Raw genomic sequence first — 57,671 nt, 5'->3', positions numbered from 1 at the left:
TGTTATTAGAATATCATAAAACGACAGGGAGAAATACGTCAAATTAGTCATTCCTTCTATAATCTAAGGGGGCGATTTTGTTTTCGAAAAATAATAGGTAAATCATTTGACAATTAAAATAATCTACTTTAATATATGTGCCATAGCATATATATGGTGAAACAAATACATTCATTGTGAATGATTGACTGGTATGCTATATCCTTTTATATCTTAATTTATAGAGGTGATATATGAACTTACATGATTTAATAGGCTATCTTGTTCACCGTACTGACGTGAAAATGACCAATTATTTTACGAAGAAATTAAAGCCGTATGGAGTTACGCCAGAGCAGTGGGGGATCATTAGTGTTCTTTGTAGCCAAAGGAGCACTACTCAAAAAGAGTTGGCGGAAGCTATTGATAAAGATCAAACTACTGTTGTTAGAATGATACAGTCAATGGAGAGAAAAGGGATTGTAAAGAAGGCTTTGAATGACCAAGATAGGCGTTCACATAACCTTTTTTTAACTGAAAAAGGTGACGAATTAAAGAAAACAATCTTGCCTGTAGTGAAAGACGCTCACCATTTCGTTACGAGTAATTTGAGCGAGGAAGAAATTAAAGTATTACAATCGTTATTAAACAAATTGTATGATACACACTATTAATATTTGTTCCTTATTGATGCTATGCTATTCATAAGGAACAAACTTTGTTTTAGATATTATATATGCTATAGCATATACTTTTTGTTTGGACGAATGGGAAGCTAACTTTATTTTGTATCATATCTGATTCAGGTTCATTTTTTTGCTTAGTACCAGTCAAATTTTCGAATTATATATGCTATAGCATGTAATTTCCGGCCCTTTAATATTGAGAAGGGTAATATAAATTGAAGCGACTTCCATACGGGTAATCTCAGGAAATAGGATAAAGGTAGTGACTACTACCTGAACAATACTGAGTTTTTATCAAATAATAAGAAAGGTGTGATTACTATTTTAATTTTCATCAATATTGTAAAAATAGTGTTGTTTCTGTTCTTTTTAATGACAGGAACGAAAATTATATCCGGGAAAATGGCAGATGAATTCAAACGATTTGGTTTACCTTCGTTTTTTAATTTCTTAACTGGAGCTTTTGAGATTGTAGGAGCGATTGGAATGTTGATAGGAATCTGGATTCCAGTAGTAGCTTTATGGGCAGGATTGTTATTAGGCGGTACGATGCTTGCAGCCGCATTAACTCTAATTGTATTAGCGAGAGATCCTTTTAAGAAAGCAATACCTGCGCTTGTTTTGTTTGTCCTTAGTTTAGGGGTAAGTTTGTATCATATTTTTTAAACATAACTGAAAACTATTAAACTTTCACTTTATGCGTTCAAGTTACTATCGTTTTGTGATTATGTTACAAATAGGGGGATTCTCCAATTAGTGCTTGAATAATAATAGCAATACGAATTTAGACATTACTATCATTCGAATCATGATCAGTAAAAGAATGGGAAGAATTTTTATACAAAGGAATTCCCGATGAATTTTATATTAAAAATAGGAGTGAGTGAAAATGGCATATTTATTACAAGTTGATTTTCCGTTTGAAGGTCCTTATGGTGAAGAAATGGAAAAAGGATTTTGGGATTTAGCAAATAGTATTAACGAAGAAGAAGGATTCCACTGGAAAATATGGACTGAGAATGAAGAAACAAAAGAAGCTGGAGGCATTTATGTATTTGAAGAAAAACAAGATGCTGAAAAATACGCGGAAATGCACAAGAGCAGACTTGAAGCAGCTGGTGTTAAAGATATTAGAGTAAGAATTTTTACCATCAATGAAAATTTAACTAAATTGAATCGTGGTTATATTAAATAATTCCGACAGTCGGAGCAAGCGTAAAAAGGAGGGGGATAATCCCCTCTTTTTTAATTCTTAAATTGATGGTGAGGGGGCTCGCATAAAAAATAAACCTAGTACTATCATGAGATATTTTTTATTTGAACGATCTACAAGACTTCTTGACCAAATATTAGTAAACAATGTTGATTAAGCCCTAATAATATATAAACCAGAGACAGCAATTGCCGATTCTGTTATGTTAAGAACGATTAGGTTTAGAGCAATAATGTAGATTTTCGTTTTACTTTTATCTCAGCAAGTATAACACCGCTTAGAATAAGTAATGCTCCGATATACCCTTTGAGTGACAATACTTCGTTCATGAACAGGTATGCAAATAGTGCAGAAAATACAGGTTCTAATGAAAAAATGAGTCCTGTATGTGTCGGTGTTGTGTATTTCTGTGCCATCGCCTGAATGATGTAGGCAAAAGCACTGCAGAATATACTTAATACCAGTACAGCGATCCAACTTTCTTTAGTGGATGGAAGTTGCGGCTCTTCGAAAATCAGGGCAGAGAGTACGCCAAACCCTCCTGCAAATCCCAACTGAAGAATTCCAAGCTGCAATGTATTGGCAACTTTAGCCGCCCTTCCGGTGACAATAATATGAAAAGCATAAAAGAGAGCAGCGAGTATACAGAGTAAATCTCCAGAATTAAGTGTTAATTGATTATTCAAAGTCAGTAAACCAATTCCAGTCATTGCAACAAGGGAACTAATGATTAGTCTGTAGCTCAGTCGATCCTTAAACAGAACGATAGATAATAAAGGGATAAAGATTACGGTCAAACTGGCTAGAAAACCAGCATTTGAAGCTGATGTCGTTTTTAAACCTAAGATGACTGAAGCAGATACAACGAAAAGTAAAAATCCTAGCATAAAGCCGTATTTTAAGGTGACAAAATGAATTGAACGAAATTGTTTAAAAAAAACAGCAGCACAAACCAAAAAAGCAATACCAAAGCGTAATGCAACAAGAGAAAATGAAGGGACAGTTTCCAATCCGATTTTCATAAAAAGGTAGGAAGTACCCCAGGTCATTGTAACAAGTAAGATCATAAGATTAGCCTTTATTGGTTTCATTTTTAGTTCTCCTTTAAAATTTTTATGTACTTAGTTTAATTGTGATTCAAGTATTAGTAAAACGAATATATGTAATGTTATACTTGAACAAAATTCATACATGAGAAAGTAGGAGAATCGATGAGTCTGACTAAGTTAGAAATCTTTCTGAAGACGGTTGAAATGGGGAACTTATCAAGAGCGGCCGAAGCACTGAATGTGACTCAGTCAGGTGTCAGCCATGCGATTAGAAGTCTTGAATTGGAGTATGGTTTTCAACTGTTATCCCGGAATAAAACAGGTGTTCGATTAACGGAAAATGGTGAGCGTGTTTTAATGCATGTTCGTGAAGTAGTAAATCATAATGAGCGATTGAAGCAAACTGTTGCAGAGATTAATGGGATAGTGGCAGGAACCTTGCGCATCGGAACCTTTACAAGCGTTTCTATTCACTGGTTGCCTGCAATCATTCATCGATTTCACTTGGAATATCCTCGAATTGAAATCAAATTAATGGAAGGTGATTATGGAATGATTGAAACGTGGATTCAACAAGGGGTGATTGACTTAGGTTTTATGTCACTACCGTCGTCGGGCCATCTAGAATCTATTCCACTAAGAAAAGATCGAATGCTATGTGTCCTTCCTAAAAATCACTCATTAAGTAAACAATCTATAATTCAGTACGATCAGCTCGAGAAAGAGCCTTTTATTATGCCTGCTTCTTCATGTGGTTACGATGTTAGGAAAGTATTAGAAGCTGCTAGGGTTCATCTCGATATCCAATTTGAAACCGGTGATGATCATGCGATTGTCGCGATGGTGGAGAACGGGCTTGGAATCAGTGTCATGTCTGAACTCGCATTACAAGGACAATGCGAAAATGTTACGGTTGTGGAATTGGAAGACAAACCTAAACGATCGCTTGGGTTGTCACTTACTTCAATTAAACACGCATTACCAGCGACAAAACGTTTTATCGAACATACCAAAAAATGGCTGGATGGCGATTGAATATATAGGCAAACAAAAGAAAATTAACATTTTATGATATTTAGTCCATATAGTGGTACCTTTTCAAAAGAAGAAATGAACGGGGAAAGAAAAGGACCAACTCACAGAAGATATTCACAAAAGCTCTCCAATTATAAGTATGTAGTTAGTGTATTCATCTTATAACGTATAAAAAGACACTATAGAAAGTGTCATTTTATACGTTGACATACTATGAAAGAAAATGTAGTGATTAATAATAATTTGTTGGATGCTTCTTTGTTAATCCTAGTATGTTAATATAGACGAACGTAAATTAAATTTTGAATATATATAGATTTTTTATGTTTGTACACATCGTTCGCCAACTTTTTTTCGTTTTGATAATTTGTTATTCTGATTTGTAATAACGATAATTAACTAGTAAGTTAGAATAAAGATTTAATACTTGCTAAGATTGTAAGTACTCCTACAATAATAACAAATGCATTGCTTATTTTACCTCTATATTGAGCTAATACCGGTACTTTACGGATCGCATACATTGGTAATAGACATAAGATAGCAGCAACTAATGGACCGCTTAGAGCGTCAATGAGCCCAAGAATACTTGGATTTGCATAAGCAACATACCAGCATGTTAATACGACAAAAGTAAGAATTACTGTCTTAACTGTTTTTTCTTCTATATCTTTTCCGCGTGTTTTACCAAATTTGATAATCATGTCACGCATTACTTCATATGATCCTATATAATGGCCAAGGAAAGACTTTGTTATAGCCATAAAAGCAATAATAGGAGCTGCAATCGTAATTACTGGCGAATTAAGTTCATTAGCGAGATAGGATAGGATTGATAAGTTCTGCTCTTTTGCCACTTTTAAATCATCTGGAGTCAAACTCAGTGCGCTGCTCCAAACGAAGAACATAACAACAACGAACGTCATGATATAACAAACTTTTTGTATTTGAGCACATTTAGCATCAGTTGCTTCTATTCCATACGTAGATCTTTGTTTTATCACAAAAGACGAAATCATTGGAGAATGGTTAAATGAAAACACTATGATAGGTAGTATCATCCATATCGTTCCCAAATAACCTGTTCCGGTTGAAGCAGTAGAGACATCTGAAAAACTAAGCATTGATGTGTTCCACTGAGGAATTAGAGATATTGCGATAAATAGTAGAGAAGCTATGAAAGGGTATACTAGCAAGCTCATAATTTTTACAGTGATATCTTGACCGAAATTTAGTATAGCGATAAGACCCAGTACTAAAACAAGCGATAAAATGGCTCTTGAGGGCTCTTTCATATGTAATTGATTCACAATAAAACTACTTGCAGTATTTGTAAGTGCAATTGAATACATCAAGACAATTGTATAAATTGAGACGAAGTATACGATGTTAAAAATAATACTCGCCTTATTTCCGAAATACTCTCTTATTGTACCCGTAATTCCCTCATTGGCAGAATTGGAAGCATATATCATTTTAGCAAGCGCTCTATGTGAGTAATACATAACTGGATAGGCAAGTAATGTAATGAGTAATAATGATAATAAACCACCTGAACCTGCATTAATTGGTAAAAAGAGTACTCCTGCTCCAATCGCTGTCCCGAAAAGGCTCAATGCCCACGTAGTATCTTGCTTATGCCACTTTTTAGGATCCAAATATTTCTCGTTTGTAATCACAGTATTTTCAGATTGCAATTCTATTTTTTTAGCAGTATTCCCATTCATATAATAAATCCTCCTTGTATCCTATTCTTAAGTCTTAGGAATATAAGTCGTTCTGGAAAATGAATCTCCTACAAGTTCCTCAAATCGTGTGTTCTTCTCTAATTGAATCTAAAACCCAATGTTTGTGAACGCTTTCAAAATCTTTTGATTGTAGATGGGTATATTTAAGTGAATAAGGATTGAAAAATTGTAAGTATGTCCAGAATCCCCCCTAAAACTATTGCTTTTAATTCGTGAGACATCTGTTTTCCATCCCTTTATATCGCTTCAATAACCTCGTCAACATTGTAGATATTGCTAAGGCATAGCTAATGCGATGTCTTTTGCTACTAAAGAATTTTTAATGAATTTTCTTTTTGATTACACACCTTTCTGTGAGTGTTTTTTTCATCTTGTCCAATTTTAGAAAGTTGATATTTTCTAAGGTGCTAATAGGTTATCCCTAGACGTCCCTATTATAGCTTGTATATTTATAAGTTAAATATTTTTGTATTTTAAGAAAAAATGAACAAACAGAATTTTGAATAGGTAATAAATTCAACATTACATGTAGTATTTGTGTCTAATGTTTGAAACTGTATTAGTTAGAGGGAAATCAGCAGTAATACAGGGGTTCTTACATTTTCACATTGTTTATATTGGTAATCTCTTGTTGAGATACCTATAGTTCTCTTTTTTGAAATATCTTATTTTTAGCGTGAAAGCTGTTGTAATAAATAATACATATAGATGATAGGAACTTATGTTAGGACATGTATAGGTGAGATGTTGAATATTAAATAGTTAATTTGTATTTAAATTCATTTTTCGAAATAAATAAACTTTTATGTGAAGTCAAATTCCTATCAAATTAATACAACTAAATGTTATTAAAATAAAAAATAATCAATTATAAAAGTAATTTTGAACGTAAGGAATTTGTAAGGAAGAGGTAAGAAAAAAGAGATTTTCATTGTGTAAGATGAAAATGTAAAGAAGAGTGAGAGGAGAAAAATACTATATATTTCTATAAAAAACAAATCAATTAATAAGACTTGTTTGGAGGAAAAGAGACATTACAGATTCAATGTCGTCCTTTTGCAGTGGGTTAAGAAGAAAGCTGTGTGATTAGTTCCAAACAGCAAATAACCATTTATACAATATGAATAGGGGAGAGGATTATTTTGATGAAAAAGCATAGTCAAATTACATGTACAGGTTTAGCTCTTTTAATAACTGGAGGTTCCCTGTTTTATACACCTCTAACCTCAAGTGTAAAAGCGGAGTCCATTCAAAATGTATCTAACTCGTTACAAACAAGCAATCAAAGAGACCGTAATTCCGTCAAGGAGGCAATGCGGGATACATTGAAACTTGGATATCCAGGGATACTTGCTAAAACTTCTGAGGGTGGAAAAACATGGAGTTATGCGGCTGGTGTAGCGGATCTAAGTACCAAGAAACCAATGAAAACAGATTTTCGATTTCGAATTGGCAGCGTGACAAAGACGTTCACTGCAACAGTTGTACTTCAATTAGCAGGAGAAAACCGCCTAAATCTAGACGATTCTATTGAAAGATGGTTGCCTGGTGTCATTCAAGGAAATGGATATGATGATAAACAGATTACTATCCGGCAATTATTGAATCACACAAGTGGTATCGCTAATTACACAAGGTCAAAGGATTTTAATATGATGGATACAAAAAAATCTTATACTGCTGAAGAATTAGTAAAGATGGGAATATCCATGCCTCCAGATTTTGCTCCAGGAAAGAGTTGGTCGTATTCAAATACAGGATATGTATTACTAGGAATTCTTATTGAAAAAGTAACTGGGAACAGCTATGCGGAAGAGATTGAAAATCGAATTATTGAACCACTTGAATTATCAAATACATTCTTACCTGGAAATTCAAGTGTGATTCCAGGAACTAAGCATGCCCGTGGATATATCCAATTAGACAGAGCAAGTGAGCCAAAAGATGTTACTTATTATAACCCAAGTACGGGGAGCTCGGCCGGAGAGATGATTTCTACAGCTGATGATTTAAACAAATTCTTTTCTTATTTACTTGGAGGCAAATTACTGAAAGAACAGCAACTAAAGCAAATGCTTACAACAGTCCCTACAGGAGTAGATGAGCTTGGCGATTCCGGGCTTGGAATTTTCAAAATGAAGCTTTCAAACGGTGAATCGATATGGGGGCATGGAGGAACCATTCCTGGCTTTTTAACTTTTGCTGGGGGCACACTTGGAGGCAAGCATACATTGGCCGTCAATTTGAACAGCCTTATAGCTGATAGTCCTCCTCCTTTTAAAAATATTTTACTTGCTGAATTTAGCAAGTAGTCTAAAAGTAAAAACGGGTAAAATTTATCATAGTTTCATAGTTAAACAAATTAATGATGAAAACGATCAATTATTTAAGGAGGTAATTCCGTGATGAAAAATAAGCTAACTGGTGTGTTAGCTACTGCATTAGCGATAACTATGATTCTACCAACAGGAGCGAAAGCATTTTCTGAAAGTAGGACTACTGTTGTAACTGGTGAAGAAGTAGCTAGTCAGGAACTGAAGAAGATTGCAGCAGAGAAGGCGGAGCTACTTACAAAGTCTCATGAAGCGAATAGCGTGCAGTATGCACTAATTGATAATGGAAAACTTATTTTGTCGGGTCAGGCTGGCAAGAACGATATGGCAGGGGAAAAGCCGCTAACCAAAGATACTTTATACGGGATTGGTTCAGTTAGTAAAATGTATGCAACAGCGGCTGTAATGAAATTGGTCGATGAAGGAAAAGTCGATTTAGATGCTCCTGTTGTCCGCTATGTTCCTGATTTTAAGATGAAAGACGGTCGATACAAAAGCATTACAACGCGTATGTTATTGAATCACTCCTCTGGATTGCAAGGTTCTACGTTCGGTAATGCATTTTTATTTAACGATAATGATACCTATGCCCATGATACCTTGTTACAGCAATTGTCAAATCAAAACTTGAAGGCGGACCCTGGTGCTTTCTCGGTATACTGTAACGATGGCTTTACGCTGGCCGAAATTTTGGTGGAAAGAGTTAGTGGTATGAGCTTTACTGAATTTCTACATCAAAACTTTACAGGGCCTTTAAAGATGAATCATACGAAAACGCCGCAGAACAAATGGAGGGATGAAAATCGGGCTGGACTATATTACCCGGCGTACCAAGGACAACTTCCAATTGAATCGGTGAATGTTATTGGTACGGGAGGCATATCTTCCACGGCAGAAGATATGGTGCGATTCTCACAACTATTTATGGGACAGGGAAAAGGAATCCTCTCTGATAAGGTAGTTAAGGCAATGGAGCAAGAGGAATATAAAAAAGGAATGTGGCCGGGGGCTGGCGAGAATATTTTTAACTATGGTCTTGGCTGGGATAGTGTAAAACTATACCCATTCAGTGAATATGGGATCAAAGCTTTGGCTAAGGGAGGCGATACGGCATTGCAACATGCTATATTAGTCGTGCTTCCGGAACAGAAAATAGCAGCGGCTGTATTGACATCTGGTGGACGGAGCTCTACAAATCAACTAATGGCAACTGAATTGCTGCTCGCTACGCTTAAAGAAAAAGGTATTATTAAGGAAATCAAGCCGAACAAATCCTTTGGCAAGCCGGTCAAAGTCAAAATGCCTCAAGGTGTAGCAAAGAAAGCAGGATTTTATGGCAATAGCGAAACTCATTTCAAAATTGAAATTACGAAGAACGGTGAACTATTCTTACCATCTAATCCAGAAGAAAAATATGTATATACTGCTGATGGAAGCTTTATTAATGAGGGGGGTACTTCCAAGCTCAACTTCGTAACCGAGAAGAATGGAAGAACTTATTTGAAGGAGAGCGCATATAAATCTCATCCAGGTTTAGGGCAAAGTGTGATGACTCACTATTTAGCTGAGAAACTAGAAGACAACGTGCTTTCGAAGAAAACCGCTGCTGCATGGGCAAAGAGGGAAGGTGTCAAGTTTTATCGTGTAAACGAGAAATTTAGTTCTATTCAATATCTTGTTCAGTCGAAACATCTTAGTACTCAAATTACTCGCAAGGAAGGCCCAGCAGGCTATTGGGATGGCAGAAAAATTACAGGTCCGAACACCGCGGTGCATCAGATCCAAGTACCCGTGATGAATGGTCGTGATACGACGGAAACGCATTTCTATACAGAAGGCGGCAATGAATATATGGAGATGGCTGGATTGTTATACGTAAGTGAATCTAATGTAAAACCAATTGATGTAGGCCAATCATCCAAAGTTACGTTGGATGCAAATGGACATGCGAAATGGTTTACAATTCCACAAGCGGCAACAGACAAAAGGATGACCGTGACGCTGCCATCAAATGCTTCATTTGCGGTGTATGATGAGAAGGGAGTTTGCGTCAACTTCACCATTGTGAGTGGCAATAACAAGGTGGAACTTCCGAAGAACGGAACAATCGTATTCGCTGGGGCACCGAAATCGGAATTTGCAATCTCGGTGAACTAGCTACAATTTAAGATGATCTTAAACAAAACCAGTACGGTACAGAAAAGATGTATTACTGGTTTTGTTTGTATTTATGCATTCTCAATGAAAAAACTTGAATAATATCACGCTCAAGCACTATAAAAACATCAAAATTAGAAAATTAGTATCTCTAGAAGATGTACAGTTTTTTGGGAGTTGAATAATTTCAACAGCGTAGAGAGATTAAATTTCTACTCTTTTTCTTCTTAATTGGGGTACGACCTCAATTAAGAAGGTTTCTTCAATTAATAGAAATGTATGTACATACATTTCTATTTTTATTCCATAACTTTTAAAATTGTGTTCACGATAGTTTGATATTGTAAAAAAAGAAAATATGTGGCACGACATCACTTTGTTTTTTATACAGCTTTGTAATTAAACTATAGTATTGTATTTTTCTTCATTATTGAAATTAGTAATAATAAAATGTATTATTGAAAAGCACAATTTATAATTCAAGTAATCAAGCATATGTACCAATAATAATTTGAACATTCAGAAATTATAATATTGTCTAAAAACGAGGTGAGATTCATAGAAACAGTACATATTAAGTGGTATGGCATGTATAGTATAAATGACTTTTATAATAGGGAAGAAGCTTCTAAGAAGGGGATATTTGCAATCTCTAGAGTATATGCTAAGAATGTAACATTGCTCTATATAGGACAAACCAAAAGAAGCTTTATACAAAAGATAAGAGAACTTAATAAAGAGTGGACTTTTGATGAGAGCGAATTAAAGATTACATTAGGAATAATAGAATTTCCTAGTGGTGAAATTTACTCTGAAAAGAAGGTAAAAGAGATAAAATCTCTTTTGATTTTACGACATACCCCATTAGAAAACGAAACATCTTTATTATACTATAGAGGGAAATTTAATTTAAAAATTATAAATAAGGGAAGAAGAGGCTTAATTGTTAAAAAGCTTTCTACAGGAGATCTAATGTGGACGTAATTGGAATCACCTTTGAATAAAATTGAAGGTTTCTTAAGTGCAGAAGCTTATCAATTTTTAATGTATTAAACTATTTTGAATAACATATGTCAGATACTTGAAAAAACACAAATTATATTATGATATGAAATCCTGTATGGAAAGTGTAGTTTATTTCTATTGTTTAATAAAAATATTAAGAATTTTAGGGATAATACATAAAGAGTAGAGGAGAAAGTAAACACGGAGGTTTGAAGAATGGGACAAGTAAGCAGATTTCAAGAAAAACAACAGAATCGTCGTCAAAAGGTAATTTTTAATATTGCATTTACTTTGGTATTAGTGACAGTTGGTATAGTGACATACCAATTGTTTACCCCTTCTAATACATCAACGAAAGCAATTGCTCAAGAAAAGAAAGTAACAAAGATAGAAGAGAAGAAAACTGAATATAAAGAAACAGCAAAGATAGAAGAGAAGAAAACTGAAGATAAAGAAGCAATAAAGTTAGAAGAGAAGAAAACTGAAGATAAAGAAATAGCAAAGATAGAAGAAAAGAAAAGCGAAGATAAAGAAGCAGCACAGTTAGAAGGGAAACAAAAAGTAGAAAAATCGGTAAAAACGAACGGAAATGAAAATAAAGAGGAAGAAAAAACAGTATCTCAAGAAAAGGATCCTCAAACTAATCCGTCATGGAAGCCAATTGGTACAGAGCAAGGAGCAAAACCTGAAATGAAATTTAAAGAAGGAACAGTAGATTGGAGTGAGATGAAAAAAGCAATCTCTTATGCTGTTGATGTTCCAGAGAGCCAATTGATTTTCGATTTTATTGGAAATAATGGTAATAATAAAGCCTACGGTAATGTACGAGATAAACAAAGTAATAAAAAATATAAGGTTAATATTGATTGGGTAGAGAATCAGGGGTGGAAACCAGCATCTGTACAAGTGGTAAAATAAATAATAGAAATGTAATTATGTGTTTAAAAGTTTATACTTGTAAAAACTCATAAAAGAGTTTGTTTCAATCAGGACTCTTTTTGTTATGTTGACAGCATTAATTACTCAGGCTCAATTGTGAGATCCTGATGCAGACAAAGTTTGAAGTTTATTAAAATCTACCTGATTTAGTGCTTCGAAAGGTTCAAATTTGCATTTTTAAAGCACTAAATAATTTATGGTACCTTTTGAAATATTTTTGGTCTCATTTCATTAGAAACAATTCCGTCTATATAACTAAAAAATGTATTATAATACCTATTGAACAGATGAATAGGATAACAATTACCTGCTGTTAGCAAGTTGCAGTATATCTAATGAAAAGATCACTTGTTTCTAAGACAAGTGATCTTTTTATATACATTTCCTTTGCTATTTTTGAAATTGAATAGGTATTTCAATCTGTATAATTACAATAGACTTGATTAAAATTAAAACTGCAACAAGGATAATACCGTCCATATTTGTAGTAAGAAATATATATATAATATCTTAATGCAAGGTTGGCCTATATTCTATGAAGATATTAAAGGATTATAGGAAACATTGAGAAACGGGAATTATTTTTATTACAATATTTATGCATATTTAGGTCTAAATAGCTGGGTATTAGCTAAGAAACTTGAGATATTAGACTCCTATTAAGTTAAAAATGGCCTTAAGTGTACTTCCAATAAAGAAAATTATGTAAATAAGCTGTCCATATGGGCAGCTTATTGTATTTTTTAGCTTAACTTGTTTTTTTCCGAAGTGCTGGCGGTTCCTCTACAAGTATTCTTGCATTTAAATTGTTTTTAATATATTATATTTATATGGTTATATAGAGATTAACGTATGCAAAAAAGACTCAAATCTATTAATAAGATTTAAGTCCTTTTCAAAGATAAAAAATTGTACCGAAATGGAATACAACTTATGCTTTGCTTTTTAATATAAATGGAAATTTTTAAATAGAAGTTTATTTACTTTCAATGATAGGGAATAGTGGGTCTAGAACATAGAGGAACAAGGAACCATAAAGAGAAACTGAAGACTATTGTATGTAGTTTGTTCATCTCAAGTACAATAAAAGAGTCTTACCTCTGTAGGCAAGACTCCACTAGTGTAGTTGTATAATATTTACATATCAACTAAAAAACAGAAACCATATAACACCAAGTAGCAGAATCCTAATATTCCTCCTACAGCTAATACTTGTTTAAACCAACTTTTAAATTTTAGATTACTGTAAATATCTTGCACTTTCTCCATATTTCCTCCTATTAAGGAGAACCCTTAAAGACTCTCACTTCGTTATGGTATCATTAAAGAATGACTAATAGAGGTCAAATATTGTCAAAACGTATAAATATGCAATATTGCATACAGAAATGTATTGTTACAAATGTAAGCGTTTACTATAATAAGGGTATAAAGTTTAATCACATCCCAGTACTAACAAAAGAGGAGGAAATAATATGGAAATCGCAATGGCAGTTTTAAAATTTATAGGTGGAGCAATCCCATTAGTTCAAGAGCTTCTAAAAGCATTTATGTAAATTCACTATTTAGCAATTATTTATAAAAATTATCATTCGTATGAGTAAAGCCCCTTTAACAATATTAGGGGGCTTTTTAAATTTCTAAATATTTAAGATTACGTCACATCAACATCAAGTTAAAAGTAAATTTTAAGAATAAACCTATAGAGGATATTTTATAGTGAATCAAGATCCTTTTACAAAGTGGTAGGCATTAAACTCCTACGGCTTTTAGTATACTTTATTTAAGTAAAAAGTCTCTTCAGAAAATCTAAAAGGACCTTTTGAGATTTTTAAATACATGAACTACTGATAACTGGGGAGTGTAGAGAATATATATTTGATTTTTAAACAAATATGAAAAATTACATGTGTAAGTTAGGTCGATCTTTATCGTAGATTAAAGGGATTTGAATAAAGTTCTTTTTTATTTGTAATCAAATCCCAGAGTGGCCCCTAATACCGGGAATTGTTTCCTATCCCCTTATACGCTAAGATATTTTGAAAGTAAAAATCCTAACTTAGACCCCGAATTTCCTTTAACGTGAGGAGAGTCTAATATCGACTGTCAGAAACATGCTATAAAAGTCTCAAAAGAATTATTAAACACCTACCGAGGACAGAAAGTAGTATTGGGCACTCATGGAGCTGTAATGACTTTGATGTTGTATGAGCTTAGCTTGACAGCGATGGGGTACCACCCACAAGATGCGAATTTTGCACGCTAAGCAAAAAAATAATAAGCTGTCCACATGGACTGCTTATTTACATAATTCTCGTTATTGGAAGTTGGATAACTTTGCCCATCCCCCGAAAAAGGGGAATAATACAGAATCGACCATTTCTATCTTTTTTATTAACTTTAAATTTATTTAAAGAAATTTTTTTAAATATTCGCCAAATATTTTATTCATAACTTTGGGGGTGTTTTCTAAATAAACATTAATTTGTTCAATGTTCGATTCAAATTTATCAGAGTTACTTTCATCTGTTGGAAAATCAGATATTCCTTTTATAATAATGCACTCAACATCATTCTTCTTACAGATATAAGCAATTGCGCCCGCTTCTGTATCGGCTATTATTATTTCGTTTTCTTTAAGTTCTAAATAGTCCTTCCACATAACTACTGCTTTATCAGCGGTGCCAATTGTTCCGGTATAAAAAACATTTCCATATTTTGATAGATCAATATCGACTATAAAGGATTGTTTAATAAAAGGCTCAATTTCTTTTACTGTACAATCATATTGAACAGCTTTATCGGGTACAAAAATATCCAAATTATTGAACTTATTATCTATTCCTGCACATGTTCCAGCAACGATTACTTTAGTTAAATTAAATTTGGAAATCATATACTGATTACCACCAACACCATTTACTTTTCTTACACCGGTACTATAAAAAACAAGTTCAGTATTATTAATTGTTCTCATGAAATACTCGCCATAAGGATAACCAAAACATTCGTTATCTTTTATGCTAAAGTATTCTAATGTCGCTTCATATTCCCACTTGGTTGCTATACTTATTCCTATCATCGACTTATCACCCTACAATATTCTAAATTAAGCTCAATACTTTCCATAGCTTATTCCCCCTTTTTTGGGAGGAATGGGCAAAGAAACCCATATAGCATTATTCTTTTTTTGATTTATAAAGTCCTTTTCTTATTGAACTATCTTGCCAGTTAGTCGAACAAGAACTATCTCATTTTTCGGGTGAATATCGTATACATATGTAGTTAACATAACGTCCTATTATCGGTAGCAAATACTTTCATAGAATCCTTGTATGTACAGGGGTTCTTGTTTTTTTGTCTATGTATCTCTTATATAGGATTTTATACATCATTGATGTAGCGGGGATATGAGGAATCCTCGCTTTTCTTTTTTGGCATGAAATTTTGTATGAAAACAGTTGAGTTATAATGCTTTATGCTGAAAAATAAAAACTTTTCTTTGAATTTGAAAAAGAAGGTGTTACACCCCCATGAGATCAATGGGACTTATATTCCACTTCTTTATCAGGATTATATTAAGAAGTGGAAATAGTATAAGTACCCAAAAAACGATAATAAAAACTGTATTCATCAGTTTCTACTCCTTATGTTGATAAAAAAGTTATTTATAACAGGAAGTATAACTCACTTATTAGTTAGTTCTGTGGTTCTCTAAAAAAGTTAGATGCAATGCAACAAACTGTTCCGGTGATTAGAATACTATACTTCACAGTGCTACCCGTGTGCTCAAATAAATTAGTTCCATTAAGCATTATAAGCCCCCAAAACAATTGACCCGCGCCAAAACCTAATAATATTTTTCCTATTCGAGAAAATTTTTTCATGCTTTTCCACCTCCCACAAACTAACTCGATTAAATGGCTTGACCGATGTGGGTTAATAATCAGAGGGGATGGCCTCTGATGTAAAGTTTCACTCTATCTCTCCGTCTCAAAAAACTCAATCCACTCCCCATCAGGACCAGCGAAGAATATGTAACGTGTTCCATCTGGTAATGTTTCGATTGCATCTCCTAGTAAAAAAGTTACTTCGTGTTTTCTTAGTTTTTCGATTTCATCTTCTAATGAATCCACTTTAAAGCAAATGTGATGTACTTTTCCTTCTGCCGGAAGAGAAGAATTGTAGCCTTCAATGAGTTCGAGTATCGTTTCCTTCGATTCTTCTACACCTAAAAAAGCGAGTTTTAAGTCTGGATTCGGGTGTCCCATACGTTTAATGAGCTGTAAGCCAACTACTTCTTCATAAAATGAGATAGATGTTTCTAAGTTTGCAACCATAAGTCCTACGTGTTCGATTCTTCTAACTGGCATGTAGATTCCTTCTTTCTGAAAATTATATATAAAATAATATTGAAAATTGAGAAAATAAGCAAGATAAAAACCTTACAAATTTTAGCGTGTTGTATGGTATAGTGAGAAAGTATGTTTGGGGAGAAGGAAGGAGATTATACGATGAATACACCTACTCAAACTCCTTCATTATCGGAAACGATGAAAGAGTGGCATTATGCATTAGCATATGAAATTAAACATTGGAAAACGATAGGTGGTAGTAAAATTTCTATCATGAACGGTCGTTTTTTATATACAGATTATGAGAATACAGTGTATGTATTTCAGCTTATTTCGGAAGTAAGCTTACCTGAAGGTTCACCAATTCGAATTGAGTTCGATGGTGAGGAAGCGACAGGAGAAGTATTATCTGTACATGGATTAGAAATAGAATTGAAATTAAATGATTATATACAAGGTGAAATAAGAGAAGCGGTTTTATACAGTGAACCGTGGCAACTTTTAGAGCAACTGCAAGAGCGATTGAAAGAAGCACGTAAAGATAAGTTGAAACGTAATCGTATAAAGCGTCTCGTTGATGGGACGAGTAGTCCGAAGCATATTGAGAAGATGAAAAATCCAAAAAATGAACTGGCATATCGCGCGTTTTACAATCCGACAACGTACGTATGGGGACCACCTGGAACAGGGAAGTCTTACAATTTATCACGTATTATTTCGGCTCATTATCAAAAAGGAAAATCGGTACTTGTGTTAGCTCATAGTAACGCGGCAGTAGACGTATTAATGAGTGAAGTAACGAAGCAAATTGAAAAGAAAAAGAAATGGACGCCTGGCGAAATTGTTCGTTACGGTTATAGTCAACATGAACATATAAGAAATCATGAAACGTTACTTGCATCTAAGTTAGTTGAAACGACGAACGGATCATGGGGTGAGGAAAGACTCTACTTAGAAGAAACACGCCAAGAGCTTCGTGAAAAAATCTTATCCTATAAGGCAACGTCCTCTGATAAGAAGCGTATGCAGGAGATTGAAAGTGATCTTCGAAAACAAAAAGCGAAAATTAAAGAAGTAGAAAAAGAATATATTGAAAATGCGAAAGTAATTGGTGCAACTCTATCAAAATGTGCAATTGATGCGCTAATTTATGAGCGTACATTTGATTTAGTTGTCGTAGATGAAGTGAGTATGGCGTTCGTTCCGCAAATCGCATTAGCTGCTTCACTTGGAAAACGTATCGTCGTTTGTGGTGATTTTTTACAATTACCTCCAATTGCGATGGCGAACCATGAACTCGTTCGCAAATGGCTTGGGGAAGATATGTTTTACCATGCTGGGATTGTTGATTCTGTAAATAAATCAGAAGCACATCCGAACCTATTTATGTTGCAGGAACAAAGACGTATGCATGCGGATATATCGAAGTTTACGAATTCATTTATTTATAAAAACAGAGTATATGATCATCCGTCTGTTTCAGAGCGTAAAGAACTTGCGCAATTGCAGCCGTTCGCAAATGAAGCGAGTGTTTTATTTGATACGAGCCAAATGGGAGCTTTTTCGTTAAAAGATGCTGCTTCTGGTTCACGTTTTAACATTATGTCTGGTTTAGTAGCGATGCAAATGATGTTAATCGGATTGTTAGACGGTGTTCAGTCGATTGGTGTTGTGACACCATACAGGGCGCAGTCACGTTTTTTATCGACGTGTATTAGAGAAATGTTGCAGAGAACGAAATATCAAAACATACCAGTTTTAGCGGCGACAGTTCATAAGTTCCAAGGTTCTGAAAGAGATATGATGATCTTTGATACGGTTGACAGTTATCCGCAAGAACGACCTGGCGTGTTATTCTTTGACCATAAAAATCATCGGCTCGTCAATGTAGCAGTGACAAGGGCGAGAGGGAAGTTCATTCAATTATCAGATTGCCATTATATGCGTAAAAACCTTTCGAGAAAACAAGCGTTATCACAATTAACAGCTCATATAGAACGTCATGGAGATGTGTATGACCGCACGACATCAAGACAATTGTGGGAACGGAAAATTTCGAAACGTCTACGCTGGTTTATGGAAATGAATCTTGAGGAAACGAAAGGGCTATTAAAAGATATTTTAGCCGCAAAACGAAACATTATTATTTCACTTCCAAGTACGAAACAAGTAGATAAACGAGTATGGCAAGCGTTAATGCGTACAAATGCACAAATAACAGTTTATAGTGACGGACCAGTTCCGCTGAAAAATGTAAAGTTACAAAGACAAAATAAAGCATTCCCGTTTATTGTAATTGATGATGAAATCTTCTGGGCAGGCGCACCTCTCACATCTCAAATGATGTTTGAAGGTAGTACGGAATTCCCGTACATATGTGCAAGACTGCAAGCACCAGAAACAATTGGTGTATTAAAAGGATTTTTAGATATTCGGTAAATTCGGATATGAATTCCTTGACTTTTAATTGGAATGAACTTAGAATAAATGTAATTTAATATAATTTTATGAAAATTCTTATCACGAGAGGTGGAGGGACTGGCCCTATGATACCTCGGCAGCGGATTCGTTATGAATACTGTGCCAATTCCAGCAAGGTAACTTGAAAGATAAGAAAGAAGCTCATTTTGACTGTATATACAGAAGCCTCTTTCTATCTTTTAGAAAGAGGCTTTTTTACGTGAAAATAAAGGAGGAAGAAAAATGGGAGCGACAGGAGTAGCGTCACAAAGAAAAGCAATTGAAGAAAGTATAGAAAGAAATAAGGAAAAGTACATAGAAACAAGTCATGACATTCATGCGAATCCGGAGATCGGAAACCAAGAGTTTTACGCATCAAGAACGTTAAGTTTATTACTAGGGAGTGCTGGTTTTCAGCTGCAACACAATATAGCTGGACATGAAACAGGTTTTATTGCGCGAAAAAGTTCAGGAAAAAAAGGACCAGTCATCGCATTTTTAGCAGAGTATGACGCTTTACCAGGACTCGGTCATGCGTGTGGTCACAATTTAATTGGCACAATTAGCGTTGCAGCAGCAATTGCATTATCAGAAACGCTTGAAGAAATTGGCGGGGAAGTTGTTGTGTTTGGTACACCAGCAGAAGAAGGCGGGCCAAATGGTAGCGCGAAATCAAGTTATGTAAAGGCAGGTTTATTTAAAGACATTGATGCGGCGCTTATGATTCATCCAAGCGGAAAGACAGCGACAACGAGTCCTTCACTAGCAGTCGATCCACTTGATTTTCATTTTTACGGAAAAACAGCTCACGCTGCAGCTTCACCAGAAGAAGGGATTAATGCATTAGATGCGGTTATTCAGCTCTATAACGGTATTAACGCACTTCGCCAACAACTTCCGTCAGACGTGAGAATTCATGGCGTTATTACAGAGGGCGGAAAAGCACCTAATATTATTCCTGACTATGCCGCAGCTAGGTTCTTCATCCGCGCAGCAACGCGAAAAAGATGTGCAGAAGTAACAGAAAAAGTAAGAAACGTTGCTGAGGGAGCAGCGTTAGCAACAGGTGCAAAAGTAAAAATCCATCAATTCCAAAATGAAATCGATGAATTACTCGTAACAAAAACATATAACGATATCGTAGCGGAAGAACTAGAACTATTAGGTGAAGATGTAAATCGTAAAGAAAGAGTAGGGATCGGTTCAACCGACGCAGGAAACGTAAGTCAAGTCGTACCGACAATCCATCCGTACATTAAAATCGGACCAGATGACTTAATTGCACATACGAATGAATTTAGAGAAGCAGCACGTTCAGAACTTGGAGATAAAGCATTAATTACATCGGCAAAAGCATTAGCAAATACGGCGTATCGATTAATTACGGAAGAAGGGTTGTTAGAGAAGGTGAAGGAGGAGTTTAAAGAGGCGCAGAGGAATCAAGGGTAAGTGAGAAGGGGGATTATACCCGGGATTTTTAGTAGGAAATTGAATGAAAAAAGAACCAGCCTATGGCTGGTTTTATTATATTATAAAAGAATTTTTTCACATACACTTGATATTTCTACCTTAGTGTCCTCTTATTAGAACGACAATTTCTCCTCAAACTCACTCTTTAAAACAATTAAAGGAGACGAAAAGCCAAATTGCATTAAAGAGTCTAAAAATGCAGCGAGAGAATCCATCGAATCGCTCATGACTTTCATCATATAATTAAACTCCCCACTAATTCGATATAAATCTGTTACTTCAGGAGCGGCATTACAAAATTGGATAAAATCAGAGCATTGGCTCGTTTTAAACATGATGAATGCTTGAATGTTTTTATTAATTTTGGAAGGCTCAAATTTCGTTCGGTAAGCTGCTATAACTCCTTGATCTTCAAGCTTGTTAATTCGTTCTTTTACAGCAGGTTGCGTCATGGATATAATTCGTCCGATTTCTGAAACAGAAATCCTCGCATTTTCATACAACAAGTTCATAATTTTATGATCGATTTCATCCAATTTTACTGCGTTTTGCATTGTGTAGCCACCTTATTTTATTTTTTTAAGTAAATCACAAATTATAACTATAATATCATAAGTGAACGAACTAAATTGCCTATAAATCTATATTTAAAATTATTGGTGTTTGTATGAAAATATAAGTATAGCATTCATCAAACGGAAATTTAGGAAGGATGGAGAAAATGAAGAATCTTGATGGGAAAGTAGCGTTAGTAACAGGAGCGAGTCGCGGAATTGGCCGTGCGATTGCGATGAGATTGGCGAAAGATGGAGCATTAGTTGCAATCCACTACGGCCGAAATAAAACAGCTGCAGATGAAACGATTAGTGAGATTGAATCTAATGGAGGAAAAGCGTTCTTAATTGAAGCTGAACTCAATTCAATTGATGGTGTCAAAAAGCTAGTAGAACAGTTAAAGAATGAATTACAAATAAAAGTTGGTACATCAGAGATTGATATTTTAGTAAACAATGCAGGGATAGGTACACAAGGAACGATTGAAAATACGACAGAAGAAGTTTTTGATGAAATTATGTCCGTAAATATTAAGGCGCCGTTCTTCTTAATTCAGCAAACATTGCCGTTACTACGAGCAGAGGGGCGTATTATTAACATTTCGTCAGCTGAAGTAAGACTCGGTTTTACAGGCTCAATTGCATACGGTTTAAGTAAAGGTGCATTAAATACGATGACACTTCCTCTAGCTAAGCATCTTGGAGAAAGAGGTATAACAGTGAATACAATTATGCCTGGATATACGAAGACAGATATTAATGAAAAATTGCTAGATAATCCGGAAATACGAAATTTTGCTACGAATTCATCTGTTTTCGGACGAATAGGGCAAGTTGAAGATATCGCAGATGCAGTAGCGTTCCTTGCTTCTTCTGATAGTCGCTGGGTAACAGGGCAGATTTTAGATGTTTCTGGTGGGTTTTGTTTATAGGGGCAGCACCCTATAAACATCAGATTAATATTTTTTAGTAGCTATAGAAACTCCATTCCTTAGAAATATTTTAACTACTAAGTTGTAAAAAGAACCGTAGTTTTCATTTTTGAATAAACTAGGGTCTTTTTAATTGTAAAGATATAATGCGAGGAAGGTTTTTTAAAAATTAAAAAACTTGATGAATTAGTTGCATAAAGAACTAAACGGCGTATATACTATAAATATCAAAAAAAATTGATGAAAGGAGAGTGAACTACAATGGCACAAAATTTTCAGTTATATGAGAAAAAATTTAAAGCATTAGCTGATCAAAAACGTTTAGAGATTATGTATAAACTTTGCCAGCGAGGCCAGACTTGTGTATGTGATTTAACAGAGATTTTTGAAATGACGCAATCTAAGTTGTCCTATCACTTAAAGATTTTATTAGATGCAGGTTTAATTGTAAAAGAAACAAAAGGTACGTGGAGTTATTATGATTTAAATGATGCGGAAGTAAACAATTTATTATCAGAAGAATTATGCTGTATCTTTAGAAAAACAGGAAAAGGTAGTTGCTGTTAAAATTTTGTACTATTAATCAAAAAAAATTGATTAATGATATATAAAGAGGAGGAATAAGGTATGAGATATGTTCACGTTGGTATAAACGTTACGAATTTAGAGAAGTCTATTGAATTTTATGAAAAGGTATTTGGTGTATCACCAGTTAAGGTGAAAACGGATTATGCAAAATTTTTATTAGAGACGCCAGGACTTAATTTCACGCTGAACGTACGAGATGAAGTGAATGGAAATCAGGTAAATCATTTTGGTTTTCAAGTGGATACAGCTGAAGAAATTACAGTACATAAAGAACGATTAGAAAAAGAAGGTTTCTTTGCGCGTGATGAGATGGATACGACTTGTTGCTATGCAGTGCAAGATAAGTTTTGGATAACGGATCCTGATGGGAACGAGTGGGAGTTCTTTTATACGAAAGCACAAAGTGATGTTCATAAAATTGAAGATCCATCTTGTTGCACGACTTCAAATGAGGTAGCTAAAAATTCTTGTTGTTAATAGGAGATGGAAAATAAAATGAAACGTTTATCTTTTCTAGACCGATATTTAACACTATGGATCTTTCTAGCGATGGCTGTTGGGATTGGTTTAGGGTTTGTGTTCCCTAGTGTAGTAGACGGACTGAATACATTACAGGTTGGAACGACGTCTATTCCGCTTGCTGTTGGTTTAATTGTCATGATGTATCCACCATTAGCAAAGGTTCGTTACGAGGAAATGGGCCGAGTATTTAAAGATGTAAAAGTGTTAGTGTTATCTTTAGTACAAAACTGGATTATTGGGCCGGTACTTATGTTTGTTTTAGCAATTATTTTTCTTCCTGATAAGCCAGAGTACATGGTTGGGCTCATTATGATTGGTTTAGCACGTTGTATTGCAATGGTAATTGTGTGGAATGACCTTGCCGATGGGGATAAAGAGTATGCAGCAGGTTTAGTCGCTTTTAACTCGGTATTCCAAATGTTATTCTTCTCCGTTTATGCATATGTGTTTGTAACAGTCATTCCAGAATGGTTAGGAATTGAAGGGGCTATTGTTGATATTACAATGGTAGAAGTAGCGAAATCCGTATTTATCTATTTGGGAATTCCTTTTATAGCAGGTATGTTGACACGCTTTGTACTCGTTAAGTTAAAAGGAAGACAGTGGTATGAAAAGGTGTTTATACCGAAGATTAGTCCACTTACATTAGTTGCATTACTATTTACAATCATCGTTATGTTCTCCTTAAAAGGGGAAATGATTGTTAGCGTACCACTAGATGTAGTAAGAATAGCGATTCCATTACTCATTTATTTTATTGTGATGTTTTTTGTTTCTTTCTTTATGGGAAGAAAAATTGGTGCAAACTATCCGGTGACTACAACGTTAGCATTTACAGCAGGTAGTAATAACTTTGAGTTAGCAATTGCGGTAGCTGTTGGTGTGTTTGGTATTCATTCGGGTGCAGCATTCGCAGCTGTCATTGGACCGTTAGTCGAAGTACCTGTCATGATTGCATTTGTAAATGTCGCTTTTTGGTTTAAACGTAAATATTTTAATGATCAATCAACTTAAAAACAAAGGTGGAAAACAACATGGAAAACAAAAAGACAATCTACTTTTTATGCACAGGAAATTCATGCCGCAGCCAAATGGCAGAAGCATGGGGGAAACAATATTTAGGTGATAAGTGGAATGTATATTCTGCAGGTATTGAAGCACACGGAGTAAATCCAAATGCGATTAAAGCAATGGATGAAGTAAATATCGATATAACGAATCAAACATCAGATATAATTGATGCAAACATTTTAAATAGTGCTGACTTAGTCGTTACACTTTGTAGTCATGCGGATTCTGTTTGTCCATCTACTCCGCCGCACGTGAATCGTGTTCACTGGGGATTTGATGATCCAGCAGGAAAAGAGTGGTCTGAATTTCAACGTGTTCGTGATGAAATTGGTGAGCGTATAAAGCGATTTTCTGAAACAGGGGAGTAAATAAGGTAAAGAGTCAATCTTTTATTGTATAGGGGATTGGCTCTTTTTTCTATATATAGTCACTATTGCATTGGCTTATAACAACTATCTCAACAAATACAGAATATTATGTGAGGATGATATAGTTAGAATGGTAGTATACCTCTATTAAATATGTATAGAACAATATTGATCATTAACAATGAATAAAATTTTGGTCTTTAGAGTAATCGAGATAGTAATCATAAAAGTAGTATGTAATAAAAAATTTTCAGATGAAAGGAAAAAAGGATGAAACACATAATAAAAGACGTATTAATAAATTATTTTAAAGAAATCCATACACTAATGGTGGAAGAAGAATTACATAAAAATAGCTGGCATACAGATTTACACTATAAAATTATGGTAAATGGAAAGCGATATTCCGCACGGTTTATGAATAGCAAGCGAATAATAAATCCAGCTTTTGGAGCGTTATCAAATGAACAATTGAAAGAGCAAGTGAGGTATACGTATTATTTACGTGAGCATGGAATGCCTTTTATGCAAATTAACAAGAATAAGTCAGGGGAGTCATTTACATTAGTCACTTGGAATGATGAACAGTACCGGTTTGTATTGTCTGATTGGATCGAAGGAAAACATATTACGCATTGTACAGAAGCTATCGCAAAAGCCTTCGGAAAGGAAGTAAGAAAGATTCATGATATTTCTAGTACATTTCAAAGCTCGATTTTTCAAAAGAAATCACATTTGGATGGGTATGCCCAGTTTATTGATATGTTAGAAAGTAAGGCAAGCGCATGTAAGGAATTACGGGAGTACATAGATCTTGCTAAATATCATATAGCGTGTGCATATACGAGTGAATTAGAGTTTATCGTACAAACAGACTTAAATCCTTTGAATGTTTTATGGGATTAAAGTCAAAAGGTAAAAGGAATTGTGGATTTTGAATCTATTAGTTATGTTGACCGCATTGAAGGGTTAGCCTTTTTAATAAAGTGGTATTCTCGAACAGAAGGAATACATTCGCATGAAGTATGTTCAATTGTTGCTAGTTCATTTTTAGAAGGATATAAGGCTAATAATATTGTAACCTCAAATGATTATAAGAGACTTTCTTCATTGTTATGGTTATCCGGTAGTTTGAATTGGGATTTTGTGAAGAAAACGCTAAGTATAATAAGTGATGAGAGGGAATTAGAAGAATATTTGGAAGTTTATAGAGTGAGGGGAGAAAGACTATCTTCATTATTAATTTGTAAATAACATGTATCCTCCTAATTTGGGATTCAAAAAGAAACCATATGAGGTGTTCTAAAAATGAAAATACAAATAGTGTTGTTTGATGGTTTCGGAGAACTTGTCTCCTTTGCACCTTTTGAGGTACTCAAAAGAGCAATAGAAGAAGGTGCTCCATTTACGGTTGAACTCGTATCAAGTGAACGGAAACAAGAAGTGACTACTTCATTTGGAGTTACGGTGAAACTACATGATTTTTTACGAATGGATAATCGTCCAGATTTGTTAATTGTACCTGGTGGTGGCTGGAATCATAAAGCTGAGAACGGGGCACGAAAGCAAGCAGAGCTTGGTACTTTAACTAAAATAATTAGAGAAATGCACAATGAAGGAACGATCGTTGCGGGAGTTTGTACAAGAGGTATGTTACTAGCTGCATCCGGTATATTGAGTGGTAAAAAGGCGACAATGCACCATTTAGCGCAGCATGAAATGAGTGAATATGGAGCAGAACTTCTTCCTTACAGAATTGTGGATCAAGGCGATAGTATTACTGCAAGAGGAGTTACTTCAGGGCTTGATTTAGGTCTTTGGATCACGGAAAGGTTCGCAAGTCCCAAAATTGCAGCTGCAGTTGAATATAGAATGGAATACGAGCGGCGAGGTGTTGTTTGGAAGTGATTTGACCGTAAGCATAGTTTTTTTGCTGTAGAGTGTATTACATATTTTAAAAGAGAAAGAGCCAATTCATATGAGTAGATTCTTTCTCTTTTATACTATATTGCTTATTTTTCACAGTAATATCTTTTTTGAAAAATTATAAAATAGATAATATATTTTGTTCCACAGTGATAATGATTTTTATTATATATTCATAAATTAGTAAAAATCAGTTTACAAATTTGTGTCTAGCTTATATAATTTGACTCATATAAAAAAGTTTCCCTAAGGAAACTTAAATGCGGATTTACATTCGTGTTATATTTTTTTGTTTAAAAGTTGCCTTTGTGCAAAATAATTACATATACGAAAAAAAGAAAGGGGAATGCATAAAAAATGGATGAGGCTATAATTGTTAAAGATTTGTTTGTATCTTATCAAGGGAATCAAGTAGTTCAAAATGTTTCCTTCGATATTGAAAAAGGAAAGCTCGTTGGAATTATTGGTCCAAACGGTGCGGGGAAATCTACTTTAATGAAAGCTGTTTTAAATCTAATTCCAAGTGATAAGGGATATGTTCAAGTTCTTGGAGAGGATATTCGAAGTGCTAGAAAGCATGTTGCTTATGTACCACAAAGGAGTGATATAGATTGGGATTTCCCGATTACAGTTTTAGATGTTGTTCTAATCGGAACGTATCCATCTTTAGGGATGATGAAAAGACCGAAGAAAGAGCATCGAGATTGGGCTTTTGAATGTCTAAAAAAAGTCGGTATGGAGGAATTTAAGAATCGTCAAATCGGTGAGCTTTCAGGTGGACAACAACAACGTGTCTTTTTAGCGAGAGCATTAGCACAAAAGGCAGAAATCTTCTTCTTAGATGAACCGTTTGTTGGAATTGATGTAACAAGTGAAGAGACAATTATTAAAATTCTTAGGGAGTTACGTAAAGAAGGGAAAACAATTGTCGTAGTACATCACGACCTAAGTAAAGCAGAATCTTATTTTGATAAATTACTATTATTGAATAAGAGCTTAATTCATTACGGAGAAGTAAGGCAAGTATTAGAACCAACTGTTATGTCAAAAGCGTATGTAAATCACGGCATATTGTTTAATAATGCAGCGGAGGTACATTCATCATGAAGATTGTAGAATTTATAGATGCATTAACGCAGTATAGTTTTCTGCAGAAGGCGTTATTAACTTCAGTTATGGTAGGAATTATTTGCGGTGTCATTGGATGTTTTATTATTTTACGAGGTATGGCATTAATGGGGGATGCGATCTCACATGCCGTTCTTCCTGGAGTAGCGCTTTCTTATATGATTGGAATGAACTATTTCATAGGAGCTGTTTTAACAGGTGTTATTACTGCAGTTGGAATCGGATTTGTAAGTCAAAATAGTCGAATTAAACATGATATGGCGATAGGGATTATGTTTACATCTGTTTTCGCGATAGGAATTATTTTAATTACCTTTATGAAGAGTAGTTCTGATTTGTACCATATTTTATTCGGGAATGTTCTATCAGTTCGTTCTTCTGATATGTGGATGACACTTATCATCGGAGTGGTCATTATTAGTCTTGTAATTTTATTTTACAAAGAATTACTCGTATCTACTTTTGATCCAACGATGGCGCAAAGCTATGGATTACCGAACAAATGGATTCATTATGGCTTAATGATTCTACTTACAATGGTTACAGTCGCTTCACTTCAAACTGTAGGAATTATTCTAGTTGTCGCTATGCTTATTACACCAGCGGCTACAGCGTATTTATTAACAAATCGTTTATGGGTCATGATTTATTTAGCTGCAGGTATTGGTGCACTTTCATCTGTAGTAGGGCTATATTTTAGTTTCTCTTACAATCTTGCTTCAGGTGCAACAATTGTTCTTGTCGCAACATTCTTGTTCGCATTGGCATTCTTTTTCTCACCGTCACAAGGTTTGTTTTGGAGAGCTATCAAAATTAGAAAAAATAGAGCAGAGTTGTCATAATTGATTGGAGGATAAAAATGAAATTTAAAAATGTTTTATTATCGGTAATTTGTATTTTCGTATTTGCATTAACAGCGTGTTCTAGTAGCACAAATGGAAAAGAAGAGGGCAGTGGAAAATTAAAAGTTGTAACTACATACTCCATTATATATGATATGGTGAAGCAAATTGGCGGAGATAAAGTTGAGATTCATAGTCTTGTTCCGATCGGAGCTAACCCGCATGAATATGATCCACTACCAAAAGATGTTATGAAAATGACAGATGCAGATATGGTATTTTACAATGGATTAAACCTAGAAGAAGGTGGAGCATGGTTTAAAAAGCTATTAAAAACGGCAAATAAATCAGCGAAAGATGCACCGGTTTATAAAGTAAGTGAAGGTGTAGAAGCTATTTACTTAGAAACAAAAGGATTAGAAAAAGAACCAGACCCACATGCTTGGATGAATATTAAAAATGGTATTTTATACGCTGAAAATGTGAAGAAGGCATTAATTAAAGAAGACCCTAAAAATAAAGAGTTCTATACTAAAAATGCCGATAAGTATGTAGCAGAACTTCAAAAGTTACACGATGAGACAGTGAACAGAATTCATCAAATTCCTGAAGAAAAACGTTTCTTAATCTCTAGTGAAGGTGCTTTTAAATACTTTGGAAAAGCATATGACATTAAGACGGGATACATTTGGGAAATTAACTCAGAGAATCAAGGTACTCCAGATCAAATTAGAGATGTTGTAAGTGCAATTCAAACAAACAAAGTGCCAGCTTTATTTGTTGAAACAAGTGTAGATCGACGTAGCATGGAAACTGTTTCAAAAGAAACAAACGTACCGATTGCAGGGACAATTTTTACAGACTCACTAGGTAAATCAGGTGAGGATGGAGATACTTACTTGAAAATGATGAAATGGAATATAGATACCATTATTAATGGGCTACAAAAGTAGGATCTATCTGTTTTTCAATGTAGCGTAACTATTGAATTTTTATACAATAAGAGATGAAAGAGCTAGCTCATATGAGTTGGCTCTTTTATTTATCTCAATATTTGCGGGTGGGTAAGACGCCCTCCTTAAAAATTCGGCGAATGTGAGGGAGTGTCGGGATGCACGTAAAAGCAAGATTGGTGTGGGCTATTAATCAGTGGGGGATGGGCCCTCACTGATTAAAGTTTCATTTTATAATTTTTTACTTTATTAAAAGTAGATTTGTTAGAAAGGATAATCATTTATTGATATAATGAATGGATGTGAAGTAGACAATAGATAGAAAAATACTTCTAGCGATTTTATACTTAAAATGTAGGGAGATTGAACAGAGTTATGGGGAATGAAAAAGAAATTAGTTCCGCTAAATTAATATGGAAGATGACGCGCCCGCATACATTAACGGCGACGTTTTCTCCTGTAATTTTAGGGACAGTGGCATCACTTTATGTTGCCAAAATTGATTGGCTTTTATTTATTGCGATGATGCTTGCATGTTTAGCGCTGCAAATAGCAACGAACTTATTTAATGAGTACTATGATTTTAAACGTGGATTAGATACCGCTGAATCCGTTGGCATCGGTGGCGGAATTGTCCGTCATGGATTGAAGCCAAAAAATGTGTTAACAGTTGCGCTTTTATTATATGTCGTAGCAGCTTTTATTGGCATTTATATTTGTATGAATAGTAGTTGGTGGTTAGTGGTTATTGGTTTAATTGGGATGGCAGTTGGCTATTTATATACAGGCGGTCCATTACCAATTGCGTACACCCCGTTTGGAGAATTAGTTTCTGGGTTGTTAATGGGGACATGTTTTGTACTCATTGCTTTCTATATTCAAACGAATACTGTAACGATTGAAAGTGTATTGATTTCCATTCCAATTGGAATTTTAGTAGGTGCAATCAATATGTCGAATAACATCCGAGATATCGAAGAAGATATTAAAGGTGGAAGAAAGACATTAGTAATCCTCCTTGGGAGAGAGAAAGCTGTGGTAACACTAGCGGTAGCCTTTTTCATTGCGTATTTATGGATTGCCGTAATTGTATTAATGGGTTATATAAGCCCTTGGGCATTAGTTATGTTCCTAGGTTTGAGAAAGCCAATTTCTGCAATTCAAAGTTTCCAAAAAGGGGCAAAGGATCCTGGATATATGCGCATCGCAATGAAATCAACAGCGATGACAAATACGATTTTTGGCTTCTTATTATCAGCAGGATTATTAATTAGTTATCTGTTTTAAATGAAAAATATTGTTAAGTAACTTAACCCCAGTTTCTCAATTTTAATATAGAGAGATTGGGGTTTTTATTTTGCCTTTGTTTCATGTTAAAAACAGTTTCATTTGAAATGCAAATACCAATAAATCGCAACTTCATCATTTTCAATATCCAAACCTTTATAAACAAGAAAATCAAACCCACCAATTACAAATCCACATTTTTCATAAAATTTACATGCTGCGACATTATTATTTTGCGTTTCAAGCATGATACCTGGCATATTGCCGTTTTTTGCCCACTGCTTTGCTTGATCAACTAATCTTTTACCAACTCCGATTGTACGATATTTTTTATCTACCGTTATATCTTCTATGTAAGCATAGTGATTCCAATTCTTTTTCAATACCATTAATCCAATGATTTGGTTATGTAACAGTGCTATGTAAATGACTTGATTAGGTTTATTTATATATTCATTGTAAGCGAGTTCTTCATTATCATCTTGATTTTGTAAATAACTTTTTTCATAACTAGGAACGTCTTCTACTGTATATGCTATATGTCTATTTACTTTGGAAAAAGAAAGAATTAACCGAGCATTCACTATAAAACTGTCATCAATCTCCGGGAGATTATCTAAATCATTTGTTTCTAACTCTCTAATTACAAGGTTCATCGGAGTACCTCCACATAATAATATTTCTTCTAGTTCTTCATTTGGTTCAAATGAATTCCAATTACAAAATTATAATAGAATTTCAATAGTATGGCCATCTCTGTATTTTATCTTTATACCGGTATGCTATTATCTTGATGTAAAAATGTTATTTAGAAAGAGTAGTATTTTTTATTTTGGATGTATATGCAGTTTTCAAATTTAACTGTAGTAGAGAAACAAATATTTTTTTAAAGAGTGGATGCAATACGCTATTCTTTAACTAATTTCGACATTATCTGCATTTTATCTTCACCTTCCTCTATTAGTCTATTTATTGTAAATATCAGCTGGAGTTAATGCTTGGCTGTATAAATAACGAGTATGAAAATTAGTAGGGAAAGGATTGAAACATAATGAAAGAATCACAAAATAAGAAAAAAACAAATGTAGTAACTAAGGCAATACTATCTCTAGGAGTTGTTTTAGCAACGACCTTTTTCATGTTCTTTTTAATAGGGAAATGGAACGCTATCCCAGCGAAAGGGGTAGCTAATGAAAGTATTAAGCTAGCTAATACGCAACAACAAGAAAAGAAAGAGGACACATCACTGGCAAAACAGAAAAGACCTGATGGAAAACCAGTAGGAAAGGTTGTTTATTTAACATTTGATGACGGTCCTAGCGAATTAACTGGGGAATTTTTAGACGTACTAAAAGAGCAAAATGTTGTTTCGACATTTTTTATGCAAGGTAGCAATTTGCAAAATACAAGTTTTCAGGAAAATGTAAAACGAGCAGTAAAAGAAGGCCATTATATTGGTGCACATAGTATGACGCATAATAGTGATAAGCTATACAAAAAAGGACAATTTGTACCGGAGATGAAAGAAACGTTAGCTCTTATTCATAATATTACGGGTACAACTCCTAAATTAGTCCGTCCTCCATATGGATCTGCACCAGGATTAAAGGGGCAGGAAATTCGTAATCAAATTGTAGAAGCAGGAATAAAAGTTTGGGATTGGACGATAGATTCAAATGATTGGAAATTAAAAGGTAACCCGCAGCAAATTATAGAGAATGTAAAGCGTACAACAACAGAAGATGTGGAAGTAGTTCTAATGCATGAAAAACCACAGACATTACAAGCGCTTCCGGAAATTATTAAATTTTATAAGGAAAAAGGATATGAATTTGGGGTATACAATGAAGCGGATCATTTTCAACTAAACTTTCAGAAAGATCAACGTCTATAGTATAAACATAATTATCTTAAAAAGGTGTTTTCCATTACTAAATCAATAACTAAGCCAAAAGTCGATTTCTTATTTTATAAAGAAATCGGCTTTTTTTATAAAATTGTACTTTGCGTATGAAGTCCTTGTTTTAGGATGAATATATTGAATTTATTTTAAAACAGAATTTGAGGACTCGTATTATTTTCTTTAAACTTATTAGTTAAGATTATTCGACAATCATATAAATAATAATTAAAGTATAGAACATACACATCTTAGGGAGGGCATATATGTGAAGAAATGGATAGAAATTACTCTGTACTCTTTACTTGGTATTTTAATTATAGGAAGTATTACGTTTTTGACTTGGTCTCAGTTTACTTATAAACCGACGAAAGAGGCTTTGTCGTTAGTAGATGATAAAAAAGATGAAAATTATATAGTTTTTGGAGAGAAAGATGCAAAAATAGGAGTCATTTTTTATCAAGGAGCTAAAGTAGAAGCGGAGGCTTATAGTTATTTAGGAGAAGCTCTTGCAAAAGATGGGCACTTTGTAGTAATGCCTAAGTTGCCATTAAATTTAGCGATATTTGGAATCAATACGGTAGATAGTGTAATGGGACAGTATCCTGAAGTTCAAAAATGGTATGTTGCTGGGCATTCAATGGGCGGAGCTATGATTTCTAAGTATGCCTTTCAGCATGAAGAAAAGGTAGACGGGATTATTTTCTTAGGTTCTTATCCTGCAGATGACTTCTCTACTAAGTCGATTCCAATGTTATCAATTTACGGGGAAGTAGATGCTTTAGCAACTGTCGAAAAAATAGAGAACAATAAAAAGTTAATGTCAAAGAATACTACTATGCACATGATAAAAGGGGGAAATCATGCTAATTTTGGCATGTATGGTGAGCAAAAAGGTGATAATGCGAGCTTGATTACGCCAAAAGCACAACGTGATGAAACCGTGAAAGTAATTGAAGAATGGTTATTAAAACAATGATAACGAATTTAATAAATCTACCGAAAAAATTCTCCGAGCGGTAGGTGGGAGAGGTAATAAAGAGCCAAATCGTATGAATTGGCTCTTTATTTATTTGCTATCTCCAATTGTTCCCTTATTTTCTCTGGAATATCCTTTTTAGAAATAATATCGTAAGAATACACATACTTTCCTTTCACATGAATTTTTAAGTAAGTTTTTCTTATAAAATCATTAGGTGTGTTCGTTCCAACTTTATATTCTTTCTCATTGCTTAATTCATCAACACCTTTTAGTGAGTACATAGCTCTTCCTTTATGATGGTAATCCGGAACGCCATATCCTTTCGCAACGGCGTATACATTTTTTTCTTCAGCAATCGGATTAAATCTGTCTAAATCCCCGCGTAATATGAAAGGTAGTAAGTATATAGGAAGGCCTATTCCTAATATGCAAATTACAAATTTTCTCATTATCGTTTCTCCTCTTGTTCATTTACATGCTTCAGTATAGAAAAAAATTCTTATGAATATAGAGGGAAATTCCTTAAAGTTTTCTTAATAAAGTTTAACCGTGTGAAAAAAACTAACTTGAGCATTAAGCTTACGGAATGAATAACCAAATAACTTTTTTCTTTCTTTTTTGATATTTCTTAAGAACCTATCAAGAAATAAGTGTGTTTTAGGATTTAGAATAAATATATCTTACAGTAATAAGAGAATTATCTAAATAAATTAGAGTATAACAATTAAATAAAGTATCTTGTGGGGGGCTGCTTTCTTTTGGAATAGAGAATCCCATGGGGCAGTTACATGCAATGCAGGGCTGTGCTTCTATGGCACTGAAAAATCCAATGATAAAAAAAGAGGGGGAAGGCATTTTTTATTGAAGTTTGTTAATGATAGATTTTTAACTAGTTAGGGGGGATCGTAAAATAGTTTATTAATCTCTTTGATAATTTTTATTTTCCTTATAGTTGGCATATTGTATTAGAAATTTTTAATTTTGAAGGGAGAATCAATAATTATGGGTAAGAAAAGAAGAACAAGTAATAAGTTATTACTTGTTAGTGCAATTTTTTCAATAACAATTCCCTCAGTCTCATATGCGGAGGAAGTAATTTTACCTGAAAATTTTACGAGTTCTTCAAGTTTGTATGAGGGACGGAATACGGAAGTATTGAAAACAAGCTTATATCCTGATACATATAATTATCCGTTTAACCATCAATTTATTTCGAAATTAAAGGAAGCAAACACAACTATAAAAAAAGTAGACAATAGTGATGATGAAAATCCTATTATATCTACTACTCTTTCATTTATTCGCCATATGAATAGTGAAGATTATAAATCTGCATTTGATTTAACCTCAAGGTCATTACAGAAAATAATATCCGAAGAATGGCTGAAGAGCTATTGGGAGGGACTCCCAGTACAATTACAAGCAGGTTCTTTTATAGAAATTGGAGAGGTTACACAAAAAGAGACAAATCCTGTTCATACAAATGTGGAGATTCAATTAGTTTTTGAAAAAATGACTGTACCTTTACTAATTAAACTAGATCCATCTGGAAAAATAGACGATTTTCAACTCAGCATGTCGTTTAGTCCTGTTGCAGAGCGTCCATCATATAGTAAGCCTGAATCATTTATTGATAAAGAAGTAGTAGTTGGAAGTGGTGCATTTCCATTACCAGGAACATTGTCGGTTCCAAAAGGAAAGGGTCCTTTTCCAGCGGTTATTCTTGTTCAAGGATCAGGAGCAACTGATCAGGATGAAACAGCGTTTGCTTTAAAACCATTTCGCGATTTAGCTGAAGGTCTTGCATCGAAGGGAATTGCTGTCCTTCGCTATAATAAAAGAACTTATGAACATGGGTTGAAAACACAATTCAGTCCCTTTTATACAGTTGATAAAGAGACAACAGATGATGCTCTTCTTGTAACTCAATTTCTTAAAAATGAGCCTTTAATAAATAAGAATCAAATATATATTCTTGGTCATAGTCAAGGTGGAATGATGCTTCCGAAAATGATTGAAAAAGACCAAAATAAAAATATTGCTGGGGCAATTGTAATGGGAGGGCCAGCTCGTACGATCCAAGACGTTGTTTTAGATCAATTTGAGTACCTTTTCTCTATTGGAGCAATGAACCTGGATCAATATAAATTCTACAAATCGCAATTTGAATTATTAAATGATCCCAATTTCTCTGGTCAGAATCCCCCAAAAGATTTTTACTTAGGATCAGCAGTATTTTGGGATTCTATCCGTAAAATTAAAGCGGCAGAAATGTCAAAAGAACAAAAGATACCGCTTCTTATTATTCAAGGAGAAAGAGACTATCAAGTTCAATCAAAAATCGAAATTCCTCTTTGGAAAGAACAATTAAAAGAACGAGATAACGTAGATTATCGACTATATCCAAAGTTAAATCATTTCTTTACAGAGGGTGATGGGGAAATAAGTAAGCCAGATGAATATTATAGTCCTGCTAATATCCCTGAGTATGTTATAAATGATATTGCTGCTTGGGTGCAAGGCAAATCGCAATTAAATTAGCAACTATATGTTTTAATAAAGACTTTCTTTCCGTAATCAAAATAGAAATATTTTTATTAGGTTATATGTTTTTTAAAAGCACTCTTTGAAAAGGAGTGCTTTTTTATTTTTCTATGATTTCTATAAAATAATGGGCTTGCCTTCCAAACAAATTGTTATTTGTAGCGCTTTTATCAAAGCAAAGTTCTTGTGACATTTCTTTGATATTAAAAACATGAATAACCTATTGTGTTAAAATTTTGGAAATTTAGATTTAACATCTTTAAAATAGGTGTATTACATATTACATAACAACTAAATAAAAAATCTAAAGGAGGAAAGATACCATGAAGATTATATAGTAACAATTGTTCTCTTCTAATTCCATATATCTTATGTTGAGAAATAAATTATAAGTGGCTTGATAAAGTTAAAATGAATGATTGACATAATATTTTGACGATAATATAATGAATCTCGAATTCAAGATAAGTTGTAAAGGATTGGTAATTATGAGCGTGATTAACGATGAGAGCTTATCTTTAAAGTTATTTGTTATATTATCAAGGGAATTACAGTTAATCACTAAACGTATTGAAAAGGATATAAAAATTTATGGACTTAATTCAACTGAATTTGCAGTGCTTGAGCTACTATACAATACAGTAAAGCTGATCAGCCTATAAAAAAATTGGAGACCAAAATATTACTTGCAAGTAGTAGTATCACGTATGCATCAATTACTTCAGAAAGTATTGAATTGGTGACACTAATTTTTCCTCAGCATAAAGAGGGGATTCGGAAAATATTTGGTAGTTTGGACTATATTGAGAAAAAATGATAATTAAACAGTTGAAAAAGTTAGGATATTATGCACAGAAATTGTAAGTTTTTAGAGGTTATTTCTGTTTAGTAATATCCTAATTAAATATAAATTAAATAAATAGGAGGGAAAATCAATAAATAGTAGTAAATGTATTGTAGTACAAAATAAAGAAATTATGTAATTGCAATTGATATAGTAGGAAAGATAGTTGTTCTGTTAACGTATACATATTGTCCTTTTCATTATAAATCTTTCATAAAGCGGAGAGTGGGTATCAAGAATGGAATTACGTCATTTAGAGTATTTTATTCAAGTTTGTAATAATAATAGTTTTACTAAAGCTGCGGAAGTTCTAGGTATTTCACAGCCGACTTTAAGCCAACAAATCCGTGTGTTAGAAGGTGAACTTGATACACCATTGTTTCATCGAGTTGGAAGAGGTATCAAAATGACAGAAGCGGGTAAGCTGCTATTTGATAAAGGAAAATTTATCATGCAACAATTTGATGACGTTTATAATGAAATTTTTGAATTAAAGGGTGTAAAAAGAGGTGTGATTACTATAGGAGGTTTATTAGAGGATCTCACTTATTTAACACCTTATATTATGAAGTTTCAACAACAGTATCCTAACATCGTTGTAAAAATTATAGAGTCCGAAGTTGCTGTAAATCAAATCGTTAACAAAAATATTGATATAGGGATTACACGTAGTGCTCAAATTCCAGACACATTAACAAGCACCCTTTTGTATAGCGAAGAGCTTGTCCTTGTCATTCCAAAAAACCATCCTTTGGATGAAAAACCATTTGTTTCTTTTCGAGAATTAGTAGGACTGAGTAGAATAATGGTTTCATGTAGTTGTCGTGAATCTATTAAAATATATTGTGAGAGTTTAGGGTTATCTTTATCTGAAGCAAATATAGAAACAAAATCTTCTATTTCTCTATTGAGTCTTGTATACAATGGTCATGGGGTTGCCATAATACCTCTTTCACTAGTTGATTTTGTTAATAATGATACTTTGAGCATAGTTCGTATTACTGATCCAACACCAAGGCAAGATATTAATCTTATTCATTTTGATGATAAATTTTTAAGTTTTGCAGCACGTATCTTTATGCAGAAGTTAAATAATCCTCAAAAGGTATTAGTATAATAATGATTTTAGTGTAACAATTGAAAAAATCTATACGTCTTGAGATGAGACCTATATTAAAGTCAAAGGGTAGTGGATTTATATGTATGGTGTAGTCGATCAAAAGGGGATACCGCTGACTTTTAATTAAGGAAAAAAGGACGGACTTTACAAGAAGAGAAGGCTGTCAAAAACAAGTCAAGTTAATCAATCAACTCTTCGCTCTTATCGTATAGTCCCATTATGGATATACATTGCTATTTTGAATCTACATATCCTTATTGTAGAAAGAAAACCACCGGCATTATACCGGTGGTTTTGATTTAGAAAGCAAAGCAAGTACAACCAATCCCCCATTTAGTTCCATCTTTTCCTATTACGGTATGAGTGTGTTGATGGAGAGGGTTACTACAACTATGTAACTTGTTATCATGGAAATCGTGAGAAAGTATAGTGTTAGCTAGGTTAGCACCACCATAACCATAAACGCCCGTCGGTGACCAATCAGGTGATGCTGGCGGCAATTCAGGTGATAAGTTTTTAAATTCATCATTTCCATAAACAACCTGCCCGCCCATAATGGTGAGTAATGATTCAAGGTCTTTGATTTCTTCTTCTGGCACAGTAAAGTAGTCAGCAGACAATACAGCAATATCAGCAAACTGACCTACTGCCAGGGTTCCCTTTTTACTTTCATCACCAGAGAACCACGCACTTCCTTTTGAATATAATTCCAGGGCTACTTTTCTATCAAGTTTATTTTTTTCATCGTATATGGAAAGCCCACCAATGGTTTTTCCGGCAACCATCCAGTAAAGGGCGACCCAAGGGTTATAGCTGGAAACCCTGGTTGCATCACTACCGGCGCCAACAGGTATACCAAGGTCTAACATACGATAAATCGGAGGAGTATGCTTTGCAGCTTCCTTTCCGTATAAGTCAACAAAGTATTCACCTTGAAAAGCCATGCGGTCTTGGATGGCAATCCCGCCATTTAAAGCCTTAACACGTTCCATACTACGATCTGAGATTGTTTCTGCATGATCAAACCACCAGCGTAGCCCATTAAAAGGAATTTCTCTGTTAACTTCCTCAAATACATTTAAAAAACGTGTGATTGACTCGTCATAAGTTGCATGTAAACGGAATGGCCAACGGTTTTCCACCAATAGAGAAATTACTTTCTTTAAGTCGGCTTCCATTACTGTAGCTAGTTCGGGCCGCGGCATTTGAAATTTTTCAAAATCGGCTGCCGAGAATACTAACATTTCTCCGGCACCATTCATTTTATACTTATCATTTCCTTGACCAGGAGAAACAATTTTTGCCCATGAAGCAAAGTCTTCATATTCATGATTAGGATTTTGCGTAAATAGATTATAAGCAATACGCAAAGTTAATTGTTCCTTCTCGGCTAAATGTTCAACAACTTTGTAGTCATCAGGGTAATTTTGGAAACCACCACCTGCGTCGATGGCGCTTGTAATACCTAATCTATTTAATTCACGCATAAAATGACGAGTTGAGTTAATCTGGTCGTCAAGATTAAGTACTGGAGCTTTACCCAAACTTGAATAAAGAATAGAAGCGTTAGGGTTAGCAATTAAAAGGCCCGTTGGATTACCTCTTTTATCCCGCTGAATTAAACAGCCTGGAGGGTCTGGGGTATCTTTCGTGTATCCCAGTGCACGTAGCCCTGCACGATTTACAAGTGCTCTATCGTAAAGATGTAGCACAAAGACAGGCGTGTCTTCAGAAACAGCATTAATCTCTTCTAATGTTGGCATCCGTCTCTCTTTAAATTGAAATTCAGACCAACCTCCAACTACTCTTACCCACTGAGGAGCAGGTGTACGCCTTGCCTGTTCTTTGAGCATTTCTAGAGCAATAAAAAGTGATGGCACGCCTTCCCAACGTAATTCCATATTATAATGCAGACCACCACGAATAACGTGTATATGAGAGTCATTCAGGCCTGGAATAGCTCTCTTTCTTTTTAGGTCTATTTTTTTTGTTTTTTCCGTGGCACTATTAAGAAGCTCATCTCCACCTACTGCAGTGACTAAACCATCAGTTATGGCGATAGCAGATACCTCAGGCTGAGAAGGGTCAAGGGTAGTAATTTTTCCGTTATATAAGATCATATCCGGTAAATTCATGTTCACACCTCGTCTACTTTCTATTATTTTGTAACCATGGATGAAATAATTTACCGAAAATCGGCATGACTACCCATGATAGCAAGGACACTATACATACAGAAACAAAAAAAGCTGACATAATAGGATTCATATGTTTTATAATAGGTCCTATCACTTTAGGAACTAACATGCTAAGAGGCCATACACCCAGAAGGGTAACGATAGACATTTTCCATTTTGGAGGTGGAACTGGCGTTTTCGGAGTAACAAACCAATAAGCCAAACTGCTTTCAGTTTTGTAAGTTGGATTAGTGGCTTGAAATTGCTCGGCCGTTTTTAACAAATCCCGGCGAACATCTGATTCTTGCCAAGCACGTAGATGCTCATACGTATCAAAGCGAAAAATAACAGTATACTCTCTGGATTCGTTACTTGGGACTATTAGATTTACACCTAAATGTCCTGGGAATTTAGTAGCCGCAGCCTCAATTTCATGTCTCCATGTTTCAAACTGTTTTTCTCTACCTTCTTGAATTTCCCATGTAACAATCGTTGTTACTGGATTGCCAGCATCCATCGTGTTCCCTGTATAAGTCTCTTCGACAGCTACTCCTTCTTGTTTCATATTTTCCTGCTTGGAAGCGCGCCATGCACCATAGTATATGCGTATTCTACACCTTGACCATAAGCACCAGTGTGTTCCTTTACAATCTCCATTACAGCATCATAAGTGTCTTTGTGTGCCCAGTCACGTTGGTATTCAAGTAAAACTTGAATTGCTGTCACTGGAATTGCACCAGCTTGTTCTACACGACGCATAGCAGCGTTATGTGCTGTCAAACTAGTACCACCTGAAGCATCATCAACTGCATATACCTCATAGCCAGCTTTAATTGCTTCAAGCACAGGGAATGCAAGGCAAACTTCAGTCCAAAGTGCTGCAAATATTAATTTCTTTCTACCGGTTGCTTTAACTGCCTCAACAAATTTCGGATCTTCCCAAGAGTTCATTGAACTACGTTCTATAATTTCATGGTTTGGGAATATGTCAAGAATTTGTGGCCAAAAATAACCAGAAAAGCTGCGTGTTTCAACTGTAGTAAGAATAGTAGGTACGTTAAAAGTTTTTGCTGATTTAGCAAGCAGCATAACGTTATTAATCAATGTTTGTCTATCAATACTTGCAACTCCAAAAGTCATTTGAGGTTGAAAATCAATCAAAATTAAGGCACTGTTCTCCGGATTTAACAATTCTAAATTACTCATAATAAAACGCTCCTTTTTAATTATTGAAAGTAATGTATTTTCTGTTAATTAAAACTGTAATCGTAAAAATAAAATTTTTGCTATACCTTTTAATTTAAAAGAGAGTGCTGATTTAATCAGCACTAAATGTATACTATCTATTTTTTTGAAAGAAAAGCTTATTATGCATTTTGTTTACTAAGATCTCGCTGCGCGCCCATATAGCTTCCAATTATATTTTGATAGCCTGGAAGATTGTTAGCAAGCAAATTGCCAAAACCTTCGACATCGTTGCGCCAATCGCGTTGTAATTCGCAAGCTACGCTAAACCAGTTCATAAGTTGCACACCACTATGTGCCATACGAGTATTGGCAGCATCTGCAACTTGTTTACTGAAAGTTCCTGAAGCATCAGTAACAGCAAATACTTCATATCCAGCTTTTATAGCGGAAAGTGCCGGGAAAGCAACGCAAACGTCCGTAACTACGCCCGCGATGATAAGTTTCTTTTTTCCAGTTTCTTCGATTGCTTTTACAAAATCATCATTATCCCATGCGTTAATTTGTCCAGGTCGAGCTATTTTTGGTGCATGAGGAAAGAGGTCAACCAATTCTTGCATTAAAGGTCCGTTAGGTCCGTTTTCAAAACTTGTTGTTAAAATAACTGGTAAATCAAAAAACTTAGCAGTATGAGCAAGAGCTAAAACATTGTTCTTGAATTCATCAACACCATAGTCACGTACTAGTCCGGACATAAGACCAGTTTGATGATCTACTAAAAGAACGACAGCATCATCTTTGTTAATACGAGAATAGAGATCAGTCATTATGTATTCCTCCTAAAAATTAAGTAATCGAAGAAAGTTTAAATAGTCGAATACTATCATAAGTTTCTTCGTTTATAACTAAGCTGACCAATAATATTGGTTATAGCAGCATTCACAGAACATGAAGTGCTATACAAATTTATAGTATTTTAAAACTGATTCGTTAATCAATTCTAAATTATCTATAATTCGTATAGGTCGTAACTATAGTTGTTTTCACTATAAAATAGATTGGTTTTACCTATACATCCTATAGATAGAACAATATTGATAGTCACCTATTTTTGTTATTACAATTGAATATGAGTAATGTTCAGTAATTATTTTATGATGAAAAAGGTATTAGAGGGGGGATTGTTCCAAAAGGAGAAAATGAATGCGTTGGAACAATAGAGTTTCATACTTAGATTTCACAACATAAACGTGCATGAATAGGTTATGACATTCATCCGGAGTATTGAAGAAAAGGATACATATTAGAATATTTTTTGGAGGTAGAAGCATGGCGAAAATTACTGTAGGAACCGAAAATCAAGCACCAATTGAGATATATTTTGAGGATCATGGCACAGGAAAACCAGTTGTACTAATTCATGGTTGGCCGTTAAGTGGTCGATCTTGGGAATACCAAGTTCCAGCTCTTGTTGAGGCTGGATATAGAGTTATAACGTATGATCGACGAGGATTTGGAAAATCATCTCAGCCGTGGGAAGGGTATGAATATGATACCTTTACTTCTGATTTACATCAACTATTAGAACATTTAGAGCTTCAAAATGTCACACTTGTTGGTTTTTCTATGGGGGGAGGCGAGGTAGCCCGGTATATTGGGAAATATGGAACCAATAGAGTAGAGAAGGCTGTATTTGCAGGAGCTGTACCACCATTCCTTTACAAGTCAGCAGATCATCCTGAGGGTGTATTAGATGATGTAGCAATTCAAGGATTTGAAAATGGAGTAAAAAATGATCGCCTAGCATTCCTTGATGAGTTTACGAAAGGATTTTTTGCTGCTGGAGATCGAACTGACTTAGTTAGTGAACCATTTCGACTTTACAATAGGGATATCGCTGCGGGTGCATCACCTAAAGGAACACTAGATTGTATCGCTGCTTTCAGCAAAACAGACTTCAGAGGCGATTTAGCCAAGATTAATATACCTACCCTTGTTATTCATGGTGATTCAGATGCAACTGTACCATATGAATATAGTGGGAAATTAACACATGAAGCAATTCCTAATTCTAAAGTAGCATTAATAAAGGGTGGTCCACATGGGCTAAATGCAACGCATGCTAAAGAATTTAATGAAGCACTCCTATTATTTTTAAAGGGCTGATTACAACTATATAATTGTTAAATAATAAATTATAAACAAGTAAAAAGAAAGCTTTATAAAAGATGCTCTTGGATAAATCTAGGAGCATCTTTTTAAATGCGGCGTAGTGCACCACTGTAATCAATTTAAAAAATCGAAATCTTCCATAACGAAATTTTTATTCATTTTTAAATGGTGATATTGAGTTAGGTTTATAAATCGCCATTAGTTTCGAATTGAATATTCTTCTTAACAGCAAAAATTTATTGATTAGAGTTTTTTTAGGTCTTTTAGATGGATTGCTATATTACTATCAAGATAATATTTTGAATAATCCTCAAAACAAAGAAATGCACATTTTCTTGTTTGTGTAGTGAAGTTTCTTAAGTTGAGAGGGGGCCTTTATATCCTAATCCAAAAGTGTAGACTACAGCCTACAAATAATCATCTTCCTCTTGAAATTGTTGTTTTACATCTTCAAATTTTTGAAGAAGGAGTGTTTTGTTTGGAAATGATAAAATCTTATTAATTTTTATAATTAGTTGAATTTTTATAGAAATAATTCTCTTAATATATTAAAATAACATTGTATTATGTAAGATTTTAATTAGGGGAGAGAAATTTTATGTTGAAAAAAATCATTCCAGTTGCTTTAGCATTAAGTACAGTTACTTTTACTAGTGTATTTGCTGCGCCTTCAATCCAAGCAAGTACAGAACAAAACCGCTACATAGATGTACAAATGCTCGGTATTAATGATCTTCATGGGCAACTAGACACTGTAAAAAAAATTAACAATAAAGATGCAGGGGGAATTGAGTACTTAGGGGCTTATTTACGTGATCGTGAAAAACAAAATCCAAATACATTAAAGGTACATGCTGGAGATGTTGTTGGAGCAAGTACTCCTGTTTCAGCATTATTACAAGACGAACCTACAATTGAATTTCTAAATGATTTGAAATTCGATGTTGGAACGATAGGAAATCATGAGTTTGATGAAGGTGTTGAGGAAATGCATCGCCTTATTTATGGTGGATACCATGAGAAAACAGGTAATTTTAAAGGAGCAAAATTCCCATATGTTGCTGCGAATTTCTATAATAAATCCACCGGTCGTTTATTTTTACCACCATTCACTATAAAAAAGGTACAAGGAGTTCCAGTTGGCTTTATTGGAGTCGTGACAACAGATGTTCCTAACCTTGTTATGCCTACTATGCTAAAGAATGTAGAAATTACAGATGAAGTTGAAGCTATTAACAAATCCGTAAAGCAATTAAAAAAACTAGGCGTTAAATCTATCGTTGTTCTTGCGCATAACGGAGGTATAACAGATGGGAACGGCGTAACAAATGGTGATATCGTCCGATTAGCAAATGAGACTGATCCAGAAGTCGATGTTATTTTTGGTGGGCATAGCCACACTTATGTAAATGGAACTGTTAATAATAAACTTGTCGTACAAGCAAATTCATATGGTATGGCTTTTGCTGATGTTGATGTAAAGATTGATCGTAAGACACAAGATATTGTTGAGAAAAAAGCAGAAATTGTTACAACTTACCATGAAGGCATGGAGCCTGATAAAAAAATAAAGAAGAAGATGGAGAAATATCAAGCAAAAATCGCACCTCTTGTTAATGAAGTTGTAGGTAAGTCTATCGCTCCACTAGATCGCAAACTCAATACGGCTGGTGAATCTACTCTGGGAAATTTGGTTGCTGATGCCCAGCGTGCAACAATGCAATCCCAAATTGCACTTATGAATCCTGGTGGTATTCGTAATGACTTAGATGCTGGTGATATTACATGGGGAGAGATATATGGTATTCAACCATTCGGAAATCAATTAATAAAAGTAAATTTAACAGGTCAAGACATTCGTGATATTTTAAATCAACAATGGCAAAAAGATATAACAAGAATGCTTCAAATTTCAGGGATCCAATACACTTGGGATGCGAACAAGCCTAATGGAGAAAAAGTAACAAGTATTCGCTTAACAAATGGAGAAGAAATTATTTCTTCTAAAACGTACAGCGTCGTTGCGAACGCATTTCTAGCGTCAGGTGGAGATGGATTTGTATCCTTTAAAAACGGTAAAGATGCTGAAACAGGACCAACTGATTTTGAAGCATTAGTAGATTATATAAAAAAATCAAAAGAACCAATTCAGTCTATTATTGATGGAAGAATTCAAAAAATAAATTAGTTTTTTATTAATCTCAAAAAAATAGATTACCTATACTTTTTAGTGTACAGGTAATCTATTTTTTTGATTTGAAATAAAGTCTTACTGTGGCCAATTAATAGTGCTGGTGAATTCGGCCCATACGGAACATTAAAATCGGATGATCCAAACAGTTATAACTACATTTTTGGACAGGTGAAAAAAGATCAATTTTTTATTGATTTACGTAAGGCGAACGGCGTGACAAAAACTTGGTTAAACGAACAACATCCAATTTTCGCTGGAATAACTACCGAAGGGCCTGATATACCAAAAACTATTGATATACCATTAGGTAAAGCGTTTGATATACTCGTTCAAATTCAAAAAGTGAGTCCATCTCAACTACATTAATAAATTTAGAATAATGTGCCTTAATGACAACTTGAGAAGTGTTTCATATAATACTATGAAATTTGTTTTATATAGTAAGAAGAATAATCGTATTAGAAAAAATCAGCAATTTAACCTGTTAAGAGTAAAATGGATCTTCAATATGTAAAGCGCAAAAAACACTGAAGGGAAAAGCATCGGTGTTTTTGCGCTTTCGGGCACAGATGCTACTTCAACCCTAGTGTACAAGTGATTTTGAATGTAAGGAATTTGTAAGGAATAGGTAAGAAAAAAGAGATTTTCATTGTGTAGGATAAAAATATAAGGAGGCGTGAAGGGGGGAACAATTACGGCCTACATATAAAACAAACAATCAGTAACAAGAGTGTTTTGTGAAAATAATGAGTACAATGATTGCAAATGCATTGTTGCCTTTTCATCATTTGGAGAATGGATAGCTGTGTGGTTCGTATATGACACTTCTATCAACTATCTATACAATTTTAATAGAAGAGAGGAATTCTTTATGAAAACACGCAGTAAAATTACATGTGCAAGTCTAGCACTTTTAATAGGTGGAAGTTCCCTGTTATACATAACACCAACATCAGTTGTAAAAGCAGAACCTACGCAAAATGTATCTAGTTCGTTACAAACAAGTACGCAAAGCGATCGTACTTCCGTTAAGAAAGCAATACGAGATGAACTGCAACTTGGATACCCGGGAATACTCGCTCAAATTTCTAAGGGTGGTAAAACTTGGAGTTATACGGCTGGGATAGCGGATCTGAGAACTAAGAAACCAATGAAAGCAGATTTTCGCTTTCGCATTGGCAGTGTGACGAAAACGTTCATTGCAACAGTTCTACTTCAATTATCTGGAGAGAACCGTTTGAATCTAGACGACTCCATTGAAAAATGGTTACCTGGCGTTATTCAAGGAAACGGATATGATGGTAACCAGATTACTATCCGTCAAATATTGAATCATACAAGTGGTATTGCTGATTATATAAATTCAAAAGACTTCGATATTATGGATACAAAAAAATCGTATACGGCTGAAGAATTCGTCAAAATGGGGATTTCTCTTCCCCCAGATTTTGCACCAGGAAAGGGTTGGTCTTATTCAAACACAGGTTACGTATTATTGGGGATCCTTATTGAAAAAGTAACTGGCAACAGTTATGCGGAAGAGGTTGAAAACCGAATTATTGAACCGCTTGATTTGTCAAATACATTTCTACCTGGTAATTCAAGTGTGATTCCAGGCACCAAGCATGCCCGTGGCTATTTGCAACTAGACGGAGCAAGTGAGCTAAAAGACGTTACTTATATTAACCCAGGTAGCTCAGATGGAGATATGATTTCTACTGCTGATGATTTAAACAAATTCTTCTCTTACTTACTAGGTGGTAAATTACTGAAGGAACAGCAGTTAAAACAAATGCTTACTACAGTTCCTACAAATAGAGAGGGAACCGGATATGGTCTTGGAATCCTTGAAATTAAGTTTCCGAATGCTGTCTCGGTATGGGGACACAGAGGTGGCGTTCTAGGGTTTTCCACTTTTGCTGGTGGAACACTTGGAGGCAAACATACACTTGCTATCAATTCGAACAGTTTTAACATTAATAATCCAGAGTCTTTTAAAAACGTTTTACTTGCTGAATTTAGCAAGTAGGCAAAAAGGAAAAACAGAAAAATTTTGTCATTTGTAATTTCAATCGGAATGGATTACCGCTTGAAATGAGTATAGAAGGCGTTAAGTATCTAGGAATAATCAAACTAATCATGAGAGATGGCTAAGTAAAAGGATTGGTTTATATATTGTATTCTCTCCAGCCGATTAAAGAAGTAACAGATATAATGAGTGATTATTATGTATATATTATTGTAGTTGTGTTTGTATCGTCACTGATTATAAATTTGTATAAGGTGCGAAGTCTAATTTAAGACTTCGCACCTTTGCTGTTTAACAGCTTTTATTACTAAGCTATTAATAATAGCAAAAAGGAGAATGTAACTAGTTATGCAGATGAATCTTGGCACAGGCGCTATGTAGGAGATTTTGCTGAAAATAAATTTAGAAGAATATATGAATTAGAGACATGAAAGCTGAAATGAATTTTAGTAGTTTTTATGTTCATCAGTTACTTGAAATTCTAGCTGTTTTGTATACAGAGTTTTTCCCACCGTGATTGATAGCGCGTAAATATCATTCTTAATTATATGTAGTATGCATTGAGTGAGATTTTTTAGAACTAAATACAGTGTCATCTCCTAATGGTGAAAACAGTATTTGAATATTGTAGGGCTCTTAAATGTTTTTAGATTTTTAAAGCCCGGTCATTTTAACCAAAATTTTCATAGAAATGCCTTTAAAAAGAACGTTAGTTCGTATATAATAAGAACAAATGTTCTTTTTATTGGGAGTGATAACCTTGTATGATTATTCTCTTTTACCGAATCGTATTATTCTTTGTGTAGACCTTCGTAGCTTTTATGCAAGCGTATCATGTATTAAAAAAGGACTTGATCCAAGATATACAAAATTGGCTGTCGTAGGGGATGTGAATCAGAGCGGATCAATTGTATTAGCAGCAACACCGCCATTAAAAGCATTAGGAATAAAGAAGATGGCTCGTTTGTACGAAATACCGAAGCGACCAGATATTATTATTGTGAATCCAATTATGCATACGTATATGAAGTGTTCAACTTTCATAACGGGTTTGGCTTTGCAGTATGTCGCACCGGAAGATTTTCATCAATATAGTATCGATGAATTTTTTATGGATATGACCGCAAGTATTCATTTGTTTGCTAGTAATCCGCGCGAGTTTGCATTAAAGTTCAAGCGAGAAATATATGAACGTACAAGGATCGAAAGTACGATTGGTATAGGGCCGAATTTATTATTGAGTAAAGTAGCGATGGATGTGGAAGCGAAGAAGAATAGGGATGGAATAGCGCAGTGGACGTATGACGATATACCCGAGAAGTTATGGAGTATTAGACCACTCAGTAAATTTTGGAGTATATCGTATAAAACAGAAATGAAATTGAATCGAAAAGGTATACATACCATTGGAGAATTAGCTCAGTATCCTTTGAAATATTTAAAGCAATCATTTGGTGTAATAGGAGAAGAATTACATCTACATAGTAACGGAATTGATTTTAGTAGAATAGCAGAAAAATACGTTCCAGCGACAACATCTATAGCGAAAAGCCAAATGTTATTGCGTGATTATTCGGTAGAAGAGTTCATAGTTATTTTATTAGAGCATATAGAAGAGGTTTGTTATAGGTTGAGACGAGAAAAGAAATGCGCGCAAACAATTCATTTTTCAGTTGGCTATAACAAGGAATACGGTGGGGGAATAAAAAAGGCACATACGTTAAATAGAGCAACAAACTTAACGATGGATATTTATAATATTTGTACATATTTTTTATATGAGCGCCATACAGGAGAGCCGATTCGATCAGTAAGTGTTTCATTAACAAACCTTATTAATGAAGGGGAAGAGCAAATTTCGCTTTTCGATAACATTATACAAAGAGAAAAAGAAATACGATTAACGAAAGTTATGGACGAAATTCGAACACGATTTGGTAAGAACAGTATTTTACGAGGCATTTCTTACACAAGCGTCGCAACAGCAAGATATAGAAACACATTATTAGGAGGGCATAAATCGTGAAGAATGCTAACATGCCAAAAGGAAGAGGAATGGTGAAGTGGCAACCATTTGCCAGTATGCCGGAGCAGTTTGCAGTTATTAAAGAAATAATAAAGGAGCAAACGAAAGCCTCGCGTCCAATTGTAACGCAAGATGCAAAAGAAATGATTGAAAATAAGCTATTAACTTCATTTTTAGGTGAAGAAGAGGTTTTACTTACATATTATAAAGACGGCTATCTATATAAAAATTACATAACAGTCGTGGATATTAATCCATTAAATGAGACGATTACTTGTACAGATGCTTTTCATAATCAAAGACTGTTTAAGTTTGGTGATGTAATTGAAGTGAATTAGAGAGGGAAATAGGAGTGATGATCTCTTCCTAACTTAATTATATCATGTAATTTACGTTCGAAATAGACTGTTTCTTCTCATTTACTACTGTTACAATCAAGAACACATGAATAGTAAGGAGAGGTGCCAAATGAGTTCTTTCGTTCTCGATTTTCAGGAAATAGAAAAAACACAGCTTTTTCTCGTTGGTGGAAAAGGATTGAATTTAGGGGAGTTATCCAATATTCAAGGGATACAAGTGCCAGAAGGATTTTGTGTTACAACGGTAGGGTATGAACAGGCCATCGGAAAAAATGAAGCGTTTCAAACTTTGTTGAATCAATTGGCAATGCTAAAAATTGAGGAACGAGATCAAATTGGTGAAATTAGTAAGAAGATTAGAGAAGTCATTATGGCAGTGGAAATTCCAGTTGATGTAGTGGAATCAGTAGCTCATTATCTTCCGCACTTTGGCGATGAAAATGCGTATGCAGTGCGTTCGAGTGCTACTGCTGAAGATTTACCACATGCCTCGTTTGCTGGTCAACAAGATACGTATTTAAATATTATTGGAAAAGAAGACATTTTGCAGCATATTAAAAAATGCTGGGCTTCTTTATTTACAGATCGAACGGTTATATACCGAATGCAAAACGGTTTTGATCATAATCAAGTTTCTATATGTGTTGTCGTTCAAAAAATGGTTTTCCCTGAGGCTTCAGGGATTTTATTTACTGCGGATCCGATTACTTCGAATAGGAAGGTGTTATCAATCGATGCCAGCTTTGGACTTGGCGAGGCGCTAGTATCTGGATTGGTTTCTGCCGATAATTATAAGGTAAAAGAAGACGAAATCGTCGAAAAGGTTATTGCAACGAAAAAATTAGCTATCTATGGACGAAAAGAAGGCGGAACAGAGACAAAGAAAATTTCTCCTAATCAGCAAAAAGTTCAAACACTTACTGAACAACAAATTTTACAACTAGCACGCATCGGAAGACAAATCGAAGCTTATTTTGGTTGTCCGCAAGATATTGAATGGTGCTTAGTTGATGATACAATTTATATAGTCCAAAGTAGACCGATTACGACTTTATATCCAATTCCAGAAGTAAATGATGGGGAAAATCACGTGTATATATCAGTTGGTCACCAACAAATGATGACGGATGCGATGAAGCCACTAGGATTGTCCTTTTTCCTATTAACGACGCATGCGCCTATGCGTAAAGCAGGGGGAAGGCTGTTTGTTGATGCTACACAAAAATTAGCTTCACCTGCTAGCAGAGATTTCTTAATAAACACGTTAGGAAAATCGGATCCACTCGTAAGAGATGCATTAACGACTGTAATCGAGCGAGATAATTTTATTACATTGTTACCAGATGATGAAAAAGGAAAGAGTGGTAGTAAAAGTGTGCTACCTGTAAGTCCGCAACCAGAAATCGAAAAAGACCCGGCACTTGTGATGGATCTAATAAAGAATAATCAAGCATCGATTGAAGAGTTAAAACGAAACATTCAAACGAAATCAGGATCAGCGGTATTTGATTTTATTTTAGAAGATATGAAGCAGCAATTACAAAAGATATTATTTGGCCCGCAAAGTACGGCTGTCATTATGGCAGGTATGAATGCTTCGACATGGATCAATGAAAAGATGGAACAATGGTTAGGTGAAAAAAACGCAGCAGACACGCTTTCTCAATCCGTACAAAATAATATTACGTCAGAAATGGGGCTAGCGTTATTGGATGTTGCAGATGTGATTCGGCCGTATCCAGAAGTCATTGCGTATTTACAGCATGTAGAAGATGATAGCTTTTTAGATGAATTAGTTCAGTTTAAAGGCGGTGAAAAAGTTCGGGATGCAATCGAGGCGTTTCTAAATAAATATGGAATGAGATGTAGCGGAGAAATCGACATTACGAAAACGCGCTGGAGTGAACAGCCAGCTACAATTATACCGATGATTTTAAATCATATAAGAGACTTTGAATATGGTGCTAGTAAACGGAAGTTTGCAGAAGGGCTGCAGGAAGCTTTGAAAAAAGAAGAAGAGTTGTTAGAGCGATTGCAGCACTTGCCGGATGGGGAACAAAAAGTAGAAGAGACGAAGAGAATGATTCGTAACATCCGCAATTTCATCGGTTATCGTGAATATCCGAAATACGGCATGATTCATCGTTATTTCATATATAAGCAGGCATTACTGAAAGAAGCAGAGAAACTTGTGCAAAATAATGTTCTGGATGAAATAGAAGATATATACTATCTAACTTTTGAAGAACTTCACGAAGTCGTCCGCACAAATAAACTAGATTACAAAATTATTCATAAACAAAAAAATGCGTACAAATTATATGAAAAACTAACACCTCCGCGTGTTATCACGTCTGATGGAGAAATCATTACAGGTAAGTACAAACGTGAAAATCTCCCGGCTGAAGCAATTGTAGGTTTGCCTGTTTCTTCTGGAGTGGTTGAGGGGAGAGCACGCGTTATTTTAAACATGGAAGACGTGAATTTGGAAGATGGAGATATATTAGTTACTGCTTTTACTGACCCTGGCTGGACACCATTATTTGTTTCTATAAAAGGGTTAGTCACTGAAGTCGGCGGGCTTATGACGCACGGAGCAGTGATTGCACGTGAGTATGGATTACCAGCAGTCGTTGGAGTAGAGAATGCTACGAAATTAATAAAAGATGGGCAACGAATTCGGGTGCATGGAACAGAAGGGTATATTGAAGTGTTATAGTTGCACCTTAGATAATAAAGGGATCAATCACTAATTATAGTGGATGATCTCTTTATTTTTCATCCAGATATTACTAACATGGAACATTGTTGAATCAGAATGTATATCAATTTGAACTAAAGAATATTTTCAAAAATATTACAAATCCAGACAACATATTGCGAATTGTCTGAATTTTCATTATTATATAAACGTTGTATCGTATTTTATATTGGGGAGGAATAGGGATGAAGAAAAAGCCTTTTAAAGTGCTGTCTACGCTTGCGGCGGCAGCTGTGCTTAGTTGCACATTTGGGTATGGGGGTCAATCTGTTTATGCGGCAACGCCGTCTAATGGAGGAACTTTAAGTCCGATTGATGAAAATTTAATTCAAGAGGAGCGTTTAGCAGATGCGCTCAAGAAACGCGGTGTAATTAGTGAATCTACGTCGAAAGAAGACACATTAAAAGCTGTTGAAAAATACGTAGAGAAGAAAAAAGGAGAAAATGCGGGAAAAGAACCAGCAGCAGGGGATAGTGTTACGAGAGAAGCTGCTGACTTTTTGAAAAAAGTTAAAGATGCAAAAGCAGATGAGAAAGAAAAAGCAGATCAACCTGCTAGTGGTCCAGTAGCGGGACAAGAGCCGGTTAAAGGGGGATTAAACGGCAAAGTACCAACTACTTCAGCGAAGCAAAAACAATATAACGGTGATGTTCGTAAAGATAAAGTTCTCGTATTGCTAGTAGAGTTTGCTGACTTTAAGCATAACAATATTGATCAAGTACCAGGTTATATGTATTCAAATGATTTTAATCCAGAACATTATCAAAAAATGTTATTTGGTAATGAGCCATTTACACTTTTTGATGGTTCAAAAGTACCAACATTTAAACAATATTATGAAGAGCAATCTGGTGGTAGTTATACAGTAGATGGCACAGTAACAAAGTGGTTGACAGTTCCTGGTAATGCGGCAGATTATGGTGCAGATGCAGGAGATGGCGGTCATGATAATATGGGACCGAAAGGACCTCGTGATTTTGTAAAAGAGGCATTAAATGCGGCTGTAGAAAGTGGTATTGATTTATCTGAATTTGACGAATACGATCAATATGACAATAATGGTGATGGCAATAAAAATGAACCAGATGGTCTGATTGATCACTTAATGGTCATTCACGCTGGAGTTGGGCAAGATGGGGGCGGTGGTAGACTAGGTGATGATGCAATTTGGTCACATCGTTGGCACCTTGGAACACCATATCCAATTGAAGGAACAAAAGCAAAAGTTGATAACTGGGGCGGTAAAATGGCAGCATACGACTACACAATTGAGCCAGAAGACGGAGCGGTTGGTGTATTCGCACATGAATTTGGTCATGATTTAGGTCTTCCAGATGAGTATGATACGAAGTACACAGGAGCAGGTGAGCCAATTAACTCCTGGTCTGTTATGAGTGGTGGTAGCTGGGCTGGTAAAATTGCAGGAACAACGCCACCGAGTTTTTCTCCGCAAAACAAAGAGTTCTTTCAAAAGAACATAGGTGGAAACTGGGCGAATATTGTAGAGGTTGACTATAATAAATTAAATCGTGGTATTGGCTATGCGACGTATTTAGATCAAAGTGTAACGAAATCAAATCGTCCTGGACTGATTCGCGTTAACTTACCAGATAAAGAGGTGAAAGGTATTCAGCCTGCATTCGGTAAGAAGTACTACTATAGTACAAAAGGTGATAACCTTCATACAACATTAGAAACGCCAGTGTTTGATTTAACAAATGCAACAAATGCGAAGTTTGATTACAAATCAATGTATGAAATTGAAACGGATTATGACTTCCTTGAAGTACATGCAGTGAAAGAAGATGGTACGAAAACGTTAGTGGATCGAATTGGTGAAAAGAATGTGAAAAATGGTCTAGACACAACAGATGGTAAATGGGTAGATAAGTCATATGACTTAAGCAAATTTAAAGGTCAAAAAGTAAAATTAGTATTCGAATACATTACAGATGGTGGATTAGCGCCGACTGGTTTTACTTTTGATAATGCTACATTAACTGTAGATGGAAATGTTGTGTTCTCTGATGATGCAGAAGGCGAAACGAAATTTAAATTAAATGGTTTCGTTGTAGCAGACGGCTTTGATAAGAAGAAGCATAACTACTATTTAGAGTGGAGAAACTATGCTGGTGCTGATCAAGCGTTAAAATATAGCAATGGTGTACCGTATAATACAGGTCTTCTAGTATGGTATGCAGACTCTAGCTTTACAGATAATTGGGTTGGTTTACATCCAGGTGAAGGTTTCTTAGGAGTTGTTGACTCTCACCCAGAGGCAATTGTTGGAACGCTAAACGGAAAACCAACTGTTAAAAATAGTACACGATTCCAAATCGCAGATGCTGCGTTCTCCCTTAACCAAACGCCAGCATGGAAAGTCGTATCTCCAACACGTGGAACATATGATTACAAAGGATTACCAGGTGTAACGAAGTTTGATGATTCTAAATTGTATATAAATGATTTAATCCCAGATGCAGGACGTAAATTACCGAAATTTGGATTGAAATTTGAAGTAGTTGGACAAGCAGATGATAATTCTGCAGGTGCAGTTCGTTTATATCGTTAATAATGTAAAAGCTGTTGAAGGGGAGTCCTTTCAACAGCTTTTTTTACAGAAATATAAATTTCAAGTTATTAATAAAATAATAGAAATTACTAAGCAAGCTGGCTTATTTCTTTAAGCCAGCTGCATAAAAAGGTCCATGAACTGCAATAGTTGATAAAAAGCGAGCAATTTCCTCAGGTGTTTCTTTTTGTCCATTATTTAACCATTGCTGGATGACACCTATATGTGCAGATGCCATATAAGAAGTTAAGTATTCGCTTGGAACAAGTAAATTCTCCTTATTAATGAGAGGACCATTCGTATCTTCAAATAATGTTTTCCACATAAAGTCTTTCAGTTTTGTTTGGAAAGATAAATCTCCTTTCGGACTTAGTACAGCTCTCATAAAATCACTATTTTCATTTAGAAATTCAAGAATAGAAGTGATAAGTATAAATGGCATTGTTGGAGAAGGATTTGTTCCAAGGTCAGCAATAACTTCCGGGAATTTCTGTTTAGCAATGTTAGAAAACTCGTACATAATGTCTTCTTGGCATTTTGTCATTAAATCAAATTTATCTTGATAGTGCGCATAAAAAGTACCGCGATTAATATTTGCTTTCGTTGTGATATCTTTCACTGTAATGGCGTCAAAACCCTTTTCTTCAATTAGCTCCACCAATGCATTTCGTATGGCAGTTTTCGTACGAACAACACGCAAATCTAAATTACTATCGCGCAAAGCATGTCCCTCCTTAATTTTACTCAACACATTTAGAAAATGTGTCTTATAACCGACACATTCACGATTTTTGATTATTGTATAAGGTTCAACTCGAACATATAATTCAAAATATAAATAAACAACACGTTGTTGATTATTATAAATCAAATTAAAGGAGGAGAAAAGAAGATGTTTAAAAATAAACTTTTATTGTTATCACCAGTTATTGCACTACTTGTTGTTTTTGTTTTTTCATTAACGTTATTTCCAACTGTTCAACCGCAGCCGAAAAACTTGCCAATTGCAATTGTAAATGAGGATCAAGGTATAGAAATTGCGAATCAATCGAAAATGAATATGGGGCAAACAATTGTTGATATGGTGAAAAAATCATCGAAATCAGATGAAGAACCTGCGGTAAAGTGGGTAGAAGTGAAAAATAAGGAAGCAGTTCAAAAAGGGTTAAATAATAAAGAGTATTATGCAGCGTTAGTCATTCCGAAAGAATTTAGCGCAAAGCAAGCGTCATTACGAACACCACAGCCATCTTCACCAGAGATAGAAATATATATTAATCAAGGAATGAATACGGTTGCATCAACTATGGCAGGGCAAATATTAAATGGTGTAGTTGATAATATGAACAATAATGTCCGTACGCAAATATTAGAAGGGTTGAAAGCAAAAGGAGCTACTGTAACAACAGATCAAGCTGCGAAATTAGTAACACCTATTGTAAAGAACGTGAAAAATGTGAATGAGGTTGGCAAAAATAGTGCGAACGGTAACTCACCAATATCATTGTTCCAGCCGTTATGGATTGCAAGTTTAGCTAGTGCAGCGATTATTTTTATTGCGATTAGTAAAATGCCAGTAAGCTCAAGAAAAGAAAACTTTCTGTTAAAAGTAAAACAAATCGTAACAGGAGCTATTGCGACACTTGTAATTGGATTTGGTCTTACATGGATTGCAGATGGGATGGTAGGATTAAATATTTCGAACTTCACGGATACAGCTCTATTCTTATCCATTACTTCTTTTAGTTTCTTCTTAATGATATCTGCGGTACTTTCATTAGTTGGGCTAAAAGGAATCGGTTTATTCGCTTTATTACTATTCTTCGGGGCGCCGTTATTATCGTTAGCACCTGAGATGTTGTCTCCGTTTTATCAAGACTGGGTTTACTCATGGTTACCAATGAAATTTATGATTGAAGGCCTAAGAGAAATCTTCTTCTTCGGAAAAGGGTTAAGCTGGAATACACCTGTTACTGTACTCGTTTGGATTGGTATAGTAAGTATGGTTACTATATTAGCAACTGCATTCAAACGTAGTGTAGTAAAAGGGCATAAAACAGAATTGAACGCTTAAAAAAAGCCGTTTCACTAATTTGAAGTGACCCCCGAAAGTTAGACAGGTCGTTTCATTAGGCAGCCTCTAGGGTATGAGCCCGGTATTGTACTGGGCTCATACCCTTTAATTTTGCCTTAATTCTTTTATGA

General features: G+C 34.8%; 46 protein-coding genes, 7 pseudogenes and 1 riboswitch. Of the genes and pseudogenes, 37 read left to right on the top strand and 16 right to left on the bottom strand.

Annotated elements, in window-relative coordinates; translation table 11 throughout:
- Window positions 1–233: 233 nt before the first annotated feature.
- The 3 genes from MR170_RS09605 (at window position 234) to MR170_RS09595 (ending at window position 1,860) form a co-directional block, all read left to right on the top strand.
- On the top strand, window positions 234–653 hold the full coding sequence (locus MR170_RS09605) for a MarR family winged helix-turn-helix transcriptional regulator (RefSeq protein ID WP_001048563.1): 420 nt from the start codon (window positions 234–236) through the stop codon (window positions 651–653).
- A 327-nt stretch (window positions 654–980) separates the two neighbouring features.
- The gene (locus tag MR170_RS09600; RefSeq protein ID WP_043939997.1) at window positions 981–1,331 is read left to right on the top strand and encodes a DoxX family protein; all 351 of its coding nucleotides are present in this window, start codon (window positions 981–983) and stop codon (window positions 1,329–1,331) included.
- Between the two features lie 223 nt (window positions 1,332–1,554).
- Window positions 1,555–1,860 (top strand): monooxygenase, encoded by a 306-nt coding sequence (locus tag MR170_RS09595; protein WP_043938887.1) that lies wholly within the window; start codon window positions 1,555–1,557, stop codon window positions 1,858–1,860.
- Window positions 1,861–1,947: 87 nt separating this feature from the next.
- Here the strand turns inward: MR170_RS09595 and MR170_RS09590 are convergent.
- Both MR170_RS09590 and MR170_RS09585 read right to left on the bottom strand, forming a co-directional pair.
- Window positions 1,948–2,118 (bottom strand): annotated as a pseudogene (locus MR170_RS09590) (MFS transporter); the annotation flags it as partial.
- The gene (locus MR170_RS09585; protein ID WP_088114951.1) at window positions 2,100–2,969 is read right to left on the bottom strand and encodes a DMT family transporter; all 870 of its coding nucleotides are present in this window, start codon (window positions 2,967–2,969) and stop codon (window positions 2,100–2,102) included. The gene MR170_RS09585 and the pseudogene MR170_RS09590, both read right to left, overlap by 19 nt.
- Window positions 2,970–3,089: 120 nt before the next feature.
- Between MR170_RS09585 and MR170_RS09580 the strand changes: the two genes are divergently transcribed.
- The gene (locus tag MR170_RS09580) at window positions 3,090–3,962 is read left to right on the top strand and encodes a LysR family transcriptional regulator (RefSeq protein ID WP_088114952.1); all 873 of its coding nucleotides are present in this window, start codon (window positions 3,090–3,092) and stop codon (window positions 3,960–3,962) included.
- 407 nt (window positions 3,963–4,369) lie between these two features.
- Here MR170_RS09580 and MR170_RS09575 read toward each other — a convergent pair whose 3' ends face one another.
- Window positions 4,370–5,689, bottom strand: coding sequence for an aromatic amino acid transport family protein (locus MR170_RS09575; RefSeq protein WP_098137706.1), 1,320 nt, complete (start codon window positions 5,687–5,689; stop codon window positions 4,370–4,372).
- 1,166 nt (window positions 5,690–6,855) lie between these two features.
- Between MR170_RS09575 and MR170_RS09570 the strand changes: the two genes are divergently transcribed.
- The 4 genes from MR170_RS09570 (at window position 6,856) to MR170_RS09555 (ending at window position 12,123) form a co-directional block, all read left to right on the top strand.
- Complete coding sequence (locus MR170_RS09570; RefSeq protein ID WP_242308118.1) at window positions 6,856–8,022, top strand: serine hydrolase domain-containing protein; 1,167 nt, start codon at window positions 6,856–6,858, stop codon at window positions 8,020–8,022.
- Between the two features lie 93 nt (window positions 8,023–8,115).
- Entirely contained in the window at window positions 8,116–10,200 is a 2,085-nt protein-coding gene (locus MR170_RS09565) for a serine hydrolase domain-containing protein (RefSeq protein ID WP_242308116.1), read from the top strand.
- Window positions 10,201–10,749: 549 nt separating this feature from the next.
- Window positions 10,750–11,184 (top strand): hypothetical protein, encoded by a 435-nt coding sequence (locus tag MR170_RS09560; RefSeq protein ID WP_002094078.1) that lies wholly within the window; start codon window positions 10,750–10,752, stop codon window positions 11,182–11,184.
- Window positions 11,185–11,421: 237 nt separating this feature from the next.
- Entirely contained in the window at window positions 11,422–12,123 is a 702-nt protein-coding gene (locus MR170_RS09555) for a DUF1510 family protein (protein WP_242308093.1), read from the top strand.
- A gap of 1,158 nt (window positions 12,124–13,281) precedes the next feature.
- Here MR170_RS09555 and MR170_RS32230 read toward each other — a convergent pair.
- Window positions 13,282–13,413, bottom strand: coding sequence for a hypothetical protein (locus tag MR170_RS32230; protein ID WP_254913550.1), 132 nt, complete (start codon window positions 13,411–13,413; stop codon window positions 13,282–13,284).
- Between the two features lie 99 nt (window positions 13,414–13,512).
- Between MR170_RS32230 and MR170_RS32465 the strand changes: the two are divergent.
- Together MR170_RS32465 and MR170_RS09550 are read left to right on the top strand one after the other, a co-directional pair.
- A pseudogene (locus tag MR170_RS32465) lies at window positions 13,513–13,700 on the top strand (hypothetical protein).
- Between the two features lie 491 nt (window positions 13,701–14,191).
- Window positions 14,192–14,401: pseudogene (locus MR170_RS09550) on the top strand (histidine phosphatase family protein); the annotation flags it as partial.
- 153 nt (window positions 14,402–14,554) lie between these two features.
- Here the strand turns inward: MR170_RS09550 and MR170_RS09545 are convergent.
- The 3 genes from MR170_RS09545 to MR170_RS09535 all read right to left on the bottom strand — a co-directional run bounded on the left by MR170_RS09545 (window position 14,555) and on the right by MR170_RS09535 (window position 16,517).
- The gene (locus MR170_RS09545) at window positions 14,555–15,226 is read right to left on the bottom strand and encodes a 5'-methylthioadenosine/S-adenosylhomocysteine nucleosidase family protein (protein WP_242308091.1); all 672 of its coding nucleotides are present in this window, start codon (window positions 15,224–15,226) and stop codon (window positions 14,555–14,557) included.
- A 616-nt stretch (window positions 15,227–15,842) separates the two neighbouring features.
- Window positions 15,843–16,031 carry a hypothetical protein gene (locus MR170_RS09540; protein WP_016081030.1) on the bottom strand — a complete coding sequence of 63 codons (189 nt, stop codon included), beginning with the start codon at window positions 16,029–16,031 and terminating at the stop codon, window positions 15,843–15,845.
- A 93-nt stretch (window positions 16,032–16,124) separates the two neighbouring features.
- On the bottom strand, window positions 16,125–16,517 hold the full coding sequence (locus tag MR170_RS09535; RefSeq protein WP_043937132.1) for a VOC family protein: 393 nt from the start codon (window positions 16,515–16,517) through the stop codon (window positions 16,125–16,127).
- A gap of 111 nt (window positions 16,518–16,628) precedes the next feature.
- Between MR170_RS09535 and MR170_RS09530 the strand changes: the two genes are divergently transcribed.
- Both MR170_RS09530 and MR170_RS09525 read left to right on the top strand, forming a co-directional pair.
- Window positions 16,629–18,938 (top strand): AAA domain-containing protein, encoded by a 2,310-nt coding sequence (locus tag MR170_RS09530; RefSeq protein WP_140163704.1) that lies wholly within the window; start codon window positions 16,629–16,631, stop codon window positions 18,936–18,938.
- 75 nt (window positions 18,939–19,013) lie between these two features.
- Window positions 19,014–19,115, top strand: a riboswitch (SAM riboswitch).
- Window positions 19,116–19,202: 87 nt separating this feature from the next.
- Window positions 19,203–20,408, top strand: coding sequence for a M20 family metallopeptidase (locus tag MR170_RS09525; protein WP_098640883.1), 1,206 nt, complete (start codon window positions 19,203–19,205; stop codon window positions 20,406–20,408).
- Between the two features lie 134 nt (window positions 20,409–20,542).
- Here the strand turns inward: MR170_RS09525 and MR170_RS09520 are convergent, their stop codons facing one another.
- The gene (locus MR170_RS09520; RefSeq protein ID WP_242308089.1) at window positions 20,543–20,983 is read right to left on the bottom strand and encodes an Lrp/AsnC family transcriptional regulator; all 441 of its coding nucleotides are present in this window, start codon (window positions 20,981–20,983) and stop codon (window positions 20,543–20,545) included.
- Between the two features lie 167 nt (window positions 20,984–21,150).
- On the opposite strand from MR170_RS09520, the gene MR170_RS09515 reads away from it, so the two are divergent.
- From MR170_RS09515 to menA, 11 genes and pseudogenes are all read left to right on the top strand, one after another.
- Window positions 21,151–21,915: an SDR family oxidoreductase gene (locus MR170_RS09515; RefSeq protein ID WP_016081035.1), complete on the top strand. Its 765-nt coding sequence runs from the start codon at window positions 21,151–21,153 to the stop codon at window positions 21,913–21,915.
- 261 nt (window positions 21,916–22,176) lie between these two features.
- Window positions 22,177–22,482: an arsenical resistance operon transcriptional regulator ArsR gene (gene arsR / locus MR170_RS09510; RefSeq protein WP_242308087.1), complete on the top strand. Its 306-nt coding sequence runs from the start codon at window positions 22,177–22,179 to the stop codon at window positions 22,480–22,482.
- A 60-nt stretch (window positions 22,483–22,542) separates the two neighbouring features.
- A complete protein-coding gene (locus MR170_RS09505) occupies window positions 22,543–22,980 on the top strand; it encodes an ArsI/CadI family heavy metal resistance metalloenzyme (RefSeq protein ID WP_016081036.1) in 438 nt (145 codons plus the stop codon).
- 18 nt (window positions 22,981–22,998) lie between these two features.
- Window positions 22,999–24,039 (top strand): ACR3 family arsenite efflux transporter, encoded by a 1,041-nt coding sequence (arsB, locus tag MR170_RS09500; RefSeq protein WP_242308085.1) that lies wholly within the window; start codon window positions 22,999–23,001, stop codon window positions 24,037–24,039.
- A 20-nt stretch (window positions 24,040–24,059) separates the two neighbouring features.
- The gene (gene arsC, locus MR170_RS09495; protein WP_242308083.1) at window positions 24,060–24,464 is read left to right on the top strand and encodes an arsenate reductase (thioredoxin); all 405 of its coding nucleotides are present in this window, start codon (window positions 24,060–24,062) and stop codon (window positions 24,462–24,464) included.
- Between the two features lie 270 nt (window positions 24,465–24,734).
- Window positions 24,735–25,718: pseudogene (locus MR170_RS09490) on the top strand (phosphotransferase).
- A gap of 54 nt (window positions 25,719–25,772) precedes the next feature.
- Window positions 25,773–26,372: a DJ-1/PfpI family protein gene (locus tag MR170_RS09485; RefSeq protein ID WP_242308082.1), complete on the top strand. Its 600-nt coding sequence runs from the start codon at window positions 25,773–25,775 to the stop codon at window positions 26,370–26,372.
- 375 nt (window positions 26,373–26,747) lie between these two features.
- On the top strand, window positions 26,748–27,497 hold the full coding sequence (locus tag MR170_RS09480; RefSeq protein ID WP_071759155.1) for a metal ABC transporter ATP-binding protein: 750 nt from the start codon (window positions 26,748–26,750) through the stop codon (window positions 27,495–27,497).
- Entirely contained in the window at window positions 27,494–28,360 is an 867-nt protein-coding gene (locus MR170_RS09475; protein WP_242308080.1) for a metal ABC transporter permease, read from the top strand. Before MR170_RS09480 ends, MR170_RS09475 begins: the two co-directional genes overlap by 4 nt.
- A gap of 17 nt (window positions 28,361–28,377) precedes the next feature.
- A complete protein-coding gene (gene mntA / locus MR170_RS09470) occupies window positions 28,378–29,313 on the top strand; it encodes a manganese ABC transporter substrate-binding protein/adhesin MntA (protein WP_242308078.1) in 936 nt (311 codons plus the stop codon).
- A 375-nt stretch (window positions 29,314–29,688) separates the two neighbouring features.
- Entirely contained in the window at window positions 29,689–30,600 is a 912-nt protein-coding gene (gene menA, locus MR170_RS09465) for a 1,4-dihydroxy-2-naphthoate polyprenyltransferase (protein WP_242308075.1), read from the top strand.
- A gap of 98 nt (window positions 30,601–30,698) precedes the next feature.
- Here the strand turns inward: menA and satA are convergent, their stop codons facing one another.
- Complete coding sequence (gene satA / locus MR170_RS09460) at window positions 30,699–31,256, bottom strand: streptothricin N-acetyltransferase SatA (RefSeq protein WP_043937148.1); 558 nt, start codon at window positions 31,254–31,256, stop codon at window positions 30,699–30,701.
- 395 nt (window positions 31,257–31,651) lie between these two features.
- Here satA and MR170_RS09455 point away from each other — a divergent pair, with 395 nt between their 5' ends.
- Both MR170_RS09455 and MR170_RS09450 read left to right on the top strand, forming a co-directional pair.
- Window positions 31,652–32,494 carry a polysaccharide deacetylase family protein gene (locus MR170_RS09455; RefSeq protein WP_016081046.1) on the top strand — a complete coding sequence of 281 codons (843 nt, stop codon included), beginning with the start codon at window positions 31,652–31,654 and terminating at the stop codon, window positions 32,492–32,494.
- Between the two features lie 274 nt (window positions 32,495–32,768).
- A complete protein-coding gene (locus tag MR170_RS09450) occupies window positions 32,769–33,479 on the top strand; it encodes an alpha/beta hydrolase (RefSeq protein ID WP_242308073.1) in 711 nt (236 codons plus the stop codon).
- Between the two features lie 86 nt (window positions 33,480–33,565).
- Here MR170_RS09450 and MR170_RS09445 read toward each other — a convergent pair whose 3' ends face one another.
- Complete coding sequence (locus tag MR170_RS09445) at window positions 33,566–33,931, bottom strand: YxeA family protein (protein ID WP_242308070.1); 366 nt, start codon at window positions 33,929–33,931, stop codon at window positions 33,566–33,568.
- A gap of 553 nt (window positions 33,932–34,484) precedes the next feature.
- Here MR170_RS09445 and MR170_RS09440 point away from each other — a divergent pair.
- Complete coding sequence (locus tag MR170_RS09440) at window positions 34,485–36,023, top strand: alpha/beta hydrolase (protein ID WP_242308067.1); 1,539 nt, start codon at window positions 34,485–34,487, stop codon at window positions 36,021–36,023.
- Window positions 36,024–36,141: 118 nt separating this feature from the next.
- Here MR170_RS09440 and MR170_RS32685 read toward each other — a convergent pair.
- Window positions 36,142–36,219: pseudogene (locus tag MR170_RS32685) on the bottom strand (acyl dehydratase); the annotation flags it as partial.
- Window positions 36,220–36,514: 295 nt separating this feature from the next.
- Between MR170_RS32685 and MR170_RS09435 the strand changes: the two are divergent.
- Window positions 36,515–36,890: pseudogene (locus MR170_RS09435) on the top strand (MarR family transcriptional regulator).
- Between the two features lie 218 nt (window positions 36,891–37,108).
- Window positions 37,109–37,987 (top strand): LysR family transcriptional regulator, encoded by an 879-nt coding sequence (locus MR170_RS09430; protein ID WP_016081051.1) that lies wholly within the window; start codon window positions 37,109–37,111, stop codon window positions 37,985–37,987.
- 302 nt (window positions 37,988–38,289) lie between these two features.
- On the opposite strand, the gene MR170_RS09425 is transcribed toward MR170_RS09430, so the two are convergent.
- The 4 genes from MR170_RS09425 to ycaC form a co-directional block, all read right to left on the bottom strand.
- Entirely contained in the window at window positions 38,290–40,125 is a 1,836-nt protein-coding gene (locus MR170_RS09425; protein ID WP_242308065.1) for an amidohydrolase, read from the bottom strand.
- A gap of 13 nt (window positions 40,126–40,138) precedes the next feature.
- Window positions 40,139–40,732, bottom strand: a complete 594-nt coding sequence (locus MR170_RS09420) for an antibiotic biosynthesis monooxygenase (RefSeq protein WP_000806856.1) — start codon at window positions 40,730–40,732, stop codon at window positions 40,139–40,141.
- Window positions 40,729–41,373 (bottom strand): hydrolase, encoded by a 645-nt coding sequence (locus MR170_RS09415; RefSeq protein WP_000067162.1) that lies wholly within the window; start codon window positions 41,371–41,373, stop codon window positions 40,729–40,731. Before MR170_RS09415 ends, MR170_RS09420 begins: the two co-directional genes overlap by 4 nt.
- Before the next feature lie 161 nt (window positions 41,374–41,534).
- Window positions 41,535–42,179 carry an isochorismate family cysteine hydrolase YcaC gene (gene ycaC / locus MR170_RS09410; RefSeq protein WP_048565449.1) on the bottom strand — a complete coding sequence of 215 codons (645 nt, stop codon included), beginning with the start codon at window positions 42,177–42,179 and terminating at the stop codon, window positions 41,535–41,537.
- A 502-nt stretch (window positions 42,180–42,681) separates the two neighbouring features.
- Between ycaC and MR170_RS09405 the strand changes: the two genes are divergently transcribed.
- The 8 genes and pseudogenes from MR170_RS09405 to MR170_RS09370 all read left to right on the top strand — a co-directional run bounded on the left by MR170_RS09405 (window position 42,682) and on the right by MR170_RS09370 (window position 55,466).
- Window positions 42,682–43,518, top strand: a complete 837-nt coding sequence (locus tag MR170_RS09405; protein WP_016081054.1) for an alpha/beta fold hydrolase — start codon at window positions 42,682–42,684, stop codon at window positions 43,516–43,518.
- 604 nt (window positions 43,519–44,122) lie between these two features.
- Window positions 44,123–45,712 carry a bifunctional metallophosphatase/5'-nucleotidase gene (locus MR170_RS09400; protein ID WP_242308063.1) on the top strand — a complete coding sequence of 530 codons (1,590 nt, stop codon included), beginning with the start codon at window positions 44,123–44,125 and terminating at the stop codon, window positions 45,710–45,712.
- 96 nt (window positions 45,713–45,808) lie between these two features.
- A pseudogene (locus tag MR170_RS09395) lies at window positions 45,809–46,084 on the top strand (erythromycin esterase family protein); the annotation flags it as partial.
- 505 nt (window positions 46,085–46,589) lie between these two features.
- On the top strand, window positions 46,590–47,747 hold the full coding sequence (locus MR170_RS09390) for a serine hydrolase domain-containing protein (protein WP_242308061.1): 1,158 nt from the start codon (window positions 46,590–46,592) through the stop codon (window positions 47,745–47,747).
- Window positions 47,748–48,507: 760 nt separating this feature from the next.
- Window positions 48,508–49,773, top strand: a complete 1,266-nt coding sequence (locus tag MR170_RS09385) for a Y-family DNA polymerase (protein ID WP_242308059.1) — start codon at window positions 48,508–48,510, stop codon at window positions 49,771–49,773.
- On the top strand, window positions 49,770–50,111 hold the full coding sequence (locus MR170_RS09380) for a YolD-like family protein (RefSeq protein WP_242308057.1): 342 nt from the start codon (window positions 49,770–49,772) through the stop codon (window positions 50,109–50,111). Before MR170_RS09385 ends, MR170_RS09380 begins: the two co-directional genes overlap by 4 nt.
- 130 nt (window positions 50,112–50,241) lie before the next feature.
- Window positions 50,242–52,851: a phosphoenolpyruvate synthase gene (gene ppsA / locus MR170_RS09375; protein ID WP_242308055.1), complete on the top strand. Its 2,610-nt coding sequence runs from the start codon at window positions 50,242–50,244 to the stop codon at window positions 52,849–52,851.
- A gap of 227 nt (window positions 52,852–53,078) precedes the next feature.
- Window positions 53,079–55,466: an immune inhibitor A domain-containing protein gene (locus tag MR170_RS09370; protein WP_242308053.1), complete on the top strand. Its 2,388-nt coding sequence runs from the start codon at window positions 53,079–53,081 to the stop codon at window positions 55,464–55,466.
- Window positions 55,467–55,569: 103 nt separating this feature from the next.
- Here MR170_RS09370 and MR170_RS09365 read toward each other — a convergent pair whose 3' ends face one another.
- On the bottom strand, window positions 55,570–56,187 hold the full coding sequence (locus tag MR170_RS09365; protein ID WP_043315287.1) for a TetR/AcrR family transcriptional regulator: 618 nt from the start codon (window positions 56,185–56,187) through the stop codon (window positions 55,570–55,572).
- A 171-nt stretch (window positions 56,188–56,358) separates the two neighbouring features.
- On the opposite strand from MR170_RS09365, the gene MR170_RS09360 reads away from it, so the two are divergent.
- The gene (locus MR170_RS09360; protein WP_242308050.1) at window positions 56,359–57,540 is read left to right on the top strand and encodes a YhgE/Pip domain-containing protein; all 1,182 of its coding nucleotides are present in this window, start codon (window positions 56,359–56,361) and stop codon (window positions 57,538–57,540) included.
- Window positions 57,541–57,671: the final 131 nt, after the last annotated feature.

This window comes from Bacillus cereus group sp. BfR-BA-01524 (assembly GCF_022662595.1).
GTDB lineage: Bacteria > Bacillota > Bacilli > Bacillales > Bacillaceae_G > Bacillus_A > Bacillus_A thuringiensis_S.
This window is presented reverse-complemented; position numbering and strand designations above follow the sequence as displayed.

Coding starts and splice junctions, on each gene's coding strand:
- MR170_RS09605 (WP_001048563.1), top strand. CDS start 234: ATGAACTTACATGATTTAATAGGCTATCTTGTTCACCGTACTGACGTG.
- MR170_RS09595 (WP_043938887.1), top strand. CDS start 1,555: ATGGCATATTTATTACAAGTTGATTTTCCGTTTGAAGGTCCTTATGGT.
- MR170_RS09585 (WP_088114951.1), bottom strand. CDS start 2,969: ATGAAACCAATAAAGGCTAATCTTATGATCTTACTTGTTACAATGACC.
- MR170_RS09580 (WP_088114952.1), top strand. CDS start 3,090: ATGAGTCTGACTAAGTTAGAAATCTTTCTGAAGACGGTTGAAATGGGG.
- MR170_RS09575 (WP_098137706.1), bottom strand. CDS start 5,689: ATGAATGGGAATACTGCTAAAAAAATAGAATTGCAATCTGAAAATACT.
- MR170_RS09570 (WP_242308118.1), top strand. CDS start 6,856: ATGAAAAAGCATAGTCAAATTACATGTACAGGTTTAGCTCTTTTAATA.
- MR170_RS09565 (WP_242308116.1), top strand. CDS start 8,116: ATGAAAAATAAGCTAACTGGTGTGTTAGCTACTGCATTAGCGATAACT.
- MR170_RS09555 (WP_242308093.1), top strand. CDS start 11,422: ATGGGACAAGTAAGCAGATTTCAAGAAAAACAACAGAATCGTCGTCAA.
- MR170_RS32230 (WP_254913550.1), bottom strand. CDS start 13,413: ATGGAGAAAGTGCAAGATATTTACAGTAATCTAAAATTTAAAAGTTGG.
- MR170_RS09545 (WP_242308091.1), bottom strand. CDS start 15,226: ATGATAGGAATAAGTATAGCAACCAAGTGGGAATATGAAGCGACATTA.
- MR170_RS09540 (WP_016081030.1), bottom strand. CDS start 16,031: ATGAAAAAATTTTCTCGAATAGGAAAAATATTATTAGGTTTTGGCGCG.
- MR170_RS09535 (WP_043937132.1), bottom strand. CDS start 16,517: ATGCCAGTTAGAAGAATCGAACACGTAGGACTTATGGTTGCAAACTTA.
- MR170_RS09530 (WP_140163704.1), top strand. CDS start 16,629: ATGTTTGGGGAGAAGGAAGGAGATTATACGATGAATACACCTACTCAA.
- MR170_RS09525 (WP_098640883.1), top strand. CDS start 19,203: ATGGGAGCGACAGGAGTAGCGTCACAAAGAAAAGCAATTGAAGAAAGT.
- MR170_RS09520 (WP_242308089.1), bottom strand. CDS start 20,983: ATGCAAAACGCAGTAAAATTGGATGAAATCGATCATAAAATTATGAAC.
- MR170_RS09515 (WP_016081035.1), top strand. CDS start 21,151: ATGAAGAATCTTGATGGGAAAGTAGCGTTAGTAACAGGAGCGAGTCGC.
- arsR (WP_242308087.1), top strand. CDS start 22,177: ATGGCACAAAATTTTCAGTTATATGAGAAAAAATTTAAAGCATTAGCT.
- MR170_RS09505 (WP_016081036.1), top strand. CDS start 22,543: ATGAGATATGTTCACGTTGGTATAAACGTTACGAATTTAGAGAAGTCT.
- arsB (WP_242308085.1), top strand. CDS start 22,999: ATGAAACGTTTATCTTTTCTAGACCGATATTTAACACTATGGATCTTT.
- arsC (WP_242308083.1), top strand. CDS start 24,060: ATGGAAAACAAAAAGACAATCTACTTTTTATGCACAGGAAATTCATGC.
- MR170_RS09485 (WP_242308082.1), top strand. CDS start 25,773: ATGAAAATACAAATAGTGTTGTTTGATGGTTTCGGAGAACTTGTCTCC.
- MR170_RS09480 (WP_071759155.1), top strand. CDS start 26,748: ATGGATGAGGCTATAATTGTTAAAGATTTGTTTGTATCTTATCAAGGG.
- MR170_RS09475 (WP_242308080.1), top strand. CDS start 27,494: ATGAAGATTGTAGAATTTATAGATGCATTAACGCAGTATAGTTTTCTG.
- mntA (WP_242308078.1), top strand. CDS start 28,378: ATGAAATTTAAAAATGTTTTATTATCGGTAATTTGTATTTTCGTATTT.
- menA (WP_242308075.1), top strand. CDS start 29,689: ATGGGGAATGAAAAAGAAATTAGTTCCGCTAAATTAATATGGAAGATG.
- satA (WP_043937148.1), bottom strand. CDS start 31,256: ATGAACCTTGTAATTAGAGAGTTAGAAACAAATGATTTAGATAATCTC.
- MR170_RS09455 (WP_016081046.1), top strand. CDS start 31,652: ATGAAAGAATCACAAAATAAGAAAAAAACAAATGTAGTAACTAAGGCA.
- MR170_RS09445 (WP_242308070.1), bottom strand. CDS start 33,931: ATGAGAAAATTTGTAATTTGCATATTAGGAATAGGCCTTCCTATATAC.
- MR170_RS09440 (WP_242308067.1), top strand. CDS start 34,485: ATGGGTAAGAAAAGAAGAACAAGTAATAAGTTATTACTTGTTAGTGCA.
- MR170_RS09430 (WP_016081051.1), top strand. CDS start 37,109: ATGGAATTACGTCATTTAGAGTATTTTATTCAAGTTTGTAATAATAAT.
- MR170_RS09425 (WP_242308065.1), bottom strand. CDS start 40,125: ATGAATTTACCGGATATGATCTTATATAACGGAAAAATTACTACCCTT.
- MR170_RS09420 (WP_000806856.1), bottom strand. CDS start 40,732: ATGAAACAAGAAGGAGTAGCTGTCGAAGAGACTTATACAGGGAACACG.
- MR170_RS09415 (WP_000067162.1), bottom strand. CDS start 41,373: ATGAGTAATTTAGAATTGTTAAATCCGGAGAACAGTGCCTTAATTTTG.
- ycaC (WP_048565449.1), bottom strand. CDS start 42,179: ATGACTGATCTCTATTCTCGTATTAACAAAGATGATGCTGTCGTTCTT.
- MR170_RS09405 (WP_016081054.1), top strand. CDS start 42,682: ATGGCGAAAATTACTGTAGGAACCGAAAATCAAGCACCAATTGAGATA.
- MR170_RS09400 (WP_242308063.1), top strand. CDS start 44,123: ATGTTGAAAAAAATCATTCCAGTTGCTTTAGCATTAAGTACAGTTACT.
- MR170_RS09390 (WP_242308061.1), top strand. CDS start 46,590: ATGAAAACACGCAGTAAAATTACATGTGCAAGTCTAGCACTTTTAATA.
- ppsA (WP_242308055.1), top strand. CDS start 50,242: ATGAGTTCTTTCGTTCTCGATTTTCAGGAAATAGAAAAAACACAGCTT.
- MR170_RS09370 (WP_242308053.1), top strand. CDS start 53,079: ATGAAGAAAAAGCCTTTTAAAGTGCTGTCTACGCTTGCGGCGGCAGCT.
- MR170_RS09360 (WP_242308050.1), top strand. CDS start 56,359: ATGTTTAAAAATAAACTTTTATTGTTATCACCAGTTATTGCACTACTT.